The sequence below is a fragment of the Candidatus Uabimicrobium helgolandensis genome, assembly GCF_041508025.1.
Classification (GTDB): Bacteria; Planctomycetota; Uabimicrobiia; order Uabimicrobiales; family Uabimicrobiaceae; genus Uabimicrobium; species Uabimicrobium helgolandensis.
The window spans coordinates 1,494,287-1,551,957 of the sequence record NZ_CP165719.1; the positions used below are offsets into that span (position 1 = coordinate 1,494,287).

The 57,671-nt window shown below is 35.7% G+C and carries 41 protein-coding genes (2 of these 41 running past the window's edge); 21 read left to right on the forward strand and 20 right to left on the reverse strand.

Features of this window, described 5'->3' with window-relative positions; genetic code table 11:
* The 4 genes from UABHE_RS05425 to UABHE_RS05440 form a co-directional block, all read right to left on the reverse strand.
* Window positions 1-2,568, reverse strand: partial view of a PEGA domain-containing protein gene (locus UABHE_RS05425; protein ID WP_372369230.1) — the 5' portion only. 2,661 nt of this gene lie to the left of the window's left edge; the window shows 2,568 of its 5,229 coding nt (coding positions 1-2,568); the start codon lies at window positions 2,566-2,568; the stop codon falls past the left edge of the window.
* A 338-nt stretch (window positions 2,569-2,906) separates the two neighbouring features.
* Window positions 2,907-4,664, reverse strand: a complete 1,758-nt coding sequence (locus tag UABHE_RS05430) for a hypothetical protein (RefSeq protein ID WP_372369231.1) — start codon at window positions 4,662-4,664, stop codon at window positions 2,907-2,909.
* 15 nt (window positions 4,665-4,679) lie between these two features.
* A complete protein-coding gene (locus UABHE_RS05435) occupies window positions 4,680-5,045 on the reverse strand; it encodes a hypothetical protein (RefSeq protein ID WP_372369232.1) in 366 nt (121 codons plus the stop codon).
* Window positions 5,046-5,395: 350 nt separating this feature from the next.
* The gene (locus UABHE_RS05440) at window positions 5,396-6,577 is read right to left on the reverse strand and encodes an LptF/LptG family permease (protein ID WP_372369234.1); all 1,182 of its coding nucleotides are present in this window, start codon (window positions 6,575-6,577) and stop codon (window positions 5,396-5,398) included.
* Window positions 6,578-6,823: 246 nt separating this feature from the next.
* Here UABHE_RS05440 and UABHE_RS05445 point away from each other — a divergent pair, with 246 nt between their 5' ends.
* On the forward strand, window positions 6,824-7,606 hold the full coding sequence (locus UABHE_RS05445) for a DUF4239 domain-containing protein (RefSeq protein WP_372369235.1): 783 nt from the start codon (window positions 6,824-6,826) through the stop codon (window positions 7,604-7,606).
* A 45-nt stretch (window positions 7,607-7,651) separates the two neighbouring features.
* Here UABHE_RS05445 and UABHE_RS05450 read toward each other — a convergent pair whose 3' ends face one another.
* The 14 genes from UABHE_RS05450 to UABHE_RS05515 all read right to left on the reverse strand — a co-directional run bounded on the left by UABHE_RS05450 (window position 7,652) and on the right by UABHE_RS05515 (window position 25,186).
* Window positions 7,652-9,496 (reverse strand): C25 family cysteine peptidase, encoded by a 1,845-nt coding sequence (locus UABHE_RS05450; protein ID WP_372369236.1) that lies wholly within the window; start codon window positions 9,494-9,496, stop codon window positions 7,652-7,654.
* A 138-nt stretch (window positions 9,497-9,634) separates the two neighbouring features.
* Entirely contained in the window at window positions 9,635-11,296 is a 1,662-nt protein-coding gene (locus UABHE_RS05455) for a hypothetical protein (RefSeq protein ID WP_372369237.1), read from the reverse strand.
* A 287-nt stretch (window positions 11,297-11,583) separates the two neighbouring features.
* Window positions 11,584-13,722 (reverse strand): protein kinase, encoded by a 2,139-nt coding sequence (locus UABHE_RS05460; RefSeq protein ID WP_372369238.1) that lies wholly within the window; start codon window positions 13,720-13,722, stop codon window positions 11,584-11,586.
* A gap of 7 nt (window positions 13,723-13,729) precedes the next feature.
* Window positions 13,730-14,278, reverse strand: a complete 549-nt coding sequence (locus UABHE_RS05465; RefSeq protein WP_372369239.1) for a GNAT family N-acetyltransferase — start codon at window positions 14,276-14,278, stop codon at window positions 13,730-13,732.
* A 4-nt stretch (window positions 14,279-14,282) separates the two neighbouring features.
* Window positions 14,283-15,275 carry a thioredoxin-disulfide reductase gene (gene trxB, locus UABHE_RS05470; protein WP_372369240.1) on the reverse strand — a complete coding sequence of 331 codons (993 nt, stop codon included), beginning with the start codon at window positions 15,273-15,275 and terminating at the stop codon, window positions 14,283-14,285.
* A 2-nt stretch (window positions 15,276-15,277) separates the two neighbouring features.
* Window positions 15,278-16,582 (reverse strand): Glu/Leu/Phe/Val dehydrogenase, encoded by a 1,305-nt coding sequence (locus UABHE_RS05475; protein WP_372369242.1) that lies wholly within the window; start codon window positions 16,580-16,582, stop codon window positions 15,278-15,280.
* Window positions 16,583-16,600: 18 nt separating this feature from the next.
* The gene (locus UABHE_RS05480; protein ID WP_372369243.1) at window positions 16,601-18,544 is read right to left on the reverse strand and encodes an acetoacetate--CoA ligase; all 1,944 of its coding nucleotides are present in this window, start codon (window positions 18,542-18,544) and stop codon (window positions 16,601-16,603) included.
* Window positions 18,545-18,556: 12 nt separating this feature from the next.
* Window positions 18,557-19,645, reverse strand: coding sequence for a 4-hydroxyphenylpyruvate dioxygenase (gene hppD / locus UABHE_RS05485; RefSeq protein ID WP_372369244.1), 1,089 nt, complete (start codon window positions 19,643-19,645; stop codon window positions 18,557-18,559).
* 191 nt (window positions 19,646-19,836) lie between these two features.
* Window positions 19,837-20,451: an endonuclease III gene (gene nth, locus UABHE_RS05490; protein ID WP_372369245.1), complete on the reverse strand. Its 615-nt coding sequence runs from the start codon at window positions 20,449-20,451 to the stop codon at window positions 19,837-19,839.
* The gene (locus UABHE_RS05495) at window positions 20,420-21,349 is read right to left on the reverse strand and encodes a hypothetical protein (RefSeq protein WP_372369246.1); all 930 of its coding nucleotides are present in this window, start codon (window positions 21,347-21,349) and stop codon (window positions 20,420-20,422) included. The genes nth and UABHE_RS05495 overlap by 32 nt, the downstream gene beginning before the upstream one ends.
* A gap of 11 nt (window positions 21,350-21,360) precedes the next feature.
* The gene (locus UABHE_RS05500) at window positions 21,361-21,915 is read right to left on the reverse strand and encodes a hypothetical protein (RefSeq protein WP_372369247.1); all 555 of its coding nucleotides are present in this window, start codon (window positions 21,913-21,915) and stop codon (window positions 21,361-21,363) included.
* 2 nt (window positions 21,916-21,917) lie between these two features.
* Entirely contained in the window at window positions 21,918-22,376 is a 459-nt protein-coding gene (locus UABHE_RS05505) for a hypothetical protein (protein WP_372369248.1), read from the reverse strand.
* A 9-nt stretch (window positions 22,377-22,385) separates the two neighbouring features.
* Window positions 22,386-23,756 (reverse strand): type IV pilus twitching motility protein PilT, encoded by a 1,371-nt coding sequence (locus UABHE_RS05510; protein WP_372369249.1) that lies wholly within the window; start codon window positions 23,754-23,756, stop codon window positions 22,386-22,388.
* A gap of 338 nt (window positions 23,757-24,094) precedes the next feature.
* Entirely contained in the window at window positions 24,095-25,186 is a 1,092-nt protein-coding gene (locus tag UABHE_RS05515) for a type IV pilus twitching motility protein PilT (protein WP_372369250.1), read from the reverse strand.
* 253 nt (window positions 25,187-25,439) lie between these two features.
* On the opposite strand from UABHE_RS05515, the gene UABHE_RS05520 reads away from it, so the two are divergent.
* From UABHE_RS05520 to UABHE_RS05565, 10 genes are all read left to right on the forward strand, one after another.
* Window positions 25,440-25,799 (forward strand): hypothetical protein, encoded by a 360-nt coding sequence (locus UABHE_RS05520; protein ID WP_372369251.1) that lies wholly within the window; start codon window positions 25,440-25,442, stop codon window positions 25,797-25,799.
* Between the two features lie 360 nt (window positions 25,800-26,159).
* The gene (locus tag UABHE_RS05525) at window positions 26,160-27,785 is read left to right on the forward strand and encodes a response regulator (RefSeq protein WP_372369252.1); all 1,626 of its coding nucleotides are present in this window, start codon (window positions 26,160-26,162) and stop codon (window positions 27,783-27,785) included.
* Window positions 27,786-27,870: 85 nt separating this feature from the next.
* Window positions 27,871-28,275, forward strand: a complete 405-nt coding sequence (locus UABHE_RS05530; protein WP_372369253.1) for a hypothetical protein — start codon at window positions 27,871-27,873, stop codon at window positions 28,273-28,275.
* 2 nt (window positions 28,276-28,277) lie between these two features.
* The gene (locus tag UABHE_RS05535; protein ID WP_372369254.1) at window positions 28,278-29,645 is read left to right on the forward strand and encodes a DUF6134 family protein; all 1,368 of its coding nucleotides are present in this window, start codon (window positions 28,278-28,280) and stop codon (window positions 29,643-29,645) included.
* Window positions 29,646-29,866: 221 nt separating this feature from the next.
* Window positions 29,867-30,622 (forward strand): FHA domain-containing protein, encoded by a 756-nt coding sequence (locus UABHE_RS05540; RefSeq protein WP_372369255.1) that lies wholly within the window; start codon window positions 29,867-29,869, stop codon window positions 30,620-30,622.
* The gene (gene asnB, locus UABHE_RS05545) at window positions 30,623-32,482 is read left to right on the forward strand and encodes an asparagine synthase (glutamine-hydrolyzing) (protein ID WP_372369257.1); all 1,860 of its coding nucleotides are present in this window, start codon (window positions 30,623-30,625) and stop codon (window positions 32,480-32,482) included.
* 3 nt (window positions 32,483-32,485) lie between these two features.
* Window positions 32,486-33,082, forward strand: coding sequence for a DUF938 domain-containing protein (locus tag UABHE_RS05550; protein ID WP_372369258.1), 597 nt, complete (start codon window positions 32,486-32,488; stop codon window positions 33,080-33,082).
* A 2-nt stretch (window positions 33,083-33,084) separates the two neighbouring features.
* Window positions 33,085-33,687 carry a hypothetical protein gene (locus tag UABHE_RS05555; protein WP_372369259.1) on the forward strand — a complete coding sequence of 201 codons (603 nt, stop codon included), beginning with the start codon at window positions 33,085-33,087 and terminating at the stop codon, window positions 33,685-33,687.
* A gap of 4 nt (window positions 33,688-33,691) precedes the next feature.
* Complete coding sequence (locus UABHE_RS05560) at window positions 33,692-35,533, forward strand: protein kinase (RefSeq protein ID WP_372369261.1); 1,842 nt, start codon at window positions 33,692-33,694, stop codon at window positions 35,531-35,533.
* Window positions 35,534-35,536: 3 nt separating this feature from the next.
* On the forward strand, window positions 35,537-36,016 hold the full coding sequence (locus UABHE_RS05565; protein ID WP_372369262.1) for a DUF402 domain-containing protein: 480 nt from the start codon (window positions 35,537-35,539) through the stop codon (window positions 36,014-36,016).
* Between the two features lie 685 nt (window positions 36,017-36,701).
* Here UABHE_RS05565 and UABHE_RS05570 read toward each other — a convergent pair.
* Together UABHE_RS05570 and UABHE_RS05575 are read right to left on the reverse strand one after the other, a co-directional pair.
* Complete coding sequence (locus UABHE_RS05570) at window positions 36,702-38,114, reverse strand: MBL fold metallo-hydrolase RNA specificity domain-containing protein (RefSeq protein WP_372369263.1); 1,413 nt, start codon at window positions 38,112-38,114, stop codon at window positions 36,702-36,704.
* A complete protein-coding gene (locus UABHE_RS05575) occupies window positions 38,095-38,496 on the reverse strand; it encodes a DoxX-like family protein (RefSeq protein ID WP_372369265.1) in 402 nt (133 codons plus the stop codon). Before UABHE_RS05575 ends, UABHE_RS05570 begins: the two co-directional genes overlap by 20 nt.
* A gap of 154 nt (window positions 38,497-38,650) precedes the next feature.
* On the opposite strand from UABHE_RS05575, the gene UABHE_RS05580 reads away from it, so the two are divergent.
* The 10 genes from UABHE_RS05580 to UABHE_RS05625 form a co-directional block, all read left to right on the forward strand.
* Window positions 38,651-40,846 carry a HEAT repeat domain-containing protein gene (locus UABHE_RS05580; protein WP_372369266.1) on the forward strand — a complete coding sequence of 732 codons (2,196 nt, stop codon included), beginning with the start codon at window positions 38,651-38,653 and terminating at the stop codon, window positions 40,844-40,846.
* Between the two features lie 11 nt (window positions 40,847-40,857).
* Window positions 40,858-43,113 (forward strand): PQQ-binding-like beta-propeller repeat protein, encoded by a 2,256-nt coding sequence (locus UABHE_RS05585; RefSeq protein ID WP_372369267.1) that lies wholly within the window; start codon window positions 40,858-40,860, stop codon window positions 43,111-43,113.
* 874 nt (window positions 43,114-43,987) lie between these two features.
* A complete protein-coding gene (locus tag UABHE_RS05590; RefSeq protein WP_372371572.1) occupies window positions 43,988-45,046 on the forward strand; it encodes an AAA family ATPase in 1,059 nt (352 codons plus the stop codon).
* The gene (locus UABHE_RS05595) at window positions 45,015-45,914 is read left to right on the forward strand and encodes a DUF58 domain-containing protein (RefSeq protein ID WP_372369268.1); all 900 of its coding nucleotides are present in this window, start codon (window positions 45,015-45,017) and stop codon (window positions 45,912-45,914) included. The genes UABHE_RS05590 and UABHE_RS05595 overlap by 32 nt, the downstream gene beginning before the upstream one ends.
* A gap of 41 nt (window positions 45,915-45,955) precedes the next feature.
* Window positions 45,956-48,220, forward strand: a complete 2,265-nt coding sequence (locus UABHE_RS05600; protein WP_372369269.1) for a BatA domain-containing protein — start codon at window positions 45,956-45,958, stop codon at window positions 48,218-48,220.
* Between the two features lie 340 nt (window positions 48,221-48,560).
* Window positions 48,561-50,903 carry a hypothetical protein gene (locus UABHE_RS05605; RefSeq protein ID WP_372369270.1) on the forward strand — a complete coding sequence of 781 codons (2,343 nt, stop codon included), beginning with the start codon at window positions 48,561-48,563 and terminating at the stop codon, window positions 50,901-50,903.
* A gap of 152 nt (window positions 50,904-51,055) precedes the next feature.
* Window positions 51,056-52,012: an endonuclease/exonuclease/phosphatase family protein gene (locus UABHE_RS05610; RefSeq protein ID WP_372369271.1), complete on the forward strand. Its 957-nt coding sequence runs from the start codon at window positions 51,056-51,058 to the stop codon at window positions 52,010-52,012.
* Between the two features lie 46 nt (window positions 52,013-52,058).
* On the forward strand, window positions 52,059-53,513 hold the full coding sequence (locus UABHE_RS05615) for a hypothetical protein (RefSeq protein WP_372369272.1): 1,455 nt from the start codon (window positions 52,059-52,061) through the stop codon (window positions 53,511-53,513).
* Window positions 53,514-53,521: 8 nt separating this feature from the next.
* On the forward strand, window positions 53,522-56,773 hold the full coding sequence (locus tag UABHE_RS05620; protein ID WP_372369273.1) for a tetratricopeptide repeat protein: 3,252 nt from the start codon (window positions 53,522-53,524) through the stop codon (window positions 56,771-56,773).
* Between the two features lie 8 nt (window positions 56,774-56,781).
* Window positions 56,782-57,671, forward strand: the 5' end (the start) of a protein-coding gene (locus tag UABHE_RS05625; RefSeq protein ID WP_372369274.1) for a tetratricopeptide repeat protein. Its footprint extends 1,081 nt past the window's final position; the window shows 890 of its 1,971 coding nt (coding positions 1-890); its start codon is at window positions 56,782-56,784; its stop codon lies beyond the right edge, outside the window.

Below are 57,671 nucleotides of genomic sequence, written 5' to 3' on the forward strand. Positions count from 1 at the left end.
CGGATCAATTTCATCATTGGTTTTCACTACCTTGTCAAAGGCAATCGTTTCGCCTTTTAAACGTACAGTACGAGCAAGATTTGAATTTTGCGGTGGAACATCATAAGTTATATCTAGGTTGAGTGCACGTTTCTTAGGTTTCATGATTTCAATGATGCGGAACGGCTCTTCCGAAGGTTCTATATTCAAGGTTTTGGCGATAGTTTCATAACCAGTTTTACCGAGAACAAGTTCATAATTTCCTGGTTTAGAAGAACTTTCTGCTTGAATAGTTTCGTTTCCTAGAGTACTAGTATCAAGAGGCATTAAGTCAATGCCTTTTGGAAACGTAGCGGTTACATGTAGAATTACGCGACGTGTTTTTGGCTTGAGTGTTGTTTTGAGTATATATGGGTCTTCAGAAGGTTCAATAGGTCCTTCGTAAGTATAGACTTCAAAACCTTCGCGCTCAACACGGAATTCGTTTACTTTTTTTGGAGGGACTGAGTCTCCGTGACGTATTTCATTACCACTCACTGTTACTTTTGCATCAGTAAGAGTTGTGAAATCAGTTTCTCCGTTAGGTTTTTCAATACCACCAAAAATTTGAAATTGAACTTCGCGTGGTTTCGCAGCAAACTGTCCTTTTATAATAAAAGGTTCGCTACCTGGAGTTACATCGATAACCTTTTCAATCGGATAGTATCCAGCTTTGTTGAGAACAAGAGTGTGTTTACCAGGTTTTACTTTGTAACCATCTTCCGCATCTTTGCGGTTGACGAGCATTGAGTCTGGCTTTATCTTGTTGTCAGGATCATAGTCGGAAGTAACATCTATTACAAGCTCGCGACGAATAGAAACAAGTTCTTTCTTGATCACGTAATGTTTGTCATCTGGAAAAATGATGATTTCTTCGTCGATTGGTTCATAACCTACCTTGCGAATACGTAGGCGATAGCGACCAGGCTTATAACGTTTAAATGGTGCCTTCGTTGCAATTTCGACGGTTTCTTTTTCATTTCCGTTAATGATACGCGAGAGGTTAACAACGTCAGGAGTAACTACACCTAAAGCGTTGTCTGCAGAAATATCAGGAATCACTTCGCGAGGAATAGTTTCCATGTCAACGCGTACTTCAATTTCTAGTTTTTGCGCTGGCAAAGATCTCTCGAGATTTTCAACAGGTTTATAACCTTTTTTACGGATATCGACAACTACATCCATTTCATCTGGATTAGGTGTAGGGTCAACGTCAAAGTCTGAGAAAATTTTCCACAGCATGTACTTTGTTACCGACACCATATGTGATTTAATAATGTAAGGGCGGCTATTAGGTTCAATAAAAATAGGCTTGCTATATTTTTTGTACCCAGCTTTTTCTACCACTACATTGTAGTTACCAGGGGCAACTGTTTCTTCGGTAATTGGTATGGTAATTTTGTTAGTGCTGTGTAAATCGATCAAATACTTTTTATCAGGAGCTATTTTATCGGGAGGAATCACATCGTAGTTCATTTGCACCAATACTTTTCGCGGTAGAGCTGACATTTTTATACGATGAATATCTAGTGTTTCTCCAGGATAAATAGTTATGTTTTCGCGCACTTGTTTGTAACCATCGCGGTCAATTTCAAGAGTATAGATACCTGGTAATAGAGTGTCGCGGTAGTTGATTTGCTCGTTCTCGCGGGTAATGCTAACTTCTTCACCTTTGAGTACCGGCTCTTTACCTTCTTCCCATACACCATCATCAACAAGTAGGCGTACTGGACGATATTTGTGTTGTAAAGTGATTTTTTTCTTTACCACACCATCATCAGGTACTTCGATAGTCGCTTCTTGAGGTTCATATCCTTCTTTGATGACGCGAACCACATAAGAACCACTACGAATGAGAGTGTTTTTGATAGATTTATTTTTTTCACCAACGATGACGACATCGTCTGGTTCTATTGGTTTATTAAATAGAGGATCGTTAATGTGAAGAACCAAACGTCTTTTTGGAATAACGGTTGGTTGAAGTGTAACTAAAATTGTTACTTTTTTGTCACTGATAGTCACAGGTTGATCAATAGGCTTATAACCATCTTTTTTTACTTTTAGTTTATAAGTACCTGGCTTCAACTTGTGTTTATCTTGAACCTTATTGTCTTGTGAATATACTTCATATTCACTGTCTAAAAGGTCTTTACCATAAACATCAGTGCGCTCGTATACGACTTGACGCTCGTATGCTGGGGCTTCCAACTCACCTTCAGAAGTATAGAAAGGTATTGTAACCTCTCCTTTTCCTTGCAAGTTATCGGGATACATCACCGCTAGGGATATTGTGCGCGAGCGCAATCCCATGTACGCAAAAATAATGCAGAAAAATAACAAAGTTAAAACAACACCAAAAATGACTTTCTTCATTTCGAAGAAAGAATCTTTGTCTTGTGTTTTACCAACTGCTTTTTTAATGCGTTGCGTAATTCCCATGTCTTGCTGAAGGAGAGCTGTTTTAATACGCGCAGTAAGTCCTAGTTCTTGTGGATTAACCAAGAGCCTGTGTCGTTGCTTTGGCTTCTTGGGATCTCTTTCTTCTGCCATAAAAACTCTCTTTTCAAAATTTGTTATCAAAAAAGTATTTGTGAAAAAAAGCGTGCAAATACATATACGTATTTTGCGCGTTTTTGTTGACAAATGCTTTTCGGGAGAAAATTTACGAGTAGAACGTGCTGACATCTATCTTCATTATAATTAATGACTTAAATATCAAACGTTCTAAAAAGGAAATAAATTATATAAAAGAATGTTAAAAAATAATAGTGCAAATAACAAAAAATGTTTGATTCTTTTTTAGGAACTCGAATAAAGCGCTCCCTAGGTTTGCGGAAGGTAACCATAACAAAGTGAGCTTATTTATAAGCTCACTTTGGTGAATAATACTACTTACGTACTAGAGAAACGTTTAATCTAAACGGTCCATTACCAGGAGTAATAGTGATCGTTCTCTCTACTGTTTGGTACTCGCGAAACTTAGCGACAAGACGATATTGTTTACCAGGGATAAAAGTTTTATCGTAACTTACTTTTTCGCCATCGATAAATATTTCTTGTATTGCAACAAGAATACCATCTTTTTCGATATCAAAAGATATCTTACGCGCTTGTACATTCATGCTCTCACGAATAGTGTATTCATCTTCGCTCGGCAAGATATTTATTTGTCTTTCGTTACCTTGCATCAAATACCCAGGTTGGCTAATTTTATAAGTATAGCGACCTGGCTTAATACTACCGCCATCAGGTATTTCTAATTGAATGTTACGACCAACAAAAACAGCTATTGGACTTTTTAGGTTAGAAGGAGGATTAATATCATAGTTAATAATTACGCGAATTTTTACTGGTTTAGCTTCCAACATTTCTTCAATAGAATAAGCAGAAAGAAGTGGATAAATGCGCACTGTTTTATTAACAGACAAATAACCGCGTTTTGTTATTTTTAGCTGGTATTCTCCTGGTTTTACAGAAGTATTGTTACCAACATTAATAGTTCTACCTGTTTTTTGACCAACAAGCACAACAGATGTTTCTCCTAGAGAAGATGGAGGCTGTACATCATAAGTAACTTGCGATTCTACGCGACGTGGTAAAGTTGCCATAGTACCTTTGAATGTATAAACTTTCATTCCTGCAGGAACAGAAATTTGCTTACGCAGAGTCTCATGTCCTGGGTGCTTAATGATGATTTGATGACTACCGCTTGAAATTTTATTTCCTTGCTCAATCTCAACACCATCAAGAAGAACTGTTTCTGGTACAGGAATTTCTTCTTGCGCAGGGTACTCAGTATAAATAATCCACTTAATACGTGTTACTGCGCGATTTTCTGGATCTAGCTTGCGACGTATCACATATGCTGAAGTACCAGGAGGTATTGTCAAAGATCCAATATGAGTTTGGTAACCTTTTTTCGAAATCTCTAGCGTATGTTTACCTGGCTTAACTTTACCACCATTACGCACAGTACTCGCACCGATAATCACAGCATCAGCAGTTAATTTTCTACCTGTCTTACTGTCTTCGAATTGAAATTTTACTGGACGCGGTTTAGCAAGAAGTTCAACATCAACAATGTGCTCAGTGCTGCCAGACGGTATGTTGATTTGTTTTCTTGTAGTGCTGTAACCATTGGCGCTGACCTCTAAACTTTTTTGTCCAGAGTCCACTTTTTGCGGAGAATACATTTGCACACCATCAAGCATTATGCTACTTGAGGTAACAGGTCCACGTGGATAATCAGCTGTTACGTTGACAATTAGGTTAATGGTTTTGGTATCGAATTGTTCACCAGTAATTTTCGCTGGTTTGTAATTCGAACTATCATCATGGGATGCACTTCCCCCCATATCAGCATCTTGCCAATTGCTGTCAAAACCATTACCGTTACCGTTGCCATCGCCAGTGTTATTATTGTTGATGATCAGTTCTTTGTCGCTGCCATCACCAATGTTGTTAATCGCAACATTGTCAGTATCGGGAATGACAAGCGGATGCTCATCTTGATTTTTATATACATTTACAGTATCGCCTGTAACTACGTGTTTTACACCACGTAAACGCTTGATTCGCACACAGTCGCAACCGATAAGTGTGAAAACCAATGCTCCTATACACAACCATGAAATTTTTTTGTTCATTTACGCACTCCTTAGTTATTTCTTAAGAACGACTTTTCCTGTGACTTTTGTTCCTGTTGTCCACCAAAACAAAGACATGTTATATTCATCAATCACTTTGTATTCAGCGACACCTACAGCTTTATCTTTGTACGTTTTGCGCACTTCTTTTTCCATAAGATCTTTGGCAAAAGCTTCGCATCCACGTTTAAATGGAATAAACCACAAGAAGTAAAAGCCACGTTTCAGCACAGTTACTTGAGCAACAGCTTGCTCATCTACATTCGTAACGGGTTGTTCTGTTATATAGAACTCAGGCTTGGCTGTGTAGTTGCAACATGACGTTAGTACCAGTATAGACAATCCTAATATGAAAATATTCAAAAGAATTTTTTGTTTCACGGGTTATCCTTCCAAAACTTGGAGATTCAAGCAATCTAGGTGCAACCTAGATTTAATTTTTTTATGAAATGGCCACTTTTTTTAGAAAACCGTAAAACACGAAAAATACAATTGTCCCCGTATTCACTTTGAGGTATGGTCTTCTACGAAAGTGAAAATCCAATACAGGCACCTTGAGTACGTGCAGTGGATTTTCTTCTCGTTTTCGGGTACATACGTTTTTGTAGTACACAGATCTTACGTATTCTTGTGTTTATCGTCTATTTAAAAATGTGACGCACATAGCAAATTGCTGATTATAATACACGATGATCAGCATTCGTGTCAAGAAGTCATTTTTTTAGAGACCCTTATTTACGCGCAATATAGACAAGGAGAAAAAAACCAACCACCAACATGAATATATTCGACATCCACGTTCCAAGAAAAGCTGAAATTTTCGCTTCCTCAGCTAGCGTTTTACCAACCATCATGAGTGGATAGTAAAAAACAAAAATAGGAATAGCACTCACCCCAAAAGCAACAAGTGGATTGCTATGACGAATAATAATTCCCAAAGGAGCTCCAATGAGAATAATAACAATTGGAGTGAAAGCATTAGAAAATTTTTCGTGAATTTGTACCAAATGTTCGTAGTAGCGTTCGTACAACTTGATCGAATCGTCGTATTCAGGAGGGATTTTTCCTGCAGCGCTGAGCTTTTTTATCTCTTTTGACATTTTTTTTGTATCGCGAAGCAGTTCACCTATGGTTTTGTACTTGCTGCGATCTTCAACCTTGCGATCGCGATTTGTAAGTTGAAAAGGAATCGAAATAAACTCAAAAAAGAAACGCTTTTCATCTATTTGTTCACCAAATGTATTTTTACGATTTATATGGGTAATGGACCCATTTTGTAGCTGAAAATTGAGAGTGTTTTTTCCAGTATCAAAAACAAGATTTCCCGATTCTGCGATTATTTCTTGCACAACATAATTTTTACTTTGGTTTTTAATGCGTACAGTTCGCTGAATAAAAAGCTTGTTAAATTTTCCTTGCGATAAGGAATCATAACGTATTTTCACATTGGGGACAAAGTCTATGCTATTTTGTCCGGAGCGAAATGAAGTAGATATAACAAGGTCTACTGCGTAGCGAGTCAGAGAGTCGCGCTTTTTATTCATCCACGGAATAATTTCGCAATTTAAATAGACGCAAAACAAACTTAAAATTACTGCAATTAAAATCGCAGGAGTTAAGTAAACAGTTGCATGTATTCCTGTAGTTCGCAAAATGAGAACTTCATTTTCGTGGGTCATACGTCCGTATGTAATTGTTACTGCTGGAAGTAATGACATTGGTAAAGTGAAGGAAATTGATTTGCCGATGATAAAAGGAATTGCAGAAAGTATTGTTGTTACCTGTAAGTACTCTCCATAATAACGCACAATTTGCCATGTAGAAATAACAAACACAATAAGTGTTAAAATAACAAATGTTAAAAGAAATGATTTTAGTAGCTCAAAAAATATGTAACGCTGTATGACTTTCACTTGGTTTTACTCTCAACAATAGAAATAAGTAACCTATTGTACAAATAATAATAGCAATGATCAACTCCTTATATTGGGAATTTTACAGAGCATGTTTTGTAACTTCTGCTACTCACTTAATTGTGTTGTTACAAACACAATTATATGTTATTACGTACATCTAAGTACAAGTTTTGTTAAATCACTTATTTTTGAAAGTAGTTATCTCAAGCATTTTACGTACGCTTCACTTTTCAAGGGGAAAGCATGTTTATATATATACGAGCAGCACTTATTACTGCGGCAGCGATTGGCGGTAGTTATTACGTTCATTCTAATCCGCATGATTTCTTGCCTATTGCCGCTGGTGGTGACACTGGTGGGTTTGAAATATTTTTTAGTATACTAGGTACTATTTATGCTGTAATGTCGGGTTTCGTGATGTTGGTTGTTTTAGATAATTACACCAAAATCAAGGATCACTTGGCAGAAGAAGTGAATAGTTTACAAGATTTACGAGATTTTTTATTGTATGTTGACAACCAAGAAGAGAATGTACAAAACGTAAAAGATAAACTCAAGGTCTATGTGGATTCACTTGTTGGCACCGAGTGGAGCTCTATGATGAAAAAAAAGAAAGTTCATGTAGATACTTCAGATGAAATTTATTCTTTGATGGATAGCATTCACAAACTTGAAATTAGCAATGATAGTGACCAAGTTGCTTTGGGAAAACTAATAGAGGTTGTTGGACGTGTAACAACACTACGCACCGAACGCTTAACAGCATGCAGCGAAGCATTACCAAGATCACTTCTCCACGTAATGTTATTGCTATCATGGGCGGTCATCATTGTGTTTATGCTAGTTCCTGTGGGTAATTTTTTTATGATCGTTGCTCTCAATGGTTTTGTGGCATTTGTGGTAACGATGATTTACGGAATGATCCAGGATTTAAACAATCCATTTAAAGGAAGCTGGCGTCTTAAACCTGATTTATTTGTGGACTTGCAGAAAAATTTACATAGAGGTGATGGTGGTAAGGTTTAAATAAAATAAAGCTTTACGAGGAATTTCCTCGTAAAGCTTTAGGAATTACTTGCTGCTAGGAGGTACACTAGGAGTTGCCCAGTATGCTTGTAAACCAGGATCACCCATCAAGTGATACACTTCAAAATAGTATTTAGTTAGATATGAATCAGCTTGCAATACAGCCATGTTACCAGCCAACATCATACCAGCGTTTGTGAAATAGTTTTTCTTATCAAAAGTAGAGTCGTAAGAACCCACTCCTGTGTCTTCACGTTTTGGTGCAACACCATTATCAATGTCAGTTGTGATTGGGCTATTTCCCACACCCCACCAAAAATCTTCGTCCCAATAAGTATAACTACTACCACCAATAAAACCAACAGCACCTTTATTTGGTGTACGCAACCACGCTTCACCAAAACAAGTTTCTACCTCAAACGAATTTGTTAAACAGCAGTTACCAATTACAACAGTGTACTGATTGAAGTTGGTTAGTTTGTTTACGTCGTTTATGGTAAACATTGGATCATGAAAATCGGTCTCAGTACCATGAGCTGTATAGTTGAAAAGTCCTACACCACGACTCACCGCTGCGATAATTTTATCAGAGTTTTGTTGTGAACCAGAAGATAAGAAAGTATTTTGTTCTACACCCTCATAGCCTTGTTTTGAATTGACGTGATACTCTTTAGCATAACGAATATGTGGATATCCTCTTTTTACAGCCCAGTAGCTATCCCAACCAGCGGTCATAACTACTTTCTTTAAGAAACCATAATCAGGAAGGTTGCCACTTTCATAAGCAATAGTCTTGTCAATTTGATTTTTCAATTGCTCAACATTTTGCGCTGAAAAACGACCATGCAGCATATCAGGTAGGTAATCATTTCCCTTTACAGCAGCATAGTACAAGTCAGTTACATAGTAACCTTCTGTACCATCAAATGTTGGTATTTGCTCTTTGTCTCCGACAAGAAGTAGGAATGCAGGAACAATACCATCTTTTGGATTGTCATACTCTTTTTTGATTGCGTCTTGGATATCTTCTTTTGTTTTGCCGATTTTGTCGGTATATAAAACTGTAGAAGTGATATTACGAGCTTTTTTATGATCTACAAAACGCTGTACTTCACCACGAAACATTGGATCAGATACAATTAAATATTTCAAAGCACCTTTGCGTTCAGGTTGTAAAGAGCGCATAGCTGGACTTTGTACTAAAGTGCGACATACATTGTCTACCGGTGGAGATGAATATATTTTTTTGAACTGCTTGGTTTTCTCAATATCAGCATCTTTGAATGTGATTTTAATTTCTACATCAGAGTAGAATTTAATTTTACCGTCTTTAGGACTGTAATCGCATAATTTTACTTGCAGCATGAAAAGGCGAAATCCGCGAAGAATTCCAATTTCTCTTACTGATACAAGGTTAAATTTAGCATAACCTCTTTTGTAAGCAGCTTCCAAGTATGCAAATTCGAAATCTTTTTGTTGTTTACATACCGAAGGTTGGTTAGGAAAAACATCGTAGTTTATACCGAGCTCATCATTGGTATATTCTGTTTCAACAACAGAAACAACCTCTGCACGTACAGTAGAACCAAGAGGTGCTTCGATGAAAGCATTGTGCACTGGTCTTTGTGGTTCTCCTGGGCTGCGAGGGTTAAAACTGTAGGCTCCAGGAAAAATCATTCGCGCAAATTTTCCCTTTGGAGTTTCGACAATTTCGTAATCACCACTACGTAGTTGCGCACGAATTGTCATGGTCGGAGTTTCTGATTCAAAATCTTCTGAAACAAAAACTACTTGATTTTTTTCCACATTGGGATTGATGATAAACTCTTCTGCTACAGTAAATAAACTGAAGAGCAATGCAAAAAATATCAGAAAAATACTTTTCTTCATAAAAAATAATCAGTGTATTTAGAAATACACCGACCTCCCATATTATAGTTTGAGTGAAGAGATCACGTGTCTCTAGATATTTAACCTATATATAATATGGCATTTATTGCAAATTGTCAAACTGTTTCATGTTTAGGTTTAGTGTGGTTTTAATAAGATATTGTTATACTGACACGACCACAGAGTTAACCCACGTTTATTTTGTCCATATAGATTTTTTGGTAAATAAATAATGTAGGGTTTTGTTGATTTAGGAATCTTACTTGTTAAAGTGTGCCCTTTTATTTGTGCGAATTGAGAAATACTTTTACCTTCGCTAACAATAGTAATTTCTATTTGCTTTTCTTCCATTGGAACCGAAAACCAAATGGTAAGAGTCTTTTGTTGTTGTAGCCTAACAATACGCGGGCGTTCTTCATATATGCCAGACATGAAACGGAAAGGAGGGCCAGGCAACCATGCCGTTTTTTCAAAAGCACCTATGTCTGGTGCTGCGCCAATAAACTGGCTGCGCCAACTTTGTATTTGCAATACTTTACCACTGTCAATTGCAGGACTATTTTCTTGTAAACAAAAATTGCCGTTGGGCGCATCGACAAATTTTGTATCTTGCACTAAACTGTGTTGTTCGTAATCTTGTTGTAATATTTTCTCTGGGTATGATAGATTTGAGATATTATAATCAAGTTTATAACTTGGGTCAAAAATTTCGTGTTGTATTTTTGAGTCAGCGTCTGTTTCTAGCATTGCCACTTCTCGCGTATAAAAAATAGCATTGTTGTAATGATGAAAATAGCGCGTTGTTCCGCCCATTGTTAGAGGACTTCGTGAATACCAACTATTGTGAAAAGCCCAGAAATTTCCTCGCGGGTATGGTCCAGTATTAGCAAATTTATATATCTTTCCTCGACTGTGCCCTCCATTATCTCCTGGCGCTTCATCCCACCAACCAATGTTGCGAAAAACGAACCAATTTTCTCCTGCTACTTCAGTAAAAGATAATAACGCATAGCAATTGTAGAATTTATTGTGGTGTATCCACCAGTTTGATGCACTGCCCTCTGGTTCTACTGGATTATCGCGAATGTACTCAAACTTGTTAGCATACACTTCCACGTTAAAATTATCTTGGTAGTGATCTTTGCGATTTCCAACTATGCGAATAGCATTGTATGCATAGCTAACTAGATTATTGCGAAATACTACACTGCCAAGTATTTGCTTTCCACCTAGTAGAGCTCCGTTGTAAAAACCATATTCACCATGATGCGATTCTGCCCAGGGAATTTTTCTCCACATATCGCCACTAGGATCTTGTGTCCAGCTATTACTATCAACAAGTAGATGGTGCGTTTTTTTTCCTCTAGCAAATATTGGCCATCTTGCTCCAGTAAATTTACAATTACTCACCGTAATATAAGAACTATTTTTAATCAAAATAGTGGTGTTCCAATAGTCGCGAAATTCTATATTACTTATTGTTATCCATGTCTTTTTTTCTATATGAAAAGCAGGTTTTTGGGTTTTACCTGCTTGCGTTTGGCCATCAAGTATAACTCCCTTGTTACCGATTATTTCCAAAGGTTTGTCGGGAAACCCTTGGCGTTTTATTTCACAGTGAACATTGTATATTCCTGGAAGTAATTCGATGCGCATAGATTTTCCATCTAGAGCTTCTTGCAAAGTTACAGTATTTATTTTTGTACCTTCGTAAAAAAAACTTCTGCCGTCAGGGGTTACAAAAACAGTATTTGCGTAAGAAAGTGATAGACTAAAGATAAAAGCTATAAAAATTTTCAAAATAAATCTCCTTTAGGATGCAGCGTTTCTTTTTAAGTGAGCCGCAAAAAGTTTTTGAGCACGTGCAAGTCAGCGTAGAATTTGAGTGTCAAAGAAGGACAGCCTGAGAGGCACATAACTGTAGCTATGTAACCGAAGGCTCAACGCCGTTATGACACTCAAAGGCAAGCTGCGTGCTCTTAAAAACTTTTTGCGACTTGCTTAACCTAAAAAATCTAAATCTAAAGCTAAGTAAATAACGCTTGTCGTGCACCTAACTACTGAATAGATTTGGTTTTAGAAGCAGATTACTTTTTTTGTAAGATACGGATTGCATTGTTAATTTTTGATAGCTCTGTTTTAGGAGCTACAGCTTGTGCCCTTTTCCAAAAATTTAATGCTAGCCTGTTGTTTCTTTTGGCTTGGTATAGTTCTGCCATTGCTATAAGAACATCCACATCTTTTGGATGAATGTCTAGTACTTTTTTTAAATCTTGTTCTGCTTGCGTAAAATTACCTATTTTGAGATGTGTAATTCCTCGGAAATAATGAGACTGGCTATGCTGAGGATTAGCTTGTAATGCATTATTGAGAAAGCCTACTGCCATTTGGTATTTTTGTTGTTTGTAAAGAATAATTCCAGTATTGAGGTATGGGAAAACCAAATGAGAATTTTTTTGCGATACTTCGCGATAGATATCAATTGCTTTTCTATACTTGCCTTGTTCTTGGAACAATACACCTAAATTATGGTAAATTGCTGCATCATCAGGATTTAGAGAAATAGCTTTGCGGTAGTCCTGTTCTGCCAGTAAATATTTTTTGGTATCCATATAGAGATTTCCACGCATTGCATACACTTCCGAGGACGCTTTAATAGTCAAAGAACGATTGAAATCTTCTAAAGCGAGCTCATATTGCTTATTGTTTTGAAATAAACGTCCTCTGTTAGCGTATGTTTTTGCCTCATTGGGATTTGCGCGAATAAGTTTTCCGTATATTTTTACCACTTGTTGTTGTTGTTTTTTAGTGCCTTTTCCCATTACAAATGCATATAAACGCAATAATTTTTCATCCTCTTTACCAATTACTTCTAAACGACTGAGTTCTTCAAAAGCATTTTGAAGAGCTGCAATGAGTTGCCTATCTTCCTGAATAAATCGATGATTCCAGTAAAAGTTTCGTAGGGAGGAAATAATTGACTTTAATATTTTGATACTATTATTGCGCTCTTGCTCTACTTTTTTTCGTTGTGTTTCTACAGCTTGCTTTTGTTGTAGTATTTGATAATTGTGATTTTGTAAAATAATAATATATGAAATGGCGATGGTCGTTATAAAGAATATAGTTGTTACAACACCTAAACACAGTAACTTGTTACGTATGGCATATTTTTTAAACTTGTTCCATGCGCTTGGTGGCGAGGCAAAAATTGGCCGATTGTCTAAGAAATTTTGCAAATCTTTCGCTAGCAACCGACTGTTTTTGTACCGACTATTAGGGGTCTTTTCTAGACACTTAAGACAAATAGTTTCTAACTCTATAGGTATTTCTGAGTTTAACTGGCGTATAGAAATAGGTTCTTCGTTTTCTATTCTTTCTAGTAAACGAATGTAATTGTTTTCTTCGAATACTTTTCTTCCTGTCAGACACTCATATAGTGTTGCTCCTAAAGAATAAAGATCACTTAACTTGTTTACTTTATCTCCTCTAGCTTGTTCAGGTGACATATAAAATGGTGTACCAACGACTTGGCCGGTTTGCGATAAACCATTGTGAGTTTGCGATTTGGCAAGTCCAAAATCCGTTAGTTTGGGATCACCACAATTATCAATCATAATATTGGCAGGTTTTATATCGCGGTGCACGATACCTTTGCGATGTGTCGTTTCAAGAGCTAAGGCACATTTGCGAATGATCATTGCTACTTGACGAAAAGTTAGCTTTTTCATCTGTTCTTTTAAGTTACCACCTTCAATGCACTCCATAGTGTAGTATATACTGGGAGTGTGTCCTACTTCAAAGACACGCACTATATTAGGATGGTCTAATTGCGCACATGCTGATGCTTCGCGAAGGAACAGTTGTCGCTCTTCATCTGTTATCGCAAGAGATGATACTAGTTTTAATGCTACTGTACGTCGCAAATTTGTATCAAACACTTTATACACAAAGCCCATTCCACCACTGCCGAGTTTACTTTGTACTTGATAGTGGCCGAAAAAATCGCCTGGGTTTAGCAAATAATGAACAGAATTATGTTTTGGTTGAGATAAACTGGTAATTTGTAAGGCGCTGAGAATATTCTGTTGAACAAGAATATCTAACAACGGGGTATTTTTTCCGTGTTGTTGGGTATTTTTTTGTATTTGCAAACATGTTGTTATTTGTTGTTGAGTGATTAATTTTTGCGATATTGCTTTGTGTATAATTTGTTTAGGGTCCATTTTTTCCTTAGGTTGGTTTTAATTTATATACAACTTCATCGAGAATACTTCCTGACATTGTCTGTACTTTTTTCTCTTGGTAAATAATTCCGCCCAAAAATTCTGCAATTTTTCTACTAGAGATGTTAGCGCGATCTACAGGATATATAAAATAATCGATATGCATATTAGAAATAGCCCAGTTTACGAGAGTGACAATTGCTTCGCGTCCGTATTTATTGCCGTGTGCGCTTTTTTTTAACCATATTCCCAATTCTGGTGTTTGGTATCCGCTTCGTCCGTGGAGTCCACAACATCCTAAAAACTCCTCGGTATTTTTATTCAAAATGACGAAGACCAAATCGTTGCCATTTTTCATACCTTGTTGTGATATATTGATAAATGCCATTGTTTCTGATATATCATCGGCTGATTTTGGCATCATGTAATGTGTTATTTCAGGGGTAAATTCGCGAAAAATATCTGTGGCATATTTTTCGTTCAAAGAGCGAAGTTGAATTCGCTCTCCGTTTACACACAGCGATGTAAAATCTATTTTGTTAAATACGGTATACATGTTTTTAGTTTTCTGGATCTTTGTGGACAGAAAGAAACTCTTCAGCAGCCATCGCCGCTTTGCATCCCATTCCAGCAGCAGTAATCGCTTGTTGGAATTGCCAGTCGACAACATCTCCAGCGGCAAAAACTCCAGGAATAGCGGTTTCCACATCACAGGTGGCGCAGTTTTTTTCGTGAGTTGTTGGGACAATGTAACCATCATTGTTTGTAGCGAGTTTTCCGTATAAGAATTCAATGTTTGGTATGTGCCCTATTGCAATAAAAACACCATTGCATTCAAGTTTTTCTATTGTAGTGCCTGCTTTTTCCGAAGAAGGGTTACCATCAGGATGTTTAGCGACATTGACATGACTTACATAATTGCCTTCTCCACATATTTCAACGAGCGCACTATTCCAGTGAACTGTTACTTTTGGATTGTTGAGAGTGCGGTCTTGCATTATTTTTGATGCTCGTAAGGTATCTCGTCTGTGGATTAGATGTACTTCTTTAGCAAAACGTGTCAAGAATGTTGCGTCTTCCATTGCTGTGTCGCCACCACCAACAACAACGACAACTTTGTCTTTGTAGAGTGCTCCATCGCAAGTAGCACAGGTAGATACTGTTTTTCCAAAAAATTCTTGTTCTCCAGGAATACTAAGAAGCTTTGCTCGCGCACCAGAAGCAATGATAAGTGAGTGTGCATAATATTCGCCACTATCTGCGGTTATTTTAAAGGGCCTTTTTTCCAAATCGACTTGTTGTACATTTTCCATTAGATACTTCGCGCCGAATTTACTTGCTTGCGATTTCATACGATCCATAAGATCATAGCCATTAATTCCATCGGGAAAACCAGGGAAATTCTCTACCGAACTTGTCAAACTCAATTGCCCTCCTGGTTCGTGACCTTCGAACACCAAAGGGTTTAGGTTTGCTCTTGCAGCATAAATAGCTGCAGTGTGCCCAGCACATCCAGATCCGATGATGATTACATCTCGTGTATTTTCACTCATTGTTATTTACCTTTCTCATGCCATGTATTTTTTATCAAAGAATCAATAATTTGTTTCCCACGATGACCAAAAATAGGGTGTTTTTCTAAAGATAGTTCTGTGGCTAATTTTATAGCTGTTTGCCCTGGAGGTGTGCCATTTTCCTTTGCTAATTTCAATGTTTTTAAAGTCATTTTATACACCGAATAGTCCCAGCTTTTATCCAAATGTCTTTCAAAAAAAGGATCGCTATTTATATAACCGTACTGTTCGTTGGAGCAGTTAACAATTCCCATACGGTTTACTAAAAAATCGGGAACATAGTATATATTTTTAGAAAAAAGTAGTTTGTCGTCGCGCGCAGCGTCTTCTAATTGATTATTGGCTGCCCCGCAAACGACCTTAGTGTTCAATTTTTCAATACTTGCCGGTTTTAATATTCCGCCAGTGGCGCAAGGAGCAAATACATCACAAGGAGTTGCTAAAATCGAATTATCGTTTTTTGTAGTAAGTATTGTTTCTATTTTTGGAAATTTTGCTTTAGCACGTTCTATCGATTCAGGAAAAATGTCACTGGCAATTACTTTTCCGACATTTTTTTCAAATAAGAAACCTATTAGCTCTAAACCAACATGTCCCATTCCTTGTACAACAACCGTTTTTCCTTCTATAGAACTATTGTCATAAAACTTTAAAGCCGCTTCCATTCCACAAAGAACGCCTCTTGCGGTTGCAGAAGAAGGGTTACCACTTCCTCCTACCTTCGGTGGAATGCAAGTGACAAAACGCGTGTTTGTAAATATGTTGTCTATATCTGTTGGTGTAGTTCCTACATCTTCAGCGGTAATATAGCAACCATTTAATGAAGTGATAAATTTTCCGTAGGACTGAAATATTTCTTCTCTCACTTTGGGATCATTTTTATTTACTTTTGGATTATCGATAATAACACCTTTGCCACCGCCCCACCATAAACCAGCTAAAGCGTTTTTGTGTGTCATTCCTTTCGATAATCTTAAGCCATCTCTTAGGAAATCTTCTGTTGTTTCATAATTCCAAAAACGAGTTCCGCCGGCACCTTGGCCGCGGCAAGTTCGATGCACAAATGCTGCTTGCAGGATATCGTACTTCTCAAAAAGCGCAAAGAAAATTCCCTCGTGTTCTTCATAGTCTCTTTTATCTTTGTTGAAAAAATCAGCAATTGGTTGTAACTGTGGATGCGAAGTACAACATTTATTGTTGTTATGAATAAAGTAAAAGCGCTTAATGTTATTATTTTTTAAAAACTCAATAAATTCAGCAGGCGAAGAGTGAAGTAAATCCACCATAACTATGTCCTTATTAGATTATTCTTGTAATGGAGAAATATTTTTATACAGTTCTAGCGATTCAGGGTTTTTAAGTGCATCTTGGTTGTAGACTGGGCGTCCATGGATAATTTCACGAACAGCAATTTCCACTTTTTTCATACTAATAGTATAAGGTATATCATCTATAGCGATAATTTTCGCGGGTACATGGCGAATGGAAGCATTTTTACGAATAGTATTTTTAATGATTTGTTGCAATTCTTCATCGAGTTCATGACCACTAGCCATTTTGACAAATAAAACAACTCGCGTATCATTTTGCCATTCTTGGCCAACAACAACACTGTCTTCTATTTGAAAAAGAGACTCAACTTGTCGATAAATTTCTGCTGTTCCTATGCGTACGCCGCCAGGATTTAAAGTTGTATCGGAGCGTCCGTAAATAACAATCCCGCCGTTTTTGGTTATTTCAATATAGTCTCCATGTCGCCAAGTATCTTCGTATACCGAAAAATAGGCTTTTTTGTAGCGAGAACCATCTTTATCATTCCAGAAATAAATTGGCATTGATGGAAATGGCGAAAGACATACGAGCTCGCCTTTTTGTTCTAGCACTTCTTCTCCATCGTGGTTAAAGGCAACAACATGCATACCTAAGCATTTTCCTTGGATTTCACCGGCAAAAACGGGAGAAATAGGATTTCCGCCGACAAAACAGCCATTGAGATCTGTACCACCAGAGATAGAAGCAAGGTGTACATCTTCTTTAATGTGTTTGTGGACAAAATAAAAGCTTTCTTCTGGTAATGGTGAACCAGTAGACAATATCGATTTTAATTTAGACAAATCCCACTTCTCGCCAGGATAAACTTTCTTTTGTTCTAAGGCGGTTATATAACGGGCACTTGTTCCAAAAATACTAATATGGTGGCGTTCCGCCATTTCCCATAAACTGTGATCATTAGGAAAAAAAGGCGAACCATCGTAGAGTAAAACGGTTGCTCCTGTTGCTAAAGAACTCACTAGCCAATTCCACATCATCCAACCACATGTTGTATAGTAAAAAATAGTGTCTGATCTTTTGACATCGACGTGTAGCACTAATTCTTTGAGATGATTAATTAAAATACCACCTACGCTTTGCACCATACATTTTGGAAGACCTGTTGTTCCCGAAGAATACATAATATAAAGAGGATGGTCAAAAGGAACTTGGGCAAATTCGACTTCTTGCGCATCGTTTTTTACAAACTCTTTGTAAGTAACGCTATTTTTTATCTGCGAAATTTCGCTTTTAGGCAAGTATGAAACGACAACTACTTTTTCAATAGAAGGTAGCTTCTCTATAATTTGCTGTACTCTGTCTAAGGAATCGTTGGGTTTACCGTTGTAATAATAGCCGTTTGCTGTGAACAATACTTTAGGTTGTATTTGTCCAAAACGATCAAGCACTCCTTTAATTCCGAAATCTGGAGAGCAAGAAGACCATACTGCTCCTAAGCTTGTTGTAGCAAGCATAGCAACAACCGACTCTATCATGTTTGGCATAAATCCTGCTATGCGATCGCCACATTGGACACCAAGATCTCTAAGGGATCTAGCTAATTTCGCGACAGACAAATAAAGCTCTTTGTATGTTATTGAACGATTAACTTGATTTTCTCCTTGAAATACAATAGCAGTATTCTCATCGCGGTATTTCAATAGATTTTCTGCAAAATTGAGTTTCGCTTGAGTAAACCATTTTGCATCGCGCATTTTTGCACCTACACTTAAGACTTCTTGGTATGGTGTACTTGCCTTGATTTCAACAAAATCCCATACCCTCTTCCAAAAATGATCAAGATTTTCTACAGACCACTTATGAAGCTCTTTGTAATCATTAATGTGTATACCATCTGTTTGCAATTTATTTATAAAATTTTGCATGTTTGATGCAGCAATGCGTTCTGTGTGTGGTGTCCAAAGTGGTTTTTGCATAGAATTTTATCCTTACAGTGTACCGCGACGAGCTTGTTCTCGTTCTATGGATTGGAATAAAGCTTTAAAGTTACCTTTACCAAAACTTTCTGCGCCTTTTCTTTGAATAATTTCAAAGAATACTGTTGGGCGATCTTGGATTGGGCGCGTAAAAATTTGTAATAAATATCCACCATCATCGCGATCTACCAAAATTCCTAATTCTTCTAAAACACTGAGATCTTCATCTATTTTTCCTACACGATCTTGCAGTTCTTCGTAGTATATTTTAGGTGTTGGTAAACAATCAAGGCCATTTTGTCGTAGTTGTTTTACTGTTTCAATTATATTATCGGTAGAAAAAGCAATGTGTTGTACTCCAGCTCCAGAATAAAACTCTACAAATTCTTGGATTTGTGATTTTTTCATACCTTCTGCAGGTTCATTTATTGGCATTTTAACTTTTTTGTTACCACTAGCAACTACAACAGAACGCAAAGAAGTAAAATCGGTAGATATATCTTTGTCATCTGCTGTCCAAAATCTATGGAAATCAAATACTTTTTCGTACCAACTTACAATCTTTTCCATATCGCCGTCTGGTTGATTACCGACAATGTGGTCTATAAACTGAAGTCCTGTTGGGTTTACAGGGGTTTTGGACTCTACTGTTTTGAAACCAGGTAAGAAACCCTTGTAGTTGTCGCGTTGTACAAACGTATGAATAACATCGCCATAACTTTTTATAGATGCCATAGTAATTTTTCCGTGGTCATCTTCTATGGTGTGTGGTTCTTTTATAGAGATAGCACCACGCGAAGTTGTTATTTCCCAAGCTTTTTGAGCATTATCAACGGTATAGGCAATGTCTTGTACGCCATCACCATGTAAACGAATGTGCTCGTTCAACTTACTTTCAGCATGTAAAGGTGAAGTCAAAAGGAAGTAAACGTCATTTTGTTTCATAACATAAGTTACTTGATCGCGGCAACCTGTCTCTAAACCTTCATAGGCAACTTGTTCAAAACCAAAAATACTTTGATAATAGTAAGCGGCTTGCTTGGCATTACCAACAATAAAACGCACGTGATCAAAGCCAAGGAGTTCAAAAGGTGTTGTCATTTTAATCTCTTTCTAGTAGGGGCTGTTATCAATTAATTATAGCGCGACCTTGACTTTCATCATGATCGTAATCGTAGTCCTAGTCGTGTTTTAAATAAATATGAAAAGTATAGTTACTTTTACAAATAAAGATAAAATCGGTCATGGTTTAAACGAAAATAGACTTTTTTCTAATTGATCTACGCCCTTAGTTAAATCCAAGAGCAAATGGGGCATTCTTCGAGAATATGCCCTCTTGCTTTACAATATTCACGGCCAAAAAAAATAATTTGCAAATGCAGTTTTTGCCAATATTTTTTGGCGTATATCTTTTTTAAATCTCTTTCTGTTTGTACAACAGATTTACCACTGGAGAGCTTCCAGCGTTTTGCGCAACGATGAATATGAGTATCTACAGGAAACGCTGGCACGTTAAAAGCTTGACTGACTACAACAGAAGCTGTTTTGTGGCCAACGCCAGGCAACATTTCTAAGTGGTCCATGTTTTGTGGCACTTCAGAATCGTGTTTGTCTATTAATATTTGAGAAAGATCGCGAATTGCTTTTGATTTTCTTGGTGCAAGTCCGCATGGACGAATAATATTTTCAATTTGTTTATAGCGTAACTTCACCATTTTCTGTGGTGTATCTGCTTTGGCAAACAGTTGCGGAGTAATTTTATTTACACGTACATCTGTGCATTGCGCAGATAGTAATACTGCAATTAATAATGTATAAGAGTCTTTATGATCTAACGGAATAGGAGTTTCAGGATATAAATTTTCCAGTATCTCTCTAATCTTTTTTGCTCTCTCTCTTTTCGTCATCGTTTTTGTCTTCTATCTCACTTTTCTCTGTTTCACTTTTCTCTGTTTCATTTTTCTCCGTCTCATTTTTCTCTTGAGATTTTTTTGGTTTGTCGTCTGAGTCTTGTTTATTTTGGTTTTCAGCAACAGTGGATTCTTTTTTTGACGGAGGTTCAGAATCTACTTTTTTTTCTTTCTTTTCTAACAAGAGACGATCGTTATCGTTCTTGCTTTGCTTCCATTTTTCATTAAGACCACGAATTTTATCGATAACCTCGGTATATGATTTACGCGAAGCGCGTTTTTCATTTTTATGAGAAGTATAATCTTCGATAAGCATTACTGCCCATTTGGTCGCATCGCGCATAGTTTGAGCCACCATTTGTCTTTCTTCTAAGTCAGGTTCTTTGGCATAGACTTGCCAATAAGTCATTTCGTTAAACCATGCGCCAAGAGCTACTTGCATTTGTACTAGATTACCAATGTTAGAATTAAGTTCTTGAAGTGGCTTGGTTAAAAGAAAATAACCTAAAGGGATAAAACTCAAAAAAGATAGAAAGCACCCAAGAAAACTATGCCCCTCAAAAAAGGCATATATCCCAAAGCAAAACACTATGATACCGACAACAAAAGTAACGATATGTAGTGCCATCATCATGTAGAAAGAAAATATACCATGGCGTGTCATATCGCTAATTTTTTTTACCGTGTATTGATTTACATAACGTACTTCTTGAACTTGTTCGAGATTATTCGAAATATGATCTACAACTGTTTTAATGGTGGTTAAATTTTGTTCATCAACTGGAATTTGCCATTTTTCAGTTGTTTCTTTTGGGCTATCTTTCCACTCTTCAAGATGAACAGAGTTAGTGTACATTTTTTTTAACAGTTTGTTGATATCGCTTTGTTGTGACATGTTGATCCTCGTTATATTTTAAAAACAGGGGCTGGTGCTAGCTCCTCTGGCACACCAGGAAAATTCTCTTGAATAAAATCCCCCATGGTCTTACGTGTTTGTTCCGATAATAAGCCTTGCATTTTTTCTGTGCATAGGCCACATATTGTAGAGGAGAATAATAACTTTTCTCCTAAGCATAAAGCAAGTAAAGTATGTTCTTTTTCTACTTCTTGCGATTGACATAAGTGACATTCATGCATATCTTCAGTCATCACATAGTTTTCTAAAAAAAAGTTTTGTAGTTTTTCTGTAGATTCTTGTGAATATTCTTTCGCAAGTCCTTGTTGGCACTCAAAACACAATGAATATTCAAAAATAACTCTTTTTTTTCGAAATACTTTTTGAACTTGATAAAGAATTGGTGATTCTTGTAAATGGCGTTCGCAAGACACACAATTACTAAAAGGTGCGCCTGAATAAACAGAATATAGAATTTGTGGTATGGGTTTCGCTTCTCGTTCCATATGAGATAAGAAGTACTGAAAGTCTTCGAAGTTAAAGTCCCCACCTATTTCATCTTGCATTTTTACCTCTTTTGATAATGGTTTTCTAGAGTGTAATTATAAGCGCGGTAGAACGTTTTGTTTTCATCTACAGCGTTCTGGAGTATTTCTTTAAAATTGCTAAGATCTCCTGAGTTTATAACTAAATTACAACTGAGTACATATGACTGTAGCATATTGAACGTCTCAACTAAATCTCCAATAAAAACAGTAAACATGAAACGCCTTATATTCATAGGAAAACTTTGCAATATTTGCATAGCCTCTAAGTGACAATTCTCTTGAAAAATTACAATGTTAAAAGAATGAAAGCGTATTTTCTGTATCGCATCAGTTTCCGATTTCGCAATATAAATTTTACAATCTAAATCGAGAAGCTCGTTTACCAAAAACTGCTCTGTTTTTTTTTGAACAGCGGCCATTACCTTCAAACCTTTGCTGCCTTGTTGTTTTTCACTCAAAATATTTTGCCCAATGTCCATAAACTCTCCTTAATCTTCTTTTTCCATTTTTAAATTATTAAAAGTAAACGGTGAATTACCTATTGGGCTTTGCTTGTCTTTATTTTTTGATAGAGGAATATGTCCTATTGTTTTTTTAGGAAAAACCGATGGTTCTGTGGGTACTTTATTGGTTGACGGAGAACTAATTGGTGGTGATAATTTATCCTTATTTGAAGCGGGTATTTGATTGCGACTATTATTTGAATTAGGTCTAGAAATAGGTTTGTGGATGTTTATACCCGCAATAATGCCGCGTTCAGCATTTACCTTGTCTATTTCTCTGGTGATAACACTACGGCGGGAACAGTATGTTCTGGCTGTCGTTTCGGTTATTAAATTTTGAGAATATAAACTCCCCAGTGATTGATCAAATGAAATCATTCCATACTGTGGACTTTTCGAGATAACATCGTAAAAAGTTTTGTCTTCAGTTTCGCCATTAATTATGATTTCAGTAATACGTGGATTATTTTTTAGTATCTCTAGAGCAGCGATTCTACCTCCATTTGTTCTAGGAATGAGTCTTTGGCCTATAATCCAGCGCAAACTCTCTGCTAGGCGATTGCGAATTAAAGATTGGTCATCTTTATTAAACATTGCGCTTATACGCGAAACGGTTTGTCCAGTATCATTGGTGTGAACAGTACTAAAAACTAAGTGTCCTGTTTCTGCTGCCGTTTGTACAATTTCAAACGTTTCCTTGTCGCGCATTTCTCCTACAAGTATAACTTTTGGTGTTTGACGCAAAGCAGCGCGTAAACCTTGAGGAAATGAAAAGAAATCTAAACCAAGTTCTCGTTGATTCACTGTAGACATTTTATGCGGATGATCAAATTCAATAGGATCTTCCAAAGTGATAATATGAAGACTTTGGTTGGCGTTTATTTCATTAACCATGGCAGCCAAAGTACTCGATTTACCACTACCTGTTGCTCCTGTTACAAGAATTAATCCATTTTTTTCTAATGCTATTTTTTGCAGTACAGGAGGTAGACTGAGTTGTTCTAAGGTAGGGATACTAGCACTGAGTTTACGCAGTACTATAGAATATTGTCCGCGCTGGGAGAATATATTTACACGAAATCTTTCATAGTCCATTAACTGATAAGAACAATCACAAGAACCAGTTGTGACAAGTTGGTGGAGTAAATTGCTATTGTTTTGTATTATATTTAACGCAAATACCTCTGTTTGAAAAGGGGTTAAATTTACAATAGGAATATCCTCAAATTGTGCTGGTTGAAGAATACCAGAACTAACAATCTGCATAGGACGACCAACAGTAAAAATGATGTCAGAAATGTCTTCATAGCTTCGTAAAATTCTTTCTAACATAAAATCAATTTCATTTTTACGCATTGTAATTACCTCTACATTTCTAATAGTTTACAGTTTGTGCTAGTTGAAAAACAAAACATTAGATGTTAGGAGGGAGCCTCCTGGCGAGCCAAAGTCTTTATTTATAAAGACTTTTCAAACATTAAACGTCTTTAAATATAAATTTGGGTAACTTGTACGGTTTTAACAAAAGCTTGGCTCAGAAGAAACTTGCCCTCTGGTGCAATCAATTATAGGATTCGATCTTATGGCAAAATTCTTTTTGGAATTTCAATTAACATAAATCGTAATAGTTTAGTTAGGACGCAAGTGTTTAGTGATGTGACGAAAGTAGTAAATCGTTTTAGTATAAATTTCTTTTACAGTTTAAACATTTCTTTATATTCTTCGGGTATTTCCTTCAAATATTTAATAAAACGTTTTTTCTCGATACATTTATCAAACGCTTCATCCGTTCTAATTAAATTTTCATCGAGTAGTTCCTCAATGTGATCGTCAAGCATACGCATTCCCATACGTTTATTTGTTTGAATAACATTGATTAGTTGATGAGTTTTTCCTTCTCTTACAAGAGCTGATACCGCTGGCGTTTGGATAAGTACTTCTAATGCACAAATACGTCCTGAGCCATCTTTTCTCTTGAACAATGTTTGCGAAACAACTGCTTTTAGAGATTCTGATAGTGTTGTTCGAATTTGGTCTTGCATATTAGCGGGAAAAACCTCGATGATTCGGTCAACTGTTTTTGTTGCATTTTGCGTATGTAGAGTACCAAATACTAAGTGCCCTGTCGCAGCAGCCTCAATTGCTAATTGAATAGTTTCTTGGTCGCGCATTTCTCCTACAAGTATAATATCAGGATCTTCGCGTAAAGCTCCGCGTAGGGCTGCGGAAAAGCTTTTTGTGTCTTTCCCTACTTCGCGATGATTTACTATACAATTGTAAGAGTTATGTTTAAATTCAACAGGGTCTTCCACTGTTAAGATATGATCTTTACGCGTTTTATTTGCGTGATCAATAATTGCCGCTAAGGTTGTTGATTTTCCACTTCCTGTTGGCCCTGTGACCAAAACGAGACCTTTGTGATATGTTGCGAAACGTTTTATTACTTTAGGGAGATCAAGTTGTTCAGCAGTTAATATTTCTGTTGGTATTTGTCGAAAAACAGCAGAAACGCCGTGGGCTTGTTGAAAATAATTTGCTCTGTATCGTCCGACATTCGGCAATTCATAAGCAAAATCAATGTCCCCTGTTTCCTCAAATATTTTTGCTTTGTGCTCTGGGCATATCTCATAAAGTAGTTCTTTGAGTTCGCTGTCTTCTAATTGTTTGAATTTTATTCTTTCAAGATCTCCGCGTATACGTAAAGCAGGTGGATTTCCTGAAGATAAATGTAAATCAGAAGCTCCTTGTACGGTCATTAAGCGAAAAAAAGCATCTATTTTTGCCATATGTTCTCCAACTATATAAGCCCCATCTAAACATATTATACACATCTCGAACGACCGTGTTCGTTGGTTCGAGATTGAAAGTAGAATACTTTAACCTATTTTTATAAATCATTTCTAGATAAAAATTGTATTTTTTTCCGCGAAATTGTTTACAAATGACGGTATCATAGCTATAAATTTATCTTGTTTCCCTATTATTATTTCGCTATAATTCCAGTTTTGTATTTCTATCTGTAAATTTAGAAAGAGTACTATGGATGATCAAAATACTCAACAAAATTATCTGCAAATTCTAGAAGAATTTCGCGAACAAAGGCCAAATGTAGTTGCATGCGCAATTATTAAAAATGGTAACGTTGAATCATGTGTTTTTCCACCTTCTTTTGAAAAAGAAACAATAGCCCTTGTTATTGACTCAACTATTCAAGTGGGGAAGGGAAGTCTAGATAAACTAGGTGGTAAAAACCTAAAGCGAATTTTGTTGAAAAACGAACAAGGTATCATTGTTCTCCAACAACTAACAGACTCTGTTTTATTTGTTCTTGCTGACCAGAACACAAAGCCAGGCTCTTTACTTCTTAGTACCCAGGAACTGGCTACTAAAATGGTATAACTACTGCTGTTCAGGACGTGTCGGCATTTGGACTGTGTAATAAAAGAATTTTGGAGTGTCGACACTCTGTCCCAAAATAGCCAAGTTATTGAGAAAGATAAAATTAGTGGTCAATTACAATTGATTACAATTGTTTTAATTCAAGTAAAACTACATTTTCTCTGCAAATGAAATGTGTAGATTGGTCGCGTAATTTATTTTTTTTGAATGATTTACGGTCGATTACTGCACCTCGTTTTGCAATGTAGTTTCAGATAATAATGATGTTAGCCCAAGTATTTCAAATTTAAAATCTTGCGGCTTAATTAACTCTTATTTTGTACTTCCTAATAGATTTAGTTTGAAGAAAGGAAGTTTGTTTTGTTAAAAAAAGTGCATAAGACCCCTAAAAAAATATTACTAGTTGACCATGAAGACCCTATTAGAGAAATTTTACGTTCCGTTTTAGAGGGGGCTGGTTACATCGTAGTTACAGCGAGAAATAGGGAAGAAGCGTTAAAAAAAATAGACAAAAAACTTCCAGATATAATTATTTCAGAGGCCGAGTTACCTCCTGTAAAAAGTGGTTTTCATTTTTATAAACATCTTAAAGCTGAAGCAAAAACAGCAAGTATACCATTTATTTTTTTGACGGCTGTTGAAGAAAAAATAGTTAGCAAACTACTTAAAGCTCAAGATGGCTACATCAACAAACCTGTAAAATCACAAGATTTTTTAGAAAAAGTAGATACCTTTATTGGCAAGCGAATACAAAAAGCAGCGCCTGAGGTAAAAAAAACAAGGCGAACTAAGGTAAAACAAGAAAAATCGGTGATCAAAGTTCTAGATTTCAATATTGATAAGCTTCCAAAACCAGCAAGATCAAAAAATATTAATCATCCGATTATGCCATTGCCTCCTGGTCATTCCACAAAATTTTTTAGTAATCCAAGTGGGGCCTTTGATCTTAAAATGCTGAAAACCGCGATGGTAAAAGCTGCCAGAGGTTTCAAGAGCGGTGTTGTTGACTATGATAATATGTTATTTCCGAGAGTTGAGGAAACAGCGGTACGCAAGAGACTTGTTCCAGTAAAAATGCCTGAAAAACTCGAACCTGTTCCTGTTGATAACGATATGATGGTTGTTGATTTGGAATTGACAGAGGATGGTGTATTCCAAGAAGATCATCTTCTTCAAGAATTAAATGAGGATATCTTAGAAGCCGAAGATAGAACTGAAAATAATTTGAGAAGCGTGTTTTTGCAACATTTTGCAAATAAATCACCTGACTTCCAAACAGGTATTTTTGATGATTTAGTTGTTTTAGATAATAAATATTCTATTCTTTATAGTGATAAAGAAATAGATAATATATCTCAAGTTCGCGAGACTTGGGAAGAATTTTTGCACAACCTTCGCTCTCTATCTATAAGAAGTGAACTTAAGGGAAATACTTCCTATCTGTGGATGGAAACAGAGGATGAAAACTTTTTATTGGTAAACTCTCCACAAAAAGAAATACTACCATTTGCAAGTGTTAGCGACGCACCAATGGAGGCGATATTTGCCGATGGAGAGCAGCAAAGTAGAGAATCCATTCCTGATACTACTTTTTTTCTTTTGCCTAATTTGAACTGCACAATGCCAATTATAACGCGAAGTAAAGTTTGTGGTATGATTGCTAAGCTCGTTAGTGGCTTCAACATTGAGGACAAAGTCAATGCTGTTGTTCAAAATAAAAATAGTGGACAACTTATTGCTACAACCGAGGAACAGGAAAACTGCGAGCAAGTTTTTCAGTGTGCTCACGATCTTTTTTCTGTCGCTGGTTTATGCAATCAAGTTTGTGAAATAGGGTTCAACACTAATTATGTGCTTATTGAAACGGAAGATCAAAATTTACTATTTGTTAATGATGAAAACAAAGATCTATTTATTTCGTGTTTGGATACGCGGATTGTAGTACCTGGTTTAAAAAATCATGAGGGTCAACAACAATTAAAGTGACAGTAAGGGGCTTTCTTTCAAGTCCTAAAAGCGAAAATTAGTCACGAAAAATGGTATGCTTTGTAAATTTTCTCGGAGAAAATAAATGTCTAACGAAATACTAAAAAAAGAAATTGAAAAGAGCTTAAGAGAAATGGGGCTACTCGATGAAGACTTAGTCGACGCAGTAGAATGCGTTGCATTTCTTCGAGAAAAACTTGAACCTGTCGTTCGAGAATTTGAAAGCAAGGGTTTGCCTGGAAGTATTGCAATTGCCAATGACCAAGATGCAATTGCTGCTGTTGATGAAATCACTGAACGTGTGGTAAATAGACAAGGACTTTTAGAAAAAGCTATGATGGGCGAAGATATTCATGATAGTTTGGCAAGCATAAAAGCGAAAGTAGAGTCTTTAATCGTGGGTTCAGAAGTTGCAGCTCGTACCATTGAGCAAATGCAAGAAGCTACAAAAAAAATGCGTACAACAAATCGTAACAAGATAAGGGAATAATTATGCACAAATTTGTTCTATTCTTTTTAGTGGCTTTATTTTGTCTAGGTTGTAAAAATGGGCAAAAAAATGATACTACCTCAATTGCTACTAGTAAAACAAATGAGCCAGAAAATATCGAAAATTCACCTTCTACACAAGATAATCATATAGCTAACAAAGAGGAAAAATCCTCAAACAGCGAACAACAAAAAAGTGTTGTTGATTTATCTTTTGAGAATGACTCTACAAATGATGTAGATAAGACACATGAACTAAAAGATAAACTCCCTTCGGCAATTTCAGAAGTACCCGAAATTAACTTAGCTGAAGAAGCAGAAATTAACTTAGCTGAAGAAACAGAGAAAAACTCTAATGAGTTGGGGGCAGAAGCTCATTACCAAGAACAAGAAACAGAAGAGAATTTTCAAAAAGAAGATCGAACTACAGTAGACGCTGAAACAGAAGAAAATATTGAAGAAAATTCTAACAAAAAATCAGAAGAAACCTCTTTCGAAGAGTTTGAGGAAACTTCTTTTGAAGAATCAAATTCTAATGCAGAAGTAGACACCACTTCTGAAAATGCAGCAAAGGCTGAAAAAGATCGTTTAGCGCGTGAAGCGCAAATGAAAGCTCAAAAAGATCGTTTAGCTCGCGAAGCACAAATGAAGGCCGAAAAAGATCGCTTAGCGCGCGAAGCGCAAATGAAAGCTCAAAAAGATCGTTTAGCTCGCGAAGCACAAATGAAGGCTGAAAAAGAAAAAAAACGTTATTGGAATTTGTTATTAGCAAAAAAAGGTACATACTACTACGATATTTATATTGATAAAACAAAACGAGGGACACAAGTAACATCTATCTCAGCAAATAATGGAAGCATTGTTGTTAAACTAGATGTATCTATTGATGTGAGTACTTGGTATTATTCGTATAAATTTAAGCAAACATCTACAGAAGTGTGGCGAGATGATATCCCTCAAAGCTACGACTGTTTTCAAGATGATAATGGTACGAAAACAACTCTTAAACTAAAGAAAACATCCTCCTCTGGCTATAGCATGACGTTTAAAGGAAAAACAACTTCGCTAAGTCATCCTGTTATTCCAGGATCATCTTGGAATTTAATGGACGCTTACGAAAAATACCCTAATTTTGTTGTCATTGATGGTGGGCAAGGTACAACAGTAAAACATTCAAAATCAAAAATCAAGTTCCACAACGATGAAAAAATTAAAGTAGGTAGTGGTTATATAAAATGTAAACATTTTAGCCCAACAACTGGGGAAAAGTGGTCGGCGTGGTATAGTACTAATGATGGAAGTTTTGTTCGTTATACTGATGTTGTAGACGGTTATTTCTACGATACAGTACTTACAAAAATACAAAAATAATAAAATCACGCTCGCGCTCTAATTGATGACAGCCTTTGATATGCAGGCCACAGAGATTTTTTCTCTGTGGCTTTGTTTATGTCTAACAATAGAATTTATAGATAGGAGTGTACCGCTCCTATTAAATTTATAATTTTGTCGAATTGCAAAAATTTTATGTAAACTACTGCTTTAAATTTTTTGTTTCTTCGCTTAAATTTCGAATCTTAAGGTAATGTTTCATGGATACAAGTCAAAAATTCATCGACTGCGCTTTACAACAAAAGTATATCACCTTAAAGCATGTACAAGAATGTAAAGAAATTCAACAGAATTTCCCAACTTTAACTATCGAACAAATTCTTATCACTCATAATTTTTTAGACGAAGCAAAAGCTAAAATTATTCACGCTATTTTAAAATACAAAAATGAAGAATTAGACGAAAAGTTAAATACAACTGTAAAACGAAAAAAAGACCGCGTTGTTGCAGATGTTTTATTGCATGAAGAACTAGTAACATCTGATGAAATTTTAAAACTCGTTTCTTTGCAAAAACGTTTACAAAAAGAAGGAATGAATTATTCACTTATCAATGTGGCGATTGCAAAGGGATTTTTATGGCCAAATGGCGAATGGGGAAATTGGATAGAGTTGCCAAAAAATGAGCAACATAAAGAAATTCTTTTTCTGATAAAAAGTGATAAAAACGCTGGAAAAAGTTTCCTGATAAACAAAGAAGAATTACTTATAAAGTTTCTTGCTAAAGGAGATTGGACCATCGGACGCTTTGCAAATACAAATAAAGTTGTTGTGGATGACAATACTGTTTCTCGGGTTCACTGTAAATTCTCTATTGCGCAAGAACAATGGACAGTTGCAGATATGATGAGTTCTCTAGGAATTTATGTAAACGAAGAAAAGGTACAAAAGAAACAGCTAAAAAATAATGATATTATTCGGATTGCTCAAAAACAATTTCATGTAAAAGTTCGATAAATGTGTGGTATTTTTGGTAGTACAAATATTCGTGCTGAAAACAAATGGATAAAAGAAGCAAGCAAACTTTTATCTCATCGCGGACCAGATGAACAAAATACATGGCATGACTCAGAAAACGGAGTCGTTATGGGACATGCACGATTGTCTGTTATTGATCTTTCTGTCGGCGGCCGACAACCAATGCATTCAAAATGTAAACGTTATACCATCGTTTACAACGGCGAAATATACAACTATCTTCAGATCAAAAAAACTTTGCAAAAAAAAGGAGTACTTTTTGAAAGTAACTCTGACACAGAAGTTATTTTAGCTGCTATTGAAATATGGGGATTAAATAAAACTCTAAACACTGTTTCGGGAATGTATGCTTTCGCCCTATGGGATAAAAATCAAAAAACTTTGCATCTTGTTCGTGATCGCGTTGGCATAAAACCTCTTTACTATGCTAATTTTGGTGATTTTTGGGTTTTTTCTTCAGAGCTGAAGCCTATTATTGCTCATCCCGGATGCGAACAAGAAATAGATCGTAATGCCTTGGCTTTGTATATGAAGTATAAGTATGTTCCATCTCCTAATTGTATTTTTCACAATGTATATAAATTACCACCAGCAACTATATTAAGTATTTCGGCGTCATCTACTAAAAGTCAAACTTACTGGAATATAAATAGTACTCTTTCTCAACAAATTTTTTTTGAAGACCAAAGAGAAGCGCAAGAACAATTAGAAAAAACTCTCGGTAATAGTGTTCGGGAACATATGTTATCTGATGTTCCACTAGGAGCTTTTTTATCTGGAGGAGTAGACTCTGCGACAATTGTTGCTCTTATGTCTGAAAATCATTCGCGTATCAAAACTTTCAATATTGGTTTTACTGAAAGTAGTCATGATGAATCATCTACCGCGCAGTCAGTTGCTCAGCACTTAGGAACAGATCATACGCAGGTAATACTCACAGCGAAAGAAGCGCAGCAAAAAATACCACTTTTACCTCTCGCTTTCGATGAGCCGTTTGCCGATTCATCGCAAATACCAATGTTGTTAGTTTCTGAAATAGCAAGAAAAAAAGTTACTGTTGCCTTATCAGGTGATGGTGGAGATGAATTATTTGCAGGATATAATCGCTACATTTTTGCCCCTAAAGTCATTAAATTATCTCGCGTTCCTGGTAGCAAACTTATCAGTCGCTTACTTCTTAAAATACCTAATTATTTGTGGGATATGCCCTTTACGTATAACAAAAAGTGGCAATTAGCAGATCGCATAAAAAAAGTGGCGCATATTTTATCTAAGAATTCACCAAGTGATGTCTATGAGTATTTAGTGTCTTGTTGGCAAGAAGATTCGATTGTAAAGCAAGCAGAGCCACTTCCATTTTCTGGTGGGATAACTAAGGAAAATTTCATAGAAGATATGATGTTGAGCGATTTTTCTTCTTATCTTGTTGATGATATACTAACGAAAGTCGACAGAGCTTCGATGTTTTATAGTCTTGAAGCTCGTGTGCCGTATTTAGATCATCGCGTTGTAGAGTGTGCAATGAGAATTCCATTACACATGAAAATTAACAATGGTGTTGGCAAAAATATACTGCGAAAGATTCTCTACAAACGCGTTCCGCAAAATTTATTTTGTTCTCCCAAAATGGGTTTTGCTTTACCACTTCATAAATGGTTGCGAACTTCTCTGCAAGATTGGGCTGAAGATGTTTTGTCATCCCCGCAGTTAAATGATTTTTTTGATATGCAAAAGATTTTACACATGTGGAAACAGCACAAATCGGGGAACAAAAATTACCAAGAGCAGTTATGGAGTGTTTTGATGTTTCAATTATGGTTAGAAAAATACAAAGGATAAAATATGTACAAACCTTTCTCTGAAGCTTGTGAAAGAAATAAAGCACCTATTTTAGAAAAAATAACAAGCATATTTTGTGAAAAAGGTCATGCTTTAGAAATCGGAAGTGGTACTGGACAACACGCTGTTTATTTTGCGAAAAACATGCCTCATTTGCAGTGGCAAACAAGTGATGTAAAGAGTAACCATGAGGCTATTTATATGTGGCTAGATGATGCGAATCTTAAAAATATATTGCCTCCTCTAGAACTGGATGTTAGTAATAAAGTACACTGGCCTCATACTCAGTTTAACTACATTTTTACAGCCAATACATGCCACATTATGGGTTGGAAAGATGTAATTAATATGTTTTCCTTAATTGGAAAAATAATGCTTAGCAAGGGAAATCTTTGTGTTTATGGTCCATTTAAATATAATGGTGAGTATACTAGTGAATCTAACAAGAGTTTTGATTTACACTTGCAAAGTGTACATGCGCAAATGGGAATTCGTAACTTCGAAGATATGCAAAATCTAGCGCACGAACAACAGCTAAAACTAATTTGCGATTATAAAATGCCAGCGAATAATCAATTGTTACATTTTCAGAAAGTTTAAGAATGAAACAAGCTATGAACATAGTAGCAGTTACTATTTTTTTTAGCGTACTGTATGCTGTACTACGCTATAATGTTTTTGGGGACGTGCCGTGGGAACAGCTACCTATATATATAGTAAATAAAGCAATCTCTCTTTCTGCGATATTTTGTATATCGCTGTCTGTTATATGGAGTAAACTACCATCTAACGATGTTCATGTTCGAAAGTTTTTAGGGTTATATGGATTTGTTTTGGCGATTTTACATGTACTTCTTTCGATAATGATTCTCTCTCCAGAGTACTATTCTTCATTTTTTGTTGACAAAAAACTTTACTTTTTTGCTAGCACAATATTATTGTGCGGAGCTTTAGCTTTTATTTTTTTTCTACTAGCGGCTTCGTGTTCTGTTATAGCTACACGAATAAGCGTCAGTTATATAAGTGTTTGCGTCTCTACTGGAATGCTTTTTGCCGCAGCACATATTTTTTTGCGCGGGCAAAATAGTTGGAAGACGCCTTTTGATTGGTATGGTTATATGCCACCTATTAGTTTAGTTGGTTTTGCTACTATCATTATGGCCTTTGTAAGTAAAAGTGTAAAAAAAACCGAAGAATCGAGTTAATTTTATGTTGATAAACCATCGATACAAATTACAAAACCAACTTGGTCAAGGTGGTATGGGAACAGTGTATCTTGGTTTAGACACTCATACAAATAGTTTAGTCGCCATTAAAGAAACCTTAATCTTACCATCTGTAAATGCCCAAAAAAGATTAAAACGCTTACAGAGAGAATTTCATTTTTCACAACAAATAACACATCCTAATATTGTCAAAGGACTTGATTTTTTCGAATTTCAAAATACTCATTATATAATTCTTGAATATGTAGATGGTCGTTCTCTTGAACAAATTCTACAAAAGAAAGCTGATGAGATAGATGTAAATTTACAATTGCAGATAGCCATTCAAATTTGTGATGCAATCGCTTGTTTAAACGAGCAAGGAATTATACATCGCGATATAAAGCCCGCAAATATTATTTTGCCGAAAAATAATCAGCCCAAAATATTAGATCTTGGTATTGCAAAGGATGTGGAAGAAAAAGGAACAATGCTCACTCAACAAGGTAGCGTAATAGGGACATTTCCGTATATGAGTCCTGAACAGTTTTCTACTGGAGTAAGTAAAAAAACAGATGCATTTGCTTTGGGAGCTATGCTTTATCAGTTCTTTTTGTGGTTACCTCAATCTCCTTATGATGCAAACACTCCTGTTCAAATTATGGACAAAATCACTAACATTGGGCTTCCCCCTCTTGTCGATGTAGTAAAAATTCCACACCCACTCTATAACAGTATTTCACTTATTTTAGAACAAGCTTTACATATTGAAGTAAAAAAACGTATTACCACGCGCCAACTTACTCAAAAATTACAACAAATTTCTAGACATAAAACAAAAAGAGTGACCGCGAAAAGGAAAAACACCACGAGAGTTTATCGCAGGAAATCGCAAGATCAAAAAAAGCAAAAATTTATTGTTGTTTCTGTATTTATTGTAGTATTTATTGGTGTTTTTCTAGCGAGTTTTCAAAGTGATCCAATTGAAAAAATAGAAAAAAAAGCTGAAATGCTATATATACAAAAAGAATATATTGCAGCAATGAAAGTTTATGACTTTCTTCTCAAACGCAATAATAAAAATGTCAATTTATATAAAAAACAAGCGAACATTTGTATCGCTATACAGAAACAACAACGAGCCTTGCAGTACTTAAATAAAGCTTTGAATCTTACGAATGAAGATAGCGATCTCTTTTATCTTCGCGGACAAGTATTTGTGTCTATAAATAAAATAGAACAAGGTATAAGTGATTTTAAAAAGGCGATTGATTTAAGTCCTGAAAGTGCAAAGCTACATGCCATTTTAGGACAGATTTATTATTGTGAAAAGCAATATAATAACGCAATTCATTCGTTTAGGGCAGTTTTAGATTTTGAAAAAAATAATGCACAAGCTCTTATGGGTTTAGGCGCTTCTAACTTTTATGTATATGGATACCATGGTGCAATTGGGTTTTTAAATCGTTCTATTGAATTATCTCCGGAAAATGCAAATTTTTATCATACTAGAGGAAAAATTTACCAAAAAAGTTCTAAACGCAAAAAAGCAATAAGTGATTTTAACTTGGCTATCAAATATGATCCTGGTAAGGAAGAATACTACAATGATAGAGGAGTTTGTTACAGAGAAATGAAAAAAAGAAAGAGTGCAATTTATGACTTTTCGAAAGCAATTCAACTAAATACTGAATATAGTAACGCTTACTACAATCGAGGCTTAGTATATTATTCTTTAAACAATAATTCTTTAGCACTTAAAGATTTTCAAAAAGCCATTAAGCTACAACCAAGTTTAAAATCGTCATTAAAATCTATAATTCAAAAATTATCGCGGAAAAGATAAGATATGGACAATTCACTTACCATTCACAAGTGTGATCATCAAGGAAATGATGTTTTTAGGTACCAAGCACAGTGCATACATAGCAATAAGCAGCGAATGATAGTCCAGGCTAGCTTTGTAAGTCATAAGGACTATGATATTTTCGGTTTACAACTTAAAAATGGTGATAAATGCATCGAGGCATTTTATTTTGAGAAATGGTATAATATATTTGAGATTTATGATGGTGAAAGCAATGATATACGTGGGTGGTACTGCAATATAACAAAGCCTATAGTTATAAAAGATAGCCATTTGTATTACTATGATTTAGCGCTGGACATTATCGCTTTTCCAAATGGTCGAAAAATTGTAGTTGATGAAGACGAGTTTATAGAACTTTCCTTAACAAAAGAGGTTAGATTTAAAGCACAAGAAGCCTTGAAAGAGCTGCACATACTGCTTGAAAAGGAAATACCTCTTTGTTATAGTTCTAAAGAATAATTTTGCAATGTTTCAATATTTAAATAGCCGTTTTCAAAATGTATAGGTTTTTTGAGTATATCATGTTTTAGTTTTAAGTTCACAAGGGTGAGTAACTCCTTCTTGGCTAGCCATAATAGCACCAAAGATAGTTCCAAGTCCGCAGCTAGCTTGAGAACCAAACATAACACCTTTGTTATGTAAAACTGCTTGCTGTAACATTTTTTGTGAATAAGAAAAACCCGTACGTGCTGTTTTGATGTTTAAAATATCGAATGTGTTGCACTGTAATTCTCGTTGTAGATTTTCGAGAGTAAAGCAAGAGTCGTCAGCAATAATAGGAAGGAATAATAATTTGATCTGTTAGTGTACGACGATTAGGCAATAATAAGAAACCAGGGTTTTTTTTAGTAGAGCCTCGATGGTAGAACTCTTACCTACTCCCGTAAGACCAACAATAAATATAATATTTGAATGCACTTGTTTTTTGTTCATTTCCTATTCCAAATAGAAGTAGGGACAACTTTTATTTTTATTTATGGATGTCCGCGAAAAGAAGAATAAAACGTTTGTTTTAGTTATTATATCGATTGTCGCGGACACCCTCATCTTTGTTTAGAGGTGTCCGCGAAAACAAGAATAAGAACATTTGTTTTGGATAGAGCATTAAAGTTGCGATTTTTGATTTCTGTATATCGTTACAATATTAAGGAATAAGAACATTTATGTCAGGGAATTCTTTTTGTAAAACGTCCTGAAATATCCTTTTTATACGATCATCTCCGTGAACAAGTCTTATTTCTTGAGGTTTCTTTTTCATTTTGCGTACAAAATCAAGTAGTCCTTCTTGATCGGCGTGTGCAGAATAACCGCGCAAGGTGTGTATTTGGGCTTTAATATCAAAACGTTTACCGTCTATATCCACATACCCTCCACGTGGTCCGTATTTTTGGATATCTCGTCCTGGAGTTCCTACAGATTGATAACCTACAAACACCACGTCAGTGCGAGAATCGCCAAGCATACTTTTTAGATAATTGACAACACGTCCACCTGTACACATACCACTTGCGGCAATCACAATCGTTGGTCTTGCTGTTTTAGACAAGTATTCAACCGTCGAAAGATGTTCTTTATGGTCGCCGATTGTTGTCATTTGGTCGAATGCTAGAGGATGACGACCTTTTTTAACCACGTCTTGTGCTTCGTAGTCCCAAAAATCTTTGAGAGATTTGTATACCTCTGTAAAATTATTGGCTAAAGGAGAATCAATAACAACTTCAACGTCTTCCCATTTCCCTTTGTCGTGGGCCTTAGTTTCTCCAAATTCATGAATGATTTGCTCAAACTCGTAAAGTAATTCTTGGGTACGTCCAATACTAAATGCTGGAATAATAATAACTCCTCGGTCTTTAAAACAGTGTTCTACGATTGATTTTAGTACTTTTCGTCTTTCCTTGCGGCCATTATGGTTTTTGTCGCCGTAAGTACTTTCTAAAATCAATACGTCTGTTCCCTCTGGTGCGTTAGGCGAAATTAGAATAGGTGTATGTGTTGCTCCTAAATCTCCAGAAAAGAGAACTTGATCGACTTTGTTATTTTCTTTTATTTCACATTCCACATAAGCAGAACCGATAACATGGCCCGCTGGAGAAAATTTTATTTTTAGTTCCGCATTTTGAGTAGGTAACTCTATGTTATGCCATTTTCCATATTCAACGGCTACAATACGTTCTTCGATAAGATCAATAAAACGTTCAATCAGACGCTTATTTTTCGTTACCCCAATGTGTAGAGCATCTTTTAGTATAAGAGGTAAAAGCTTTGCTGTAGGCATTGTACAAATAATTGATCCATCGAACCCTGCACCTAGTAAGTATGGTATACGTCCGACATGATCTATGTGGCAGTGGGTCACTACTAAGGCCTTTATATGGCTAATTTCAAATTCAATTTCCAACTGATTAGCGTCAGCACCATCACTAGATTTTTCAGCTCCTTGAAACAGTCCGCAATCAATAAGAATGCCTTCTTTATTATTGATTTTCAATTCGTGACATGAACCAGTAACACCGTCCACCGCTCCGTGGTGTATAATTTCATAAACTGCTTTTTTCATTACATCTCTCCATTTTATTGCACTCTAATGAAATAAGTGATAAGGCGACCATTGTAATACTTAAAGTAGGAGGGTTAAAGGGAAAAATAAACAAACTATTCTCTATCAAAAAAGCCGAAACCAAAAGAACACTTAGTGCCAAGATGTTAAGAAAGTGTAGAAAGTTATACTTTTGAGTTATGATAAACAACAACCCAAAAAAGCATTCTAGTACACCAGCAAAGACTACAATATTTATAGATTGTTCGGTTGTAAAGTACCCATTATGTTCTACCATAGCAACTTCTTGGGGATGAGTGAAAATTATTTTGGGAATTAGTCCTTGGTAGATCCAAGTAATTCCTATGGCAATATTAGAAATCCAACTTATTTTTTTACTCATAAAAATCCTTAATATGAAAAATTGACTTACAACGACAAATCTCTGTAAAAACTATAAACACAAGTGTTATCACTCTTGACAAGTTCCCTATTCGCATGATATCATTAGCCGATACTTATTACCATTTTATCTCCAATGTTTTGAGGAGTTAGTCGTGTCTTTAGATCGTGATAAAATAAAAAAGAAAAGAAGTTCAGGTGCACCGCGAACATCGAGCCGGACTTCAGGAACCGCAAAACCACGCGTAAAATCTGGAAAAACAGCAAGACCGGTATCAAAAACTACAGCAAGACCGGTGTCAAAAACTACAGCAAGACCGGTGTCAAAAACTACAGCAAAAAAACCTGTTGCTGGAAAGCCTCGTACCAAAACGCGAACGGAAAAAAGTGTTCCAAGGAAAACAAAGCCTACAACTAGAGCTAAAAAAGTAGAAAGAGCTCCGCAAGTTAGGCAACCTAAACCACCAAAGCAACCTAAAAAAATTAAATTTCCTAAACTAGGTATTAAAAAATCAGAGAAAAAAACAAAAGGGCGTGTTTATCGAAGTGTAAAAGAAAGATCTTTTATTCCGCTACTTGCTTTAATACTCATCATTGGTGGAGGTGTTGGTTTTAGTTATTGGTATAGCATGCAAGCTCCTATTCGTTTAGTAGGAGACCTAAAAAACTTCGATATACCAAGTGATTTGGATAATTTTGACCCGCGCAATGATCCTGTTCTTGTACCGATTTTACGAGAAGGTGAGCGTTGTTTACCGGAACTAATAAAACAATATCCGACAATGAAAGAAAATGAAAAAATAGGCACGCTTGCTTTAGTACGCTTTTTCAGTAGCTCAGATAATATGCAAATTTTAAGCCTTGCACTACTCAGTGAAAATGAACGTTTGGGAAGTCTTGCTGCAACTGCTACGGGGTATATGGGCGATTTAGCAGTAAGCGCTTTGAAAGAAGATTTGAAAAAAGCTTCAGAAAAACAGCAGAAATACGTGATAAGTGCTTTAGGGAAAACAAAAACAGTAGAAGCTCTCGATACTCTTCTAGCGGAAACGGAAAAGAAAAACCTCAATCCTGATACAAAAAAATATATTATTGAGGCGCTTGCAAACTACGAAGAAGAAAAAGCCGCAAAGGGAATTATTGAACTTGGTATTGACAAAAATCATTCTGTTATTGAAAAAACTATCAAAACATTGGAAATTCATCGCCAAAATCAGATATTAAATCCTTATGCAAATAGTTTAGTTGAACTGGTAGAAAATCGACTTATAGAAAGTGAAAGTGCTGTAGAGCGTGCGCGTCTCATCGATATTATTGGTGTGATAGGTAAATGTACGAAACCTTCTGGAGACAACTATATTAACTATTTCAGAGGTTCGGTACGCAAGGCCCTGAAGAGTAGCAATAGTGAAGAGAAAGCAGCAGCAGCTCGAACCTTGGGAGTATTTGGTGATGACGAGTACATTGACCGTTTGTTTGGCTTGTTACGCAGTAAGTCACAACTTGTTGCAAGCAGTGCGGCTGATGCTTTGATTAACATTGGAGATTCGGAAATCCCTGTAAAAATATTTGAAAATTCACTGACGGATAGCAAGAGTAAGTCATTATTGCTTATTACATCAAAACTTTTTGAAAAGTACTATTTGTATATTTTAAAAGATCAAAAAATTCAAGAAGCTGTCGAACAAATTTTCAAAGTACTACATCGTCATCGAAAAGATACAAAAATAAAAGAATCTTATTCTGAGTTGTTGTTTCGCTATACAGAAACGTCTCCATTTAAAATGTCTAGCAATGATAATAAAATGTTGATGTCGATGATTATGAAAACATCTATTCCTCCAAAGAGAACAAAGAAAATATTAACAAGAGAAGAAGAACTTGCGTTAACTCTAACAAAACGCGAAAAATTATTTGCAATTATTGAGCGTTATCTAAAAAATTCTCCTGAAGATCAAAATTTAAAAATCTTTTTTGCTAGTTTTAATAAATTTAGCGATGAAGATGCTAAAGTACGTATGCATAATGCTTTGCTTGAATATCGTAAAAAGACGAGAGGTTGCCATAGACAAAAGCCTGTGGAAGCTAGTCTTGTTAGTTGGAAAAACTGGTTTCAAACTTTTAAAGAAGTCGAAGCTAAAATAGCTTTGGCAGATAAAAAGATAAACGAAGCTCGGCCATTGATGGAAAAGAAAATCAAAGCTGATTTAGAAAAAGCAGAAAAACTTTTGTTATCTGCACAAAGGATGTATCAAGATATAGAAGAAAAGACCCAGTTTAAGTTTTCGAGTAAAGCAGAGGATATATCAACCTTGCTATACGAAACCAAAAAAGCAAGAGGTATTAAATAAAGAGGCGAACTATGAAAAATTCTTCTATCATTTTGATTTTAATGTTTTGCGTTCTAAGTGTATCTGCACAACAAGCAAAAAAACGTGCTATATATGTTGAAAAAGATAAAGAACTAGAAGAACGCGTGGATGATGCTATCTCAAAACAGATGAGTAGTGAAGCTGAGTACGCTGCCACAGAGTATAGTAAAATTTTAAAAATAAGTTCTGGAATTGTTACTAAGTACCGTAGTAGCAATATCAACGAATTAAAAAAACTCGAAAGTATTATTCGTAAGTACAAAGGAAAGTATTTTTCTTTTCAAAAAGGAAGTACAAAACCAAAGCCTAATATATATATTCGAGAAATATTCGAAAATTTTGATTTGATGCTTACTCCTCAACAACTTGAAATTTTAAGTAGAGGCTATAAAACACCAGCTGCAGAACTATGGAAAATCCAATATGCAAATATAGCACGGGGACTTAATATTGGAATGCGCCCATACCTACATAAACTTCTCAAACAAGTGTCCCCTGAGATAAGACAACACTTTGTGTCTTTTGCAAAAAATAGAAATAGAGCATTAGAGTTGTCTTGGAAAAAGTATCAACCTCAAATTGTAGAAGAATTTTTGGCTAAAGATCCGCTACAGTTGCACTACCAAGATATGCTAGTGCAGCTAGGCGATCTATATTTTGCTTGCGGCCGAATTGATGAAGCTCTAAATGTATGGATAACTCATTTAGAATTTCATCCGAAATACCAACGTGGACTTACTGTTGTAAAAGTAGCAATTGCTGCTTATTTAAACAAAGATATTCATATTTACAAACACTTACACAAAAAATATCGTAGAAGTAATAAAACAATCACAATTGCTGGAGAACAAATATCTGTAGGGAAATTTATAACAGAGATTCCTAAACGATTTTCACATCAGAAGACAAGTGGGTGGTCTAGCTTTAGAGGAAACAATGCAAATAATCAAATAACGAAAGATTTTGATTTTAGTAGAATTACGCGAAAAAATACTGTTTCTTATCGTTACAAAAGAATACAAAGTAAAATTTCGCTACCCGTTTTTGCAAATAATCAGATGTATTTGCGGAGGCCAAATAAATTGATTTGTGTCCGTTTAAATGATATACTTCCTCAAAAAAGCATGAATATGAAATCTAAGTGGGAAGCAAATGATATTCCACTAAATACTCGCAATTTTAAAAATGACCCTGGGTACACAACTGTTACATATAATAATGGGTGTTTGTACTACTTTGCGGCAGGGGCTAAAAATAATACGATTTTTTCTAAAATATACGCGCGGGATGCAGAAACAGGACAGCTCTTGTGGCAATGGCCTGATGAAAGCGTTAAACAAGACCTTCATTTCAATTTCTCTCCAATAGTTTTAGGGAATAAAGTTTTTGCGAGTGCAACGCGATTCACAGGAGAAACAAGTACGGAGATCTATGCTTTTGATATATCAGGTGATCGAGAAATAAAGGATCCTAAGAAGCGTTACAACAGAAAAGGCAAAATGTTATGGCGCCAATTCGTGGGCTCTAAAATAGAAAAAGAGTACTCGAGTACGCAAAATAAAATAACTGCTAGTTCTGGTTTAGTGTGTGCTTATGGAAAAATTTATTGCTGTACTAATCTAGGAGCGGTTGCTGCTATTGATGTTATTGATGGTCATGTTCATTGGTTGAATCAATATCACAACCACAAAAAACAAAAATATCAACTACGTAGCAATGCAATTCCGCGTAAGGTTATGTGGGAAAACGTACCTCCTATTGTAAAAAACGGTAAACTGTATGTAACTCCTACAGATTCAGATAAGTTGTATATTTATGATTGTTTTTCTGGGGCTCTTGAACGAATCTTCCCCGATAATACACAAAACACCGTTTTTGACCGTGTTTTAGGTGTAGATGACAATGCCACGGTTTATATTGCAGGAACAACAAGTTATAAAACACAAATAGTTGCTCTACAAGAAAATAATTCTCGAGAAATTTTGTGGGAAAAAAATGTTTTGGGAGCTATATCAGGAATTGGTAGTTTAAGTAAAAACTATATCTATTTTCCCACAAATGGACAATTTTTATATGCTTTGCGAAAGTCAGATGGTCGTTCTACAAACTTAAACTATAGTAGAGATATTAAATATTTGTTTAGCCGCAGAGGTTTAAGAAATCATACGATCAATAGTTTTGAGTACAACAAACAATCTTATTTTGTTTTGTCAGGAAGAAATAATATAATTTTTTTGCGTGAGTAGGTACGCTTTTATTTTGAATAGAAAGAAATTATCGATGTCTCAAGATGAAAATGCTCTTGAAAACCAAAGTCAATCAGAAAAAAATGATAAGCCGGTAGAGAAAGAAACACCAAAAATTAGTGAGTCGAGTGATATAGAACATACAGAAAAACTGGGACAGACTGTCGACAGTGAAAATGAGGCATCCTCGACGAACGTGACGATTCAGGATAAACAGGATTCTGCACTAACCAAAGTAAAAAAAGAATCTGAGCCAGAGGCAACTTCAGAAGTAAAAGAGTCTGAATCAGAGACAACTTCAGAAGTGAAGGAGCCTGAAGTCGAGGCAGCTTCAGAAGCAAAAGAGTCTGAGCCAGAGACAACTTCAGAAGTAAAAGAATCTGAGCCAGAGGTAACTTCAGAAGCAAAAGAGTCTGAATCAGAGACAACTTCAGAAGTAAAGGAACCTGAAGTCGAGGCAGCTTCAAAAGCAAAAGAACCTGAGCAAGAGACAACTTCAGAAGTAAAAGAACCCGAGCAAGAGACAACTTCAGAAGTAAAAGAACCCGAGCAAGAGACAACTTCAGAAGTAAAAGAATCTGAGCAAGAGACAACTTCAGAAGTAGAAGAACCTGAGCAAGAGACAACTTCAGAAGTAAAAGAACCTGAAGCACAAGCAAAAAAAGAACCTGAGCAAGAGACAATTTCAGAGGTAAAAGAATCTGAACCACAAGTAGAGGAAGAATCTGAGTCAGACACAGCTTCAGAAATAGAGAAAGTGGTAACCCAAGATACTGAAAATGTAGACAATTCTGTTAAAAATCCGCAGACAGTATCTCTAGAAAATAAAGATATTGCAAGTGCAATGACAAACGTATCAGTAGAAAGAGAAACCATGGAAAACACAACGGATTCACAAAATACGGAAGAAAAAGATCAAGAAGTGATTGCCAAATTAAAAAAGGCTCACAATCTACTTAAACAAGAAATAGGCAAGGTAATTGTTGGTCAAGAGAGAGTTATTGATGAAGTTCTCATCTCTATCTTTTCACGAGGCCACTGCTTACTTGTTGGGGTACCAGGTTTAGCTAAAACAAAACTTATATCCACTTTAGCTCAAGCATTATCTCTTTCTTTTATGCGTATTCAGTTTACTCCTGACTTAATGCCTTCCGACATTACCGGAACCGAGGTTATTCAAGAAGATAAGCTTACAGGACAACGGCAGTTTAAATTTTTACAAGGCCCTATCTTTGCGAATGTTGTACTTGCAGATGAGATCAATCGTACACCTCCAAAAACTCAAGCGGCGCTATTAGAAGCGATGCAAGAGCATCAAGTCACTGCAGGGGGCAAAAAGCATACTTTACCGCAACCTTTCTTTGTACTCGCAACACAAAACCCAATCGAGCAAGAAGGAACATATCCTTTGCCAGAAGCACAGCTTGACCGCTTCATGTTCAACACTCTTGTTGATTATCCTACAGAAGAAGAAGAACTACAAATCATGAAATTGACAACAACTGATGTTGATACGGATATTTCTCAGGTAGTTTCTAAAGAGGATATAGTACAATTGCAAAAAATCGTTCGCCGTGTACCTATTGGAGATCACCAAATACAGTACGCTATGAGTTTTGCGCGCATGACAAGAGTAACAACACCAGAAGCGCCAGATTTTATTAAAAATTGGCTTTCGTGGGGAGCTGGTCCACGTGCGAGTCAGTACCTAATTATTGGTGCAAAAGCACGTGCAATATTACATGGTCGTAATTACGTGTCTACCGAAGACATACGAGCGGTAGCGCATCCAGTGTTGCGCCACCGCATTATTACCAATTACACCGCATCTGCAGAAGGCATTACCCCAGACAAAGTAATTGATAAACTAATTGAAATTATCCCTGATAAGGCTGCCGAAGATGGAAGATTATCTGAAGTACTTAAATCCTAAAGTTTTAAACAAAATTAATGGCCTGGAGTTAAAAGCGCGTCTTATTGTCGAAGGTTATATATCGGGGTTACACAAAAGTCCTTTCCATGGTTTTTCTGTAGAATTCGCTCAGCACCGCGAATATGTTCCCGGAGATGATATTCGTTATATTGACTGGAAGGTATACGGACGTTCTAATCGCTACTATATTAAAGAGTACGAAGAAGAAACGAGCCTAACAGCATATTTACTTCTAGATACAAGTTCTTCTATGCAGTATGCAAGTGAAGGTTGCATGTCCAAATACGACTATGCTTGCCATATTGCAGCGAGTATTGCATATCTCGTTTTTCAGCAACAAGATATGGTTGGGTTGTGTACTTTTGATAATAAGATTCAAAAAGTACTTCCATCTTCGTCGAACCCAGCATATTTAGGAGATATAGTCAAAACAATGGCCGAAACTTCTACAAATGAAAAGACGGACATTTCAGAAGTGTTAAAATATGTTGGCGAACGCCTCAAGAAAAGAGGACTTGTTATTATTATTTCTGATTTTATGGATGAGGCTGACAACGTTCTTGCTGGCCTAAGACATTTGCGGCACCGCAAACACGACGTCGTAATTATGCATGTTCTTGATCCTGATGAATTAAACTTCCCTCTACAAAAACTGACCCAATTTGAAGGCTTGGAAGATATAAATAGCAAAGTGGTGATCAATCCTCGGGCAATTAGAAATGCTTACTTGGAAGAAATAAACAAATTTATTTCAAATCTTAAAAGTGGGTGTGTTGCCAACAGAATTGATTATCAACAGATAACTACGGACCAGAACTTAGGGGTCGCTCTCTCCGCATACTTAGCAAACCGCTCAGGGAGAAGATAGGGCTACGTAGAAATTTTATCCTAAAAATTGAGGAATGCTTGATGAATTTGCACTTTATACATGCGAACGTTTTATACTTTGCTGCCGCGGGAATGATACCAATCATCATTCATCTTATTTTTCGTAAGCGTTACAAGAAAATACAATGGGCCGCAATGAAATTCTTACTAGCTGCTTACAAGAAAAACAAGCGCTCTTTGCTAGTAGAAAACTTACTTTTACTCTTAATTAGAATACTAATTATTATTCTACTAGTGCTGATGTTTGCCCGTCCAACAGCAAACGAAAGTTTCTTGAGCAAAGGTTTTACTAGACTAACTGATCATTACATTGTACTGCTAGATAATTCGTTTAGTATGAGCGTGCGTGATGGTAATACATCTCCTTTTGAAAGAGCTAAAGATCATATTCGCAAAATAATAAAAAATGCAAAATCAGGAGATTCAGTTACTCTCACGACTTTAAACGAACAACCAAAAGTTATTGACGCATTTCACGAGGTTTCTCCTGCTGAAAAGGGTACTATTATTCAGCAAATGGAGAGTATAAAGCCATCGGAAATGGGCACGGATGTCATTAATTCGACTAATGTACTTCTCAAATTAATTGAAAGCCCTGAATATACAAAATACAAAAACAAAAAAGTTTTTATTCTTACTGATTTACAAAGAAAACCTTGGACAGAGGCTTGTAAAAATCATGGTTTTCTTGAAGTGTTGGAAAAAATAGGTGATCGAACTCAACTAACAATGGTTGATGTTGGGATAACATCTGATCCTGCAAATTTGACTGTACAATCAATTGAAACTGATGGTGTTATAGGTGTTGGTGGACTCACGCGTTTTGTTGCTACAATACGTAATAATAGTAGCAAAAATGCTGAAGGAATTGCTGTGAACTTTTTTGTTCGCAGTGGTGAAAAACCGATTACTAAAGAAAAAACAGGAAAACAAGGTACCGAATATATATCTATTTCAGCAGGGGAACAACAACGCATTCCATTTTTTTATAATTTCGCTAGAATGGGAAGCCATAGCATTACTGTAGACCTAACGGGTGACAATTTAATTGCAGATAATGAGAAACATTTGATCGTTAAAGTAGTTAAAAGTATTAGAGTTCTCGTAATTGATGGAGACGGCAAAGAGGAGGCTTTTGAAAGTGAAACTGATCATTTGATGGCAGCTATTGGCCAAACAGATGACAATATTATTCAAGCTAAAGCTGTTGGTATTGGTAATCTCTCATCTAACACAAAGTTTAAAGACTATGATGTCATTATTTTGGCAAATCTTCAAACTTTTGACGATGAAAGACGTTTCGAAGAACTACAGGAATTTGTTCGCAAGGGTGGTGGGCTCTTTATTTGGTTGGGAGACAAAGTCCCTGTTGAGTATTACAACACTGAATTTTACGGTGATGGTTTGGGGATTTTACCGGGTAAACTTGATGGTAATCCTATCGGTAAAGCATCTGATAAAGAAGATAAAACTACTTTCAAATTAGATGAAGTAAAAAAAGATCATAAAGTACTGAAGTATTTTGTAAATAACAAGGATCTTTTAGAAGATTTTCGCAATTACTTTACTTATAAATTCTTTCCTGTAAAAATTGATCCTGACGATGAAAATGTCAGTGTAATTGCAGCGTTTGACCATCCTCAGAAATATCCAGCTCTTATAGAAAGAATCTATGGCCGTGGAAAAATTATTCTGTCGACAACAACAGCTGATAAACAGTGGAATAATTTGCATTCAGATCGATTTGGTTACGTTTTTCTAATTATGATCCATGAATTTATTCAATACTTAGTAAGCCCTCCTGTTGATGAAAATAATATATTTGTTGGTACTCCTATTGTTAAAAAATTTCCGTATTATATTGGAGAAGATGCCGAGGTAACGGCTCCGCAAAAATCTCCTATTAAAAAAGGAATTTATGCTTCAGACAAAGGAGGGCCTCCGTACAAAGTGGAATATACTGATACCCTGAAGTCAGGAGTGTATCATTTAAAGTTTAATATTCCAGAGCAGGTTATGAAAGAACAAGAAATATTAGAAACTACTGAACTATTTGCAGTAAATGTAAATCCAGAAGAAGGAAATATTCATAGACTATCTCAAAATGAAATACTTGCGATGTTGGATGGGATAAAGATATCCTTCAAAACAAATGTAAAAGAAAAAAATAGTTTGATGGGGCCATTAAGTGATTCCGAATATTGGAAGCCAATTCTTTTGCTGATATTACTACTGTCTTTAATGGAAACGTTTATGGCAATGTGGTTTGGACGATATGACAAGTAACTAGAGAGTGTTCCTATTTGGATTTTGGCATTTTGAAATTAAATAGTATTGCTATGCGAAAAAAAGTAACAAAACTAGGACATCAATTAATAAAAATTCTTATGTGACCTTGATCGATTTCGAAAATAGTATGAGGTAGCCTTAATTTATAATTATTTTAAAATATAGTCAAAAAAAATGTGCTTTAGAATCGATTATGGTTACCGCTACGATTACGGCAAGGGTCACAGTCAGCAAGTATTTAATTGATGACAGGCCTTAGTTTAAAAGTGCTAAATTATGGAAAATAGGGACACGCCCTACACATTTATTATGAAAATTTTATTTAGAACGGGAAATTATGTTTGGCTTCTTTGTTGCGAATAATGAACAAGTTACCCACACTTTCAAATTTAATACGGAGATTCCCGAATGGGGAATAGCCACAATTGTAGCAGTAATGTTATTGTGGATATACATTTGCTATAAGAGGGAAGTAGGGTGTCAATCTTTACTTGCCAGAGGTTTCTTAGGATTACTACGTCTTTCCGTACTACTGTTGTTACTAGTTATATTGTGTGAACCAGTTTGGGAAGAAAAACGTGAAGAAGTAAAGAAATCTAATCTACTGTTTTTGTTAGACTCATCTGTTTCGATGAACACCAAAGACAGGTACCCAAGTGAAGAAGAACAACAAAAAATAGTCACTGCAATTTCGCAAGTTGGCTCTTCAAAAGAAATAAGCAAAGCAACTCGTATTGAAATTGTCCAAGACATTGTAAACGGTTCAAAACGTTTGAAAGAGCTAAAAGAAGAATGCAATGTTCATTTTTTTAAATTTGATACTGCTTTATCAAAGTTATCGCTCCCTCCTGATTGGAAAACAATAGACGCGGAAGGAAAAAAAACCGATATCTATGGGCATATTGCCAAAGCAATTGACTCTATGCAGGGTAGAACAATAACCGCTGTCTTTGTCTTTACAGATGGTCAGCATAACACTGGGCATAAAAGTTGGCAAGAAATAGCAGAATTCGCATATAAAAAAGAAGTCCCTGTTTTTACTATTGGTATTGGTAGTACTTTAAAGAAAAAAGATATCGTACTCACTGCTGTTGAGGCTCCTGAAATTGCACTCAAAGACGATAATGTTCCTTTTGAGGTTGAAGTAAAGCATGTAGGTTACGAAGGTGAAACTATTCCTATTTATTTAAAATGGGGAGAAATAGTTCTCGAAGAAAAATCAATAACTTTGGGGCCAGAAGAAACCAGACAACGCATTACTATTCCACATACATTCCAAAGTCCTGGGGACTATAATATTACAGTTCAAATTTTAGAACAATCTTACGAAGCAAACGTTGACAATAATTTACGCCAACATAATATTCGTATTATTGAAGAAAAATTGCGGGTTTTATACCTTGAGGGACCTCCACGTTGGGAATATCGTTACTTGCGTAATGCTTTAATACGTGATCGAACGATTACAGCAAACACATATTTATTTTCAGCAGACTCGCGTTTTCCTCATGATAAAAGTGCTGATGCACCTTCTATTTCAGGTTTTCCCTCTGAAGAAGAAATAGCAGATTACCATTGTATTATTATTGGTGATGTGTCACCTGATGATTTAAATTTAGATAGACAAAAATTGCTTATTGATTATGTTAAAGATCAAGGGGGTGGGCTTGTTTTTATTAGTGGAGAAAGACATAACCCTACAGAATATTGGGGAAGTGATTTGGCTCCGTTATTACCTATTGTGGTAAACTCTACAAATGAATTATCTCCACCTTTCTCTACTCCTTATGGAATTAGCCTCACTGCTGAAGGAAAAACGCACTCAATTATGCGACTTTTGAGCGATAGTGAAAACAATGTTCAATTATGGGAAAATCAACGAATGGGATTACCTCCTTACTATTGGTATTATCCTGTAGATAAGGTAAAGCCAGGAGCTACAGTTCTTGCTGTTAATCGAGAAACTCGTTCCAAACTTTTCACCACTCAGTATTATGGACGCGGAAAAACTTTTTTTGCTGCTATAGATTCTAGTTGGCGTTGGCGTTATATTCATGGAGATCGTTATTTCTACCGTTTCTGGGGACAAGTTATTCGCCATATTTCAAAAGGAATTCTTCTTAGCAAAGGACGTCAATACTACTTACGTGTTGACAATTCTCAATATGTAGTTGGTGATATGGTGAACATTACTCTAAAAATAGTAGACAACCAAAAACGCGAAGAAATTGATGAAGATGAGTGGCTCGTTTATTATTCTGCTCCTGGTAGCGGACGCAAGGAAAAAAAGCTAAAGAAAAATCCAAGCGAATCAGGTGCATTTCAAGGTAGCCTTGTTGTATCTGAAGTAGGGAATTATAAAATTTGGTTTAAAACACCTGAAGACAAAGAAATTAGTGTGCTTTTTAATGTAGAAGCACCTCTTGCAGAATCAGGCAAATCAGAGCTAAACGATACTGATTTGAAAAAACTTTCAGAAAAAACAAATGGTAAACATCTCAAAATTTATGATTTAGAGAAACATTTACGCAGTTTAGAACCAATAAAAGAAACTATTCCTATTCAAGTACGCTCGCAGTCCATTCTTGATAAAAATGACTGGGTTATGTGGTTATTAATGCTACTCTTGTCTCTTTACACGTTAGAGTGGATGTTACGTAAAGTATTTCGTTTGTTGTAGAAAATAGGGATGTGGTGACACGTTCTAAATTTTGACTTTGTAAGTTCGCGACCCGTTCGTGACTCTGAGCGGTTCCAAAAAATTAGATGATCTTATTTATATTTTGCGATCTAATTATTTTTTGGAACCGTTTTTTTGTAGGAGGAAATGTATTGAAGCCCAAATTTCAGTTTCTTAACGTGGTTAAAGTGTTTGGATCTTTATTTATCGCAGGATGGTGTTTGCAATTTTTTGCTCGCTTTTTTTGGATGTTTGAGTTGGCTTCCCATTTTGCGGTACAGTATACAATAGTAGCACTCTTCTTCTGCATAGCTCATGCTGTATACCGAAAATGGAAATTGCTCCTTTGGTTTTCTGTTGTCTTATTGTGGCAAATTTTTATAGTATGCTCTATTTTTCTTCCTCAAGAAGAACCACAAAGTCAGCAAACTGATCAAATGACAATGTTACATTTCAATGTTTTACGCAGTAATAATAATTATGATGAAGTAATTGATTTTATAAAAAATACCAAGGCAGACTTTGTATGTCTACAAGAAGTCACTTTTGAATGGGAAAAGGCTTGCCAAGAGCTTCATGAGCTTTACCCTCATCGCCAGGGAGTGTCGCGAGGCGATAGTTTTGGAATTTTATTTCTAAGTCGCCATTCATTCTCTTATTCTAAAATAGAGTATTTTTCTAGATCGAGTACACCAAGCATTGTTGTTAAAATCAATCAGCAAAATCAAGAGTTTACGATCATTGCCACTCATCCGCTTCCTCCAAGAACGGCAGATTATTCTGCATCGCGAAATGAGCAACTACAAGCACTTGCAAAATATATAGGCGTAGTGAAAAATCCTTTAGTTGTAGTTGGTGATCTAAATATGACCCCTTGGTCTCCTTATTTTAGTGATTTTATTAATGCCACAGGCTTGAAAGATAGTCGTCAAGGTTTTGGTAATCAAAGTAGTTGGCCTTCAATGAGTTTTTTGTTATGGATTCCAATAGATCATTTGTTGTTATCGCCAGGAGGTAAGGTTTACAAGCGTACAACAATGAACAATTATGGTTCTGATCATTATCCTATTTTTACTAATTTTTCTCTACCAATAAATAATAAAAAGTAGGCGTGTTGACATTTAGATTAGGCCTGTCTCTAGAAGGAGATGCGAAGTGAACACTTTTTCTTTTATTTCCCATTACTTGTATCGATGTTCCAATCGAGGAGCTTATTTGCTTCGACGCTTATTTTTAATTGGATGTATTAGTTTCACTTTTATTCTTCTTATTTCCGAAGCAAATTTAACATCAGGAGAAGCGTCGCGCATTGGTTTGGATGTTTTTCACTATGTTTCTCTTGCTCTTTATACATTTGTTATTTTGTTTGTTCCTGTTTTTGCAAGTAAGTTAATTAATGATGATAAGCAACAAGGAGTTCTTCCTCTATTAGTCATTTCTAAAATCTCTTCTTCCTCTCTAATTTGGTACAAATATACCTCATTTTTAGCTCTCATTGCAATTCACGGTGGCGCGACATTACCTGTTTTTCTTATGTGTACTCACCTTGGTGGTGTCGCAGCACCGCAAATTTTCGCTATATATTTAATATTATTTAGTTTTTGTTCTGTTATTTGTGCCGCAATTATATGTATTACCTGTAGAACTAATTTTTCAACGATGAATTCGCTCTTTGCTACAGCATTGGCAGTTGGCCTAATAGAGACATTGGCTTTGGTATGGGATATTCCTATAGCCCCAGCATATCAAATAGATGGTTTGCTAAACAATGTTTACATCACAGAATATTACACATTTTTTTTCGTTTGTATTGCTATGTCCTTATTTTTTTTATTATTAGCGGGACGGAGTTTCCAGGTATTTTCTCAACAAAAAAGCAAGCGCATAGAAAAAATAGTTAAATGGCTTCTCAAACGCTATCGTTTTACAAAACATTTCTCGCGAAATAATGTTTTACTCAATAGAGAAGAGCAGCGACAGATTTTTCAAGTTACCTACGCTTTTTGCCGTTTTATTTCGGTTCTTACAATCGTGGCTTGGATTCCATTTCTTAATTGCCTTGGTTTAATTATTGTTGGTGTTTGTGCGCTATGTGCATTAACAGTTTATGCCTCTTCTTCTTTTGCTGTTGATGGACAGGAAATAGAGCTTCTACGATTAACTCGTGTAACTTCTATTATGATTCTCGATAATAAACGCCGAGCTTTATGGCTTGCGATAAAACCTCTAGAATTGTATGTTAGAGTTTATATTATCTCTGGTATTATTTTTCTGTTAATACTTATTGGGGTGTACCTCTGTATAGTTGGTGTTGTAGTCGGAATATGTTATGGGCTATCTTCCTTTATGTTAGTGAGAATAGCTCTCTACTGCTCGGCAAAATATCGCAGCACCGCAACAGCTTTAACATATACAATTGTTATCTTTTTAACTTATTCGACATGTATCAGCTTTATATTTGCATTTTTAATGATTTTTGCCGAATCTCTTTTTTTAGTGCACTGTTTGATATGCTTAGCCATTATTCTATATAGTGGTAAATTTCTCACTTATATGACTCTTCGAGAAATAGAGTGTTGGTTGGCGAATAAAAACAGTTTAGGAATATAGGAAATATTATGGATTTATCAGTCGAAAAAAAGGCCAATTTATTTGCTTTGCTATGTTTGGCGTTATATCTAGAGTTACAAATTTTACCTGAAATTTTTATTTCACTGTTAGAAATTAAGCCAATCATTCGAGATGGATTTATCTTTATTACTTTTTCGGTAGCGTTATTTGCCATTCTTTTCTTTCGAGATGAAAATATCATTGTTCGCAAAAAAGTTAATTTGGTTTTTATTGCGGCACATATAGCGTTTTTTGTAGGCTTCGTTTTACTTTTGCAATATCTTAAAAATGTAAACTTTCAACAAGAATGGCCTAAAGACCACATATTAATCCAACTGGCAAGTTATTTTAAGACAAATGTGCGATACTTAACTGTTGTATATCGCATTGAAATTTTGGCTGTCGGTTTACTTTGCCATTTTACTTTAGTATGCGCTTTTTTCAAAATTAAGTATGCAACGGTTTTATACCTACTTGCTTTTCCTATTGGAATTTTAGCCAACGAAGTTTATGGAGTATTGCTATGTCCTCTTCTATTGCTTAATTTTTGGCTTTCTCCTTATTTACATATTCGACGTTTTTCTGCTTTAGCTTTTGGACTGGCGTTATCAACAATATTCAATAAGCAATTGTGGGTTTTACTTTCATACAGTGTTGCTAAGATAAATGTATTGTTTCTCGAACTCTGCTTTAATAATACTGTTGCCCGTTTTGAAGGCCATAATCCTATTATTGGGACCACTGATTTTTTTGTATACATAGCAGATAAATGTTCTGGAATGGAGGGGATAACTACTTTTATTGTTGCTTTTTTTGCAATATTTTTACCTGTTTTCCGCGAAATATACAAAATTCGCGTTTTAGTGGTTTGCGTAGTGGGGTTCACGCTCATGTATTTTATGAATGTGGTACGCATTTTTGTTTTAATTTTACTCGGACATTTTTTTGCCTCACAAACAATTGTTAACGCTTGGCATTCTTACGGCTCGATGATTCTTTATACAGCCACCATATATTTATTTTTTACTGCTACTTATCGGTGGTGCAAGCTGCCTCAAGCGGAAATAGACAAAAACAATCAAAATTTGGCAAACGTAATTGAGCGTAGTTTTTTTGAAAAAATGGAGTATTATACTCCTATTGTTTTACGCTTTCCGGTAGATATGATGTTACTCTTTTTTCATATGTTATGGATTAATATTACTAAACTAAGTATTTTTGCTTTTATCTTTAAGAGGAACTGTCAACATTTTGGTACAAGACCCGATGAATATGGCGAAGATGTTGTTGTCTATTATTGTCGCGCAACAAAATTTTATGGATCTCCACAAATGGTCAATGGTGTATGTCCTTTGGTTGATCTTACAAAACAAGATAATAAATATTACGGGTGCAAAGCGCAAAGTGCTAAGCCCAAGATATTTTTCTGGCGCTTTCTTGTTGTTGCTGGTTTTTATATAGTAGCGGGTGCTTGTATTTTTGGATCCTTTCGCATTTATCAGATTTACAAAGATACTCAACAAACAACAAATGTAAAAGAGGCAAGACATTTAGATCTAATTTTTGAGGCCGAAAACTTCATAAGTAAGAAAAAATACATTGAAGCTGAGAAGAGGTTATTACAAGCTCTTAGTTTAAAATTACGTTCAGCAAAAGCGCTCTATCTACTTGGGAATGTTTATGAACTACTTGAACAAAACAGCATACGTCAAATAGACCCAACACAAATCTTCCAACAGTATTTGATGGCGACACAACTAGAACCGCAAATGGTTGAGGCTCAGCTACGTATTTGTTATTTAGGTGTATGGTCAACATCGATTGTTGATCAAATATATGATAAAATTAAAAAGCTACGAATTCTTGGGGTTGATGAAAACGAGTGCGATGCTTTGCTTGCCGCAGTGTTTTTTGTATCGAAAGATAAAAAACAAGCTAAAAAAATCATAGATCGCTTGTATCCTAAAACTAACCTTGCTCTTGTCCACTATCTAAAAGCGATGTTTTTCATAGAGGAAAACAATCTTGCGCGAGCAGAAAAAGAATTAAATATCGCTAAAAAAAATCCAATTTTTTACACGCGCTCAATTTTAAAATTAGCTGAAGTTTATTTGCGTTTAGAGCAATTTGACATTGCTGAAAAAGCACTAAATGATTTAGCGGAAAGTCGTTACTCTATAGACGCAGATCTTGCTCTTGTTAGATATTACTTCATTCGCAAGAGTAAAAAGAAGGCGATTGATCACCACTACAAATTAAAAAAGAAAATAGGTAACAATTTAGCTGTTGCTGAAATGCTAGGAGAGCTTTTATTATTATATCGTGCTTTTGATGAGGCATTAGAAATTGCTATTGAGTATATCGATAAATTTCCCAAAAGTATACCTTTGCGTTTAGTCGCTGCAAAAGTATATTTTAATAGAGGATTGTACATTGAAATGGTAGAACTGTGTGAATATGTTTTGCAACGTAAAACGAGTGACAAAAATCTAGCTTTTGCGTCAAGTCTATTAGGAGATATGCATAGACTCAAAGGAAATGATAAGTTGGCACTGCAGGCTTATCAAAACTTAACAAAATTATTTCCAAATACAGCTTACTCGCACTATATTTTAGGTGAATTGTTTTATGAAAAAGGCAAATACAAAGAAGCCTTAGCAGAATATAATAAAGCCATCGACAAAAATCCGAAAAACCCAATATCATACATTGGTAAAGCACGTGCATTTACTACGATGAAAAAATGGTCAAACACTATTAATCAACTTAAGATTGCACAAAAAATGGGTGCGCAGCCAGTTTTAATTGCGAATTTACGTGGAAGTATGTACGAAGAAATGGGGAAACTGAATAAAGCAGATGCTATTTATCGCGAAACAATAGAACGTTTTCCACAAAAAAGTGCAACAACGGCTCACAGGTTAGCGAAGATGAAATTACGACAAGGAAAGAAGCTAGGAGAAGCTTTGAGCTATGCTTTTCTTGCAGTTCGCAGCTCCAATATCGCAGCGTATCGTTATACCTTGGCAAAAATATACTATGAGATGAAACAGTGGAAAGAATGTGGGCTTATTACCCAAAATCTCATAAAACAACAAGGGCAAAATGGTGACTATTTGTATTTACACGGGCTAGTTCTTAATAAATTAGGTATTAATTTACAAGCAATACAATATTTAAGAGATGCGCGATTATTGATAATTGATGAACAAAAGAAACAAAAAATCCAAAAACTTATTGAAAAACTACAAAAAAAATAGGCAGAAAAATGTTTAAATATTTTTATATAACGATTTTGTGCTTTGTTATGATCATTGGCTGTGACAGAAGCAACGAAGTTAATAAACTTTTTTTAAAAGCGCGTTCCTTAGTTCGCGATGGAAAAACCGATGAAGCGATCTCTATATTTGAACAGATTATTAAAGAATATCCTTCATCTAATCTTGCGCTGAAAGCTGATGAAAATCTAGAAAAATTAACAAAAGGAAACATTTATAGTAGTCGAAAAGAATTAAAAGGAGATGATGGCAAAGTTGAATATGACACTAGTCTAGCATCTGCGAAAAAGCTATACAGCTTGAAAAAATACAGCCAGGCGCAAATTATTTTACAAGATCTCCTTGTAGAAGATGCAGAGAACAATGAGTATCATTATTGGCTAGGTAATGTATATTTAGAGCAACGAAAAATGTCTTTGGCATTAGAAAGTTATACTAAAGCAGCAAGTTTACAAAATAATTTGGCAAGCTTTACTCTCGCTAAACATTTCTTTGTAAAAAATGACTTTGTAAACTTAGAACAACATGCTAAAAATTTACTCAAATCACAAGACTCAGTTCTAAGAGCAAATGGACACATATTCCTAGCAATATACAAGGCAAGCAAAGGAAAAAAAGAAGAAGCGAAAAAAATCATTGCTCAAGTAAGTAAGTCTATCACTAATTTTTTGCAAGTGAGCTTATTTTATAACTATTGCCAAGGATTAGTACATAGTAGCGAAAATCCCCAAAAAGCAATTGAGTTTTTCTTTAAGGTTATGAAGGGAAAAGACTCGCAAATTGCAGGAAAAGCTACGTTGGAAGTGGCAAAAATATATTTACGCCGTAAAGATCCATCGTCAGCGATTGAAACGCTTAACGAAATCAGTACGCAGAGAAC

What these genes read in the sequence shown, in the direction of transcription:
- UABHE_RS05430 (WP_372369231.1), bottom strand. Translation starts at nt 4,664, where the DNA reads ATGAACAAAAAAATTTCATGGTTGTGTATAGGAGCATTGGTTTTCACA.
- UABHE_RS05445 (WP_372369235.1), top strand. Translation starts at nt 6,824, where the DNA reads ATGTTTATATATATACGAGCAGCACTTATTACTGCGGCAGCGATTGGC.
- UABHE_RS05450 (WP_372369236.1), bottom strand. Translation starts at nt 9,496, where the DNA reads ATGAAGAAAAGTATTTTTCTGATATTTTTTGCATTGCTCTTCAGTTTA.
- UABHE_RS05460 (WP_372369238.1), bottom strand. Translation starts at nt 13,722, where the DNA reads ATGGACCCTAAACAAATTATACACAAAGCAATATCGCAAAAATTAATC.
- UABHE_RS05465 (WP_372369239.1), bottom strand. Translation starts at nt 14,278, where the DNA reads ATGTATACCGTATTTAACAAAATAGATTTTACATCGCTGTGTGTAAAC.
- trxB (WP_372369240.1), bottom strand. Translation starts at nt 15,275, where the DNA reads ATGAGTGAAAATACACGAGATGTAATCATCATCGGATCTGGATGTGCT.
- UABHE_RS05475 (WP_372369242.1), bottom strand. Translation starts at nt 16,582, where the DNA reads ATGGTGGATTTACTTCACTCTTCGCCTGCTGAATTTATTGAGTTTTTA.
- UABHE_RS05480 (WP_372369243.1), bottom strand. Translation starts at nt 18,544, where the DNA reads ATGCAAAAACCACTTTGGACACCACACACAGAACGCATTGCTGCATCA.
- hppD (WP_372369244.1), bottom strand. Translation starts at nt 19,645, where the DNA reads ATGACAACACCTTTTGAACTCCTTGGCTTTGATCACGTGCGTTTTATT.
- nth (WP_372369245.1), bottom strand. Translation starts at nt 20,451, where the DNA reads ATGACGAAAAGAGAGAGAGCAAAAAAGATTAGAGAGATACTGGAAAAT.
- UABHE_RS05495 (WP_372369246.1), bottom strand. Translation starts at nt 21,349, where the DNA reads ATGTCACAACAAAGCGATATCAACAAACTGTTAAAAAAAATGTACACT.
- UABHE_RS05500 (WP_372369247.1), bottom strand. Translation starts at nt 21,915, where the DNA reads ATGCAAGATGAAATAGGTGGGGACTTTAACTTCGAAGACTTTCAGTAC.
- UABHE_RS05505 (WP_372369248.1), bottom strand. Translation starts at nt 22,376, where the DNA reads ATGGACATTGGGCAAAATATTTTGAGTGAAAAACAACAAGGCAGCAAA.
- UABHE_RS05510 (WP_372369249.1), bottom strand. Translation starts at nt 23,756, where the DNA reads ATGCGTAAAAATGAAATTGATTTTATGTTAGAAAGAATTTTACGAAGC.
- UABHE_RS05515 (WP_372369250.1), bottom strand. Translation starts at nt 25,186, where the DNA reads ATGGCAAAAATAGATGCTTTTTTTCGCTTAATGACCGTACAAGGAGCT.
- UABHE_RS05520 (WP_372369251.1), top strand. Translation starts at nt 25,440, where the DNA reads ATGGATGATCAAAATACTCAACAAAATTATCTGCAAATTCTAGAAGAA.
- UABHE_RS05530 (WP_372369253.1), top strand. Translation starts at nt 27,871, where the DNA reads ATGTCTAACGAAATACTAAAAAAAGAAATTGAAAAGAGCTTAAGAGAA.
- UABHE_RS05535 (WP_372369254.1), top strand. Translation starts at nt 28,278, where the DNA reads ATGCACAAATTTGTTCTATTCTTTTTAGTGGCTTTATTTTGTCTAGGT.
- UABHE_RS05540 (WP_372369255.1), top strand. Translation starts at nt 29,867, where the DNA reads ATGGATACAAGTCAAAAATTCATCGACTGCGCTTTACAACAAAAGTAT.
- asnB (WP_372369257.1), top strand. Translation starts at nt 30,623, where the DNA reads ATGTGTGGTATTTTTGGTAGTACAAATATTCGTGCTGAAAACAAATGG.
- UABHE_RS05550 (WP_372369258.1), top strand. Translation starts at nt 32,486, where the DNA reads ATGTACAAACCTTTCTCTGAAGCTTGTGAAAGAAATAAAGCACCTATT.
- UABHE_RS05555 (WP_372369259.1), top strand. Translation starts at nt 33,085, where the DNA reads ATGAAACAAGCTATGAACATAGTAGCAGTTACTATTTTTTTTAGCGTA.
- UABHE_RS05560 (WP_372369261.1), top strand. Translation starts at nt 33,692, where the DNA reads ATGTTGATAAACCATCGATACAAATTACAAAACCAACTTGGTCAAGGT.
- UABHE_RS05565 (WP_372369262.1), top strand. Translation starts at nt 35,537, where the DNA reads ATGGACAATTCACTTACCATTCACAAGTGTGATCATCAAGGAAATGAT.
- UABHE_RS05570 (WP_372369263.1), bottom strand. Translation starts at nt 38,114, where the DNA reads ATGAAAAAAGCAGTTTATGAAATTATACACCACGGAGCGGTGGACGGT.
- UABHE_RS05575 (WP_372369265.1), bottom strand. Translation starts at nt 38,496, where the DNA reads ATGAGTAAAAAAATAAGTTGGATTTCTAATATTGCCATAGGAATTACT.
- UABHE_RS05585 (WP_372369267.1), top strand. Translation starts at nt 40,858, where the DNA reads ATGAAAAATTCTTCTATCATTTTGATTTTAATGTTTTGCGTTCTAAGT.
- UABHE_RS05590 (WP_372371572.1), top strand. Translation starts at nt 43,988, where the DNA reads ATGGAAAACACAACGGATTCACAAAATACGGAAGAAAAAGATCAAGAA.
- UABHE_RS05595 (WP_372369268.1), top strand. Translation starts at nt 45,015, where the DNA reads ATGGAAGATTATCTGAAGTACTTAAATCCTAAAGTTTTAAACAAAATT.
- UABHE_RS05600 (WP_372369269.1), top strand. Translation starts at nt 45,956, where the DNA reads ATGAATTTGCACTTTATACATGCGAACGTTTTATACTTTGCTGCCGCG.
- UABHE_RS05605 (WP_372369270.1), top strand. Translation starts at nt 48,561, where the DNA reads ATGTTTGGCTTCTTTGTTGCGAATAATGAACAAGTTACCCACACTTTC.
- UABHE_RS05620 (WP_372369273.1), top strand. Translation starts at nt 53,522, where the DNA reads ATGGATTTATCAGTCGAAAAAAAGGCCAATTTATTTGCTTTGCTATGT.